Source organism: Streptomyces sp., assembly GCF_036524955.1.
GTDB lineage: Bacteria > Actinomycetota > Actinomycetes > Streptomycetales > Streptomycetaceae > Actinacidiphila.
In genome coordinates this window covers 1-52564 of the sequence record NZ_DATDBG010000191.1, presented here as the reverse complement: position 1 = coordinate 52564, position 52564 = coordinate 1, and the positions used below count along the sequence as shown (strand labels likewise).

Annotated in this window: 47 protein-coding genes and 2 pseudogenes; 26 read left to right on the top strand and 23 right to left on the bottom strand. The window is 73.4% G+C overall.

The window, feature by feature from the left end; all coding sequences use genetic code 11:
• From VIW71_RS15905 to VIW71_RS15895, 3 genes are all read left to right on the top strand, one after another.
• Positions 1–953 (top strand): branched-chain amino acid ABC transporter permease (locus VIW71_RS15905; RefSeq protein WP_331622937.1); only part of this gene is annotated, 953 nt, incomplete at its 5' end.
• Positions 950–1984: a branched-chain amino acid ABC transporter permease gene (locus VIW71_RS15900; protein ID WP_331622936.1), complete on the top strand. Its 1035-nt coding sequence runs from the start codon at positions 950–952 to the stop codon at positions 1982–1984. The genes VIW71_RS15905 and VIW71_RS15900, both read left to right, overlap by 4 nt.
• Positions 1985–2154: 170 nt before the next feature.
• A complete protein-coding gene (locus tag VIW71_RS15895) occupies positions 2155–4068 on the top strand; it encodes a helix-turn-helix domain-containing protein (protein WP_331622935.1) in 1914 nt (637 codons plus the stop codon).
• A 65-nt stretch (positions 4069–4133) separates the two neighbouring features.
• Here the strand turns inward: VIW71_RS15895 and VIW71_RS15890 are convergent, their stop codons facing one another.
• The 5 genes from VIW71_RS15890 to VIW71_RS15870 form a co-directional block, all read right to left on the bottom strand.
• The gene (locus VIW71_RS15890; protein WP_331622934.1) at positions 4134–5252 is read right to left on the bottom strand and encodes a branched-chain amino acid ABC transporter permease; all 1119 of its coding nucleotides are present in this window, start codon (positions 5250–5252) and stop codon (positions 4134–4136) included.
• Positions 5249–6136, bottom strand: a complete 888-nt coding sequence (locus VIW71_RS15885; protein ID WP_331622933.1) for a branched-chain amino acid ABC transporter permease — start codon at positions 6134–6136, stop codon at positions 5249–5251. Before VIW71_RS15885 ends, VIW71_RS15890 begins: the two co-directional genes overlap by 4 nt.
• Positions 6136–6888 carry an ABC transporter ATP-binding protein gene (locus VIW71_RS15880; RefSeq protein WP_331622940.1) on the bottom strand — a complete coding sequence of 251 codons (753 nt, stop codon included), beginning with the start codon at positions 6886–6888 and terminating at the stop codon, positions 6136–6138. The genes VIW71_RS15885 and VIW71_RS15880 overlap by 1 nt, the downstream gene beginning before the upstream one ends.
• An 80-nt stretch (positions 6889–6968) precedes the next feature.
• Positions 6969–7763 carry an ABC transporter ATP-binding protein gene (locus tag VIW71_RS15875; RefSeq protein WP_331622932.1) on the bottom strand — a complete coding sequence of 265 codons (795 nt, stop codon included), beginning with the start codon at positions 7761–7763 and terminating at the stop codon, positions 6969–6971.
• A gap of 13 nt (positions 7764–7776) precedes the next feature.
• Positions 7777–9027: a substrate-binding domain-containing protein gene (locus tag VIW71_RS15870; protein WP_331622930.1), complete on the bottom strand. Its 1251-nt coding sequence runs from the start codon at positions 9025–9027 to the stop codon at positions 7777–7779.
• 214 nt (positions 9028–9241) lie between these two features.
• On the opposite strand from VIW71_RS15870, the gene VIW71_RS15865 reads away from it, so the two are divergent.
• The gene (locus VIW71_RS15865; protein WP_331622929.1) at positions 9242–10012 is read left to right on the top strand and encodes a CoA transferase subunit A; all 771 of its coding nucleotides are present in this window, start codon (positions 9242–9244) and stop codon (positions 10010–10012) included.
• Positions 10009–10695, top strand: a complete 687-nt coding sequence (locus VIW71_RS15860) for a 3-oxoacid CoA-transferase subunit B (RefSeq protein ID WP_331622928.1) — start codon at positions 10009–10011, stop codon at positions 10693–10695. Before VIW71_RS15865 ends, VIW71_RS15860 begins: the two co-directional genes overlap by 4 nt.
• Before the next feature lie 87 nt (positions 10696–10782).
• On the opposite strand, the gene VIW71_RS15855 is transcribed toward VIW71_RS15860, so the two are convergent.
• Positions 10783–11763 carry an alpha/beta fold hydrolase gene (locus VIW71_RS15855; RefSeq protein WP_331622927.1) on the bottom strand — a complete coding sequence of 327 codons (981 nt, stop codon included), beginning with the start codon at positions 11761–11763 and terminating at the stop codon, positions 10783–10785.
• A gap of 270 nt (positions 11764–12033) precedes the next feature.
• On the opposite strand from VIW71_RS15855, the gene VIW71_RS15850 reads away from it, so the two are divergent.
• Together VIW71_RS15850 and VIW71_RS15845 are read left to right on the top strand one after the other, a co-directional pair.
• Positions 12034–12408, top strand: a complete 375-nt coding sequence (locus tag VIW71_RS15850) for a DUF427 domain-containing protein (RefSeq protein ID WP_331622926.1) — start codon at positions 12034–12036, stop codon at positions 12406–12408.
• A 64-nt stretch (positions 12409–12472) separates the two neighbouring features.
• The gene (locus VIW71_RS15845) at positions 12473–14047 is read left to right on the top strand and encodes an FAD-dependent oxidoreductase (protein ID WP_331622925.1); all 1575 of its coding nucleotides are present in this window, start codon (positions 12473–12475) and stop codon (positions 14045–14047) included.
• A gap of 201 nt (positions 14048–14248) precedes the next feature.
• Here VIW71_RS15845 and VIW71_RS15840 read toward each other — a convergent pair whose 3' ends face one another.
• The 5 genes from VIW71_RS15840 to VIW71_RS15820 form a co-directional block, all read right to left on the bottom strand.
• Positions 14249–15553: a benzoate/H(+) symporter BenE family transporter gene (locus tag VIW71_RS15840; protein WP_331622924.1), complete on the bottom strand. Its 1305-nt coding sequence runs from the start codon at positions 15551–15553 to the stop codon at positions 14249–14251.
• Positions 15554–15689: 136 nt separating this feature from the next.
• Positions 15690–17279, bottom strand: a complete 1590-nt coding sequence (locus VIW71_RS15835; RefSeq protein WP_331622923.1) for an amino acid adenylation domain-containing protein — start codon at positions 17277–17279, stop codon at positions 15690–15692.
• A gap of 35 nt (positions 17280–17314) precedes the next feature.
• Positions 17315–17449 carry a hypothetical protein gene (locus VIW71_RS15830; protein ID WP_331622922.1) on the bottom strand — a complete coding sequence of 45 codons (135 nt, stop codon included), beginning with the start codon at positions 17447–17449 and terminating at the stop codon, positions 17315–17317.
• A 121-nt stretch (positions 17450–17570) separates the two neighbouring features.
• On the bottom strand, positions 17571–17999 hold the full coding sequence (locus tag VIW71_RS15825) for a hypothetical protein (RefSeq protein WP_414720754.1): 429 nt from the start codon (positions 17997–17999) through the stop codon (positions 17571–17573).
• 143 nt (positions 18000–18142) lie between these two features.
• Positions 18143–20143: a DUF7594 domain-containing protein gene (locus tag VIW71_RS15820; protein ID WP_331622919.1), complete on the bottom strand. Its 2001-nt coding sequence runs from the start codon at positions 20141–20143 to the stop codon at positions 18143–18145.
• A 578-nt stretch (positions 20144–20721) separates the two neighbouring features.
• Here VIW71_RS15820 and VIW71_RS15815 point away from each other — a divergent pair.
• Complete coding sequence (locus VIW71_RS15815; protein WP_331622918.1) at positions 20722–21837, top strand: P1 family peptidase; 1116 nt, start codon at positions 20722–20724, stop codon at positions 21835–21837.
• 502 nt (positions 21838–22339) lie between these two features.
• On the opposite strand, the gene VIW71_RS15810 is transcribed toward VIW71_RS15815, so the two are convergent.
• The 4 genes from VIW71_RS15810 to VIW71_RS15795 all read right to left on the bottom strand — a co-directional run bounded on the left by VIW71_RS15810 (position 22340) and on the right by VIW71_RS15795 (position 28763).
• Complete coding sequence (locus tag VIW71_RS15810; RefSeq protein WP_331622916.1) at positions 22340–23539, bottom strand: glycosyltransferase; 1200 nt, start codon at positions 23537–23539, stop codon at positions 22340–22342.
• Positions 23540–23885: 346 nt separating this feature from the next.
• Positions 23886–26123 (bottom strand): protein kinase domain-containing protein, encoded by a 2238-nt coding sequence (locus VIW71_RS15805; RefSeq protein WP_331622915.1) that lies wholly within the window; start codon positions 26121–26123, stop codon positions 23886–23888.
• Between the two features lie 235 nt (positions 26124–26358).
• Positions 26359–27570, bottom strand: coding sequence for an AI-2E family transporter (locus tag VIW71_RS15800; RefSeq protein WP_331622914.1), 1212 nt, complete (start codon positions 27568–27570; stop codon positions 26359–26361).
• Between the two features lie 317 nt (positions 27571–27887).
• Positions 27888–28763, bottom strand: a complete 876-nt coding sequence (locus VIW71_RS15795) for a chaplin (protein WP_331622938.1) — start codon at positions 28761–28763, stop codon at positions 27888–27890.
• Positions 28764–28982: 219 nt separating this feature from the next.
• On the opposite strand from VIW71_RS15795, the gene gndA reads away from it, so the two are divergent.
• The 7 genes and pseudogenes from gndA (at position 28983) to VIW71_RS15760 (ending at position 35661) form a co-directional block, all read left to right on the top strand.
• Positions 28983–30425 carry an NADP-dependent phosphogluconate dehydrogenase gene (gndA, locus tag VIW71_RS15790; protein WP_331622913.1) on the top strand — a complete coding sequence of 481 codons (1443 nt, stop codon included), beginning with the start codon at positions 28983–28985 and terminating at the stop codon, positions 30423–30425.
• 83 nt (positions 30426–30508) lie between these two features.
• Positions 30509–30869 (top strand): annotated as a pseudogene (locus tag VIW71_RS15785) (PRC-barrel domain containing protein).
• 61 nt (positions 30870–30930) lie between these two features.
• The gene (locus VIW71_RS15780) at positions 30931–31098 is read left to right on the top strand and encodes a hypothetical protein (RefSeq protein ID WP_331622912.1); all 168 of its coding nucleotides are present in this window, start codon (positions 30931–30933) and stop codon (positions 31096–31098) included.
• 103 nt (positions 31099–31201) lie between these two features.
• Positions 31202–32749 (top strand): FAD-dependent oxidoreductase, encoded by a 1548-nt coding sequence (locus VIW71_RS15775; RefSeq protein ID WP_331622910.1) that lies wholly within the window; start codon positions 31202–31204, stop codon positions 32747–32749.
• Between the two features lie 240 nt (positions 32750–32989).
• Positions 32990–33604: a DUF4232 domain-containing protein gene (locus VIW71_RS15770; protein ID WP_331622909.1), complete on the top strand. Its 615-nt coding sequence runs from the start codon at positions 32990–32992 to the stop codon at positions 33602–33604.
• A gap of 85 nt (positions 33605–33689) precedes the next feature.
• The gene (locus VIW71_RS15765) at positions 33690–34523 is read left to right on the top strand and encodes a GH25 family lysozyme (RefSeq protein ID WP_331622908.1); all 834 of its coding nucleotides are present in this window, start codon (positions 33690–33692) and stop codon (positions 34521–34523) included.
• 91 nt (positions 34524–34614) lie between these two features.
• Positions 34615–35661, top strand: a complete 1047-nt coding sequence (locus VIW71_RS15760) for a PHP domain-containing protein (protein ID WP_331622907.1) — start codon at positions 34615–34617, stop codon at positions 35659–35661.
• A 66-nt stretch (positions 35662–35727) separates the two neighbouring features.
• On the opposite strand, the gene VIW71_RS15755 is transcribed toward VIW71_RS15760, so the two are convergent.
• The gene (locus tag VIW71_RS15755) at positions 35728–36486 is read right to left on the bottom strand and encodes a 3-keto-5-aminohexanoate cleavage protein (RefSeq protein WP_331622906.1); all 759 of its coding nucleotides are present in this window, start codon (positions 36484–36486) and stop codon (positions 35728–35730) included.
• Between the two features lie 325 nt (positions 36487–36811).
• On the opposite strand from VIW71_RS15755, the gene VIW71_RS15750 reads away from it, so the two are divergent.
• Both VIW71_RS15750 and VIW71_RS15745 read left to right on the top strand, forming a co-directional pair.
• The gene (locus VIW71_RS15750) at positions 36812–36982 is read left to right on the top strand and encodes a hydrophobic protein (protein ID WP_331622905.1); all 171 of its coding nucleotides are present in this window, start codon (positions 36812–36814) and stop codon (positions 36980–36982) included.
• A 63-nt stretch (positions 36983–37045) separates the two neighbouring features.
• A pseudogene (locus tag VIW71_RS15745) lies at positions 37046–37252 on the top strand (molybdopterin cofactor-binding domain-containing protein); the annotation flags it as partial.
• Positions 37253–37485: 233 nt separating this feature from the next.
• On the opposite strand, the gene VIW71_RS15740 reads toward VIW71_RS15745, so the two are convergent.
• The 4 genes from VIW71_RS15740 to VIW71_RS15725 all read right to left on the bottom strand — a co-directional run bounded on the left by VIW71_RS15740 (position 37486) and on the right by VIW71_RS15725 (position 42024).
• Complete coding sequence (locus VIW71_RS15740) at positions 37486–39843, bottom strand: glycoside hydrolase family 65 protein (RefSeq protein WP_331622904.1); 2358 nt, start codon at positions 39841–39843, stop codon at positions 37486–37488.
• Positions 39840–40583 (bottom strand): HAD family hydrolase, encoded by a 744-nt coding sequence (locus VIW71_RS15735; RefSeq protein ID WP_331622903.1) that lies wholly within the window; start codon positions 40581–40583, stop codon positions 39840–39842. Before VIW71_RS15735 ends, VIW71_RS15740 begins: the two co-directional genes overlap by 4 nt.
• A gap of 126 nt (positions 40584–40709) precedes the next feature.
• Positions 40710–41375 (bottom strand): NAD(P)-dependent oxidoreductase, encoded by a 666-nt coding sequence (locus VIW71_RS15730; protein WP_331622902.1) that lies wholly within the window; start codon positions 41373–41375, stop codon positions 40710–40712.
• A gap of 184 nt (positions 41376–41559) precedes the next feature.
• The gene (locus VIW71_RS15725; RefSeq protein ID WP_331622901.1) at positions 41560–42024 is read right to left on the bottom strand and encodes a MarR family winged helix-turn-helix transcriptional regulator; all 465 of its coding nucleotides are present in this window, start codon (positions 42022–42024) and stop codon (positions 41560–41562) included.
• A 145-nt stretch (positions 42025–42169) separates the two neighbouring features.
• Between VIW71_RS15725 and VIW71_RS15720 the strand changes: the two genes are divergently transcribed.
• From VIW71_RS15720 to VIW71_RS15710, 3 genes are all read left to right on the top strand, one after another.
• Positions 42170–43390, top strand: a complete 1221-nt coding sequence (locus VIW71_RS15720; protein ID WP_331622900.1) for an MFS transporter — start codon at positions 42170–42172, stop codon at positions 43388–43390.
• A 156-nt stretch (positions 43391–43546) separates the two neighbouring features.
• Positions 43547–44371, top strand: a complete 825-nt coding sequence (locus VIW71_RS15715; protein WP_331622899.1) for an aldo/keto reductase — start codon at positions 43547–43549, stop codon at positions 44369–44371.
• A gap of 41 nt (positions 44372–44412) precedes the next feature.
• On the top strand, positions 44413–44766 hold the full coding sequence (locus VIW71_RS15710; protein ID WP_331622898.1) for a VOC family protein: 354 nt from the start codon (positions 44413–44415) through the stop codon (positions 44764–44766).
• A gap of 225 nt (positions 44767–44991) precedes the next feature.
• Here VIW71_RS15710 and VIW71_RS15705 read toward each other — a convergent pair whose 3' ends face one another.
• On the bottom strand, positions 44992–45402 hold the full coding sequence (locus VIW71_RS15705) for a DUF2795 domain-containing protein (protein ID WP_331622897.1): 411 nt from the start codon (positions 45400–45402) through the stop codon (positions 44992–44994).
• Positions 45403–45871: 469 nt separating this feature from the next.
• Between VIW71_RS15705 and VIW71_RS15700 the strand changes: the two genes are divergently transcribed.
• From VIW71_RS15700 to VIW71_RS15690, 3 genes are all read left to right on the top strand, one after another.
• On the top strand, positions 45872–46189 hold the full coding sequence (locus VIW71_RS15700; protein ID WP_331622896.1) for a DUF6204 family protein: 318 nt from the start codon (positions 45872–45874) through the stop codon (positions 46187–46189).
• A 59-nt stretch (positions 46190–46248) separates the two neighbouring features.
• On the top strand, positions 46249–46740 hold the full coding sequence (locus tag VIW71_RS15695) for a peptidylprolyl isomerase (RefSeq protein ID WP_331622895.1): 492 nt from the start codon (positions 46249–46251) through the stop codon (positions 46738–46740).
• Positions 46741–47008: 268 nt separating this feature from the next.
• Complete coding sequence (locus tag VIW71_RS15690) at positions 47009–47830, top strand: VOC family protein (protein ID WP_331622894.1); 822 nt, start codon at positions 47009–47011, stop codon at positions 47828–47830.
• A 72-nt stretch (positions 47831–47902) separates the two neighbouring features.
• On the opposite strand, the gene VIW71_RS15685 is transcribed toward VIW71_RS15690, so the two are convergent.
• Both VIW71_RS15685 and rfbB read right to left on the bottom strand, forming a co-directional pair.
• Entirely contained in the window at positions 47903–48406 is a 504-nt protein-coding gene (locus tag VIW71_RS15685) for a hypothetical protein (RefSeq protein WP_331622893.1), read from the bottom strand.
• Between the two features lie 217 nt (positions 48407–48623).
• On the bottom strand, positions 48624–49613 hold the full coding sequence (gene rfbB, locus VIW71_RS15680; protein WP_331622892.1) for a dTDP-glucose 4,6-dehydratase: 990 nt from the start codon (positions 49611–49613) through the stop codon (positions 48624–48626).
• A 309-nt stretch (positions 49614–49922) separates the two neighbouring features.
• On the opposite strand from rfbB, the gene VIW71_RS15675 reads away from it, so the two are divergent.
• From VIW71_RS15675 to VIW71_RS15665, 3 genes are all read left to right on the top strand, one after another.
• A complete protein-coding gene (locus VIW71_RS15675; protein ID WP_331622890.1) occupies positions 49923–51185 on the top strand; it encodes a VWA domain-containing protein in 1263 nt (420 codons plus the stop codon).
• Positions 51185–51988 (top strand): hypothetical protein, encoded by an 804-nt coding sequence (locus tag VIW71_RS15670; RefSeq protein WP_331622889.1) that lies wholly within the window; start codon positions 51185–51187, stop codon positions 51986–51988. Before VIW71_RS15675 ends, VIW71_RS15670 begins: the two co-directional genes overlap by 1 nt.
• A 254-nt stretch (positions 51989–52242) precedes the next feature.
• On the top strand, positions 52243–52564 hold a 322-nt coding region (locus tag VIW71_RS15665; RefSeq protein ID WP_331622888.1), incomplete at its 3' end, for a helix-turn-helix domain-containing protein.

Genomic DNA, 52564 nt, shown 5'->3' with positions numbered 1-52564 from the left:
CCCCCCCCCGCCGACGGGCACCCGGCGGGCCGCCCCCGACCGGAACCCCGGGCGCGCCGCCGCCCCCGACCGAGGAGGAGACCACCATTACCTCGTTCCTGCAACAACTCTTCAACGGCCTGGTCAGCGGCGGCTTCTACGCCCTGCTCGCGCTCGGACTCGCCGTCATCTTCGGCATGCTGCGCGTGGTGAACTTCGCGCACGGCGCCCTCTACATGCTCGGCGCCTTCGGCGCGGTCGTCCTCGGCGACAGCGCCGGGCTCGGTTTCTGGTGGGCCCTCCTGCTGGTGCCCGTGGCGCTCGGCGCAGCGGGCATGCTGATGGAGCGCCTGCTCATCCACCGTCTGACGGCCCTGGACCCGCTCTACAACTTCCTGCTCACCTTCGGCGTCGCCCTGGTCTGCCAGGACCTGCTGCGCATGAAATACGGATCGCACTCCCAGCCGTACGACCGCGCGCCGTTCAGCGGCACCGTGGACCTCGGCCTGTTCGACTACCCCCGCTACCAGGTCTTCGTCCTCGGCCTCTCCGTCGCCGTGTGCCTGGCGGTGTGGCTGCTGCTCACCCGGACCCGCATCGGCACCATCGTCCGCGCGGCCACCGAGCGGCCCGAACTCACCCGGGCCTTCGGTATCGACACCCGGCGCTGGGTCACCCCGGTCTTCGGTTTCGGCGTCGGTCTCGCGGCGCTCGCCGGGGTGCTCGCCGCCCCGATGCGCGCGGTCAACTCCGGCATGGGCGCGGACCTCATCATCACCGTGTTCGCGGTGGTGGTCATCGGCGGCCTCGGCTCCGTCTTCGGCTCCGTGGCGGCCGGGTTCACCATCGGCATGCTCCAGGCGCTCGGCAACCTCTACGTCCCCGTCCTGTCCCAGACCTCGGTCTATCTGCTCATGGCCGTGGTCCTGCTGGTCCGTCCCGCCGGCCTGTTCGGCAAGGAGGAACACGCATGATCCTCGGCCTCCTCGAAAAGCTCCACGGCCGGCCCGCCTGGGTCCGGTGGGGTCTGCTCGCCACCGGGCTGTTCCTCGCCTTCGGCCTGCCGTGGTTCCTGTATCCGCCGGTCGCCACCGACATCCTGTGCTGGGGACTGTTCGCCGTCGCCTTCGACCTGCTGCTCGGCCACGCCGGACTGCTGTCCTTCGGCCACGCCGCGTTCTGGGGGAGTTCGGCGTACGTGACCGGGCTGATCGCCATCCACAGCGGGCTGCCGTTCTACCTCGCCGTGCTGGGCGGCGCGGTGGCCGCCGCGGTCCTCGCCCTGCCCATCGGGTACCTCGCGGTCCGCCGCAGCGGCATCTACTTCGCCATGATCACCCTGGCCTTCGCCCAGATGGTGTACTTCATCGCCAACCAGTGGCGGGACGCGACCGGCGGCGAGAACGGCCTCCAGGGCATACCGCGCGACCTGCCGGGCATCGACCTGTCCGACTCGTTCACCTTCTACTACGCGGCCCTGCCGGTGGTGCTGGCCGGACTCGCGGCGGCCTGGCGGATCGCCCACTCCCCGTTCGGCCACGTGATCGCGGCCGTCCGCGACAACCCCGACCGGGTACGGGCGCTGGGCTACCCGGCCGACCGGTACAAACTCGTCGTCTTCACCGTCTCCGCGTTCCTCGCCGGCCTCGCGGGCGGGCTGTACGCCGTCAACCACGGGTTCGCCTCGCTCCAGGAGGTCTACTGGACCACCTCCGGCAAGGTCGTCGTCATGACGGTGCTCGGCGGCATCGGCACGCTGTGGGGCAGCCTGGTCGGCGCCGCGGCCATCGTCCGCCTGGAGGACTGGCTGTCCACCTCCGGTTTCCAGGAGACGAACCTGGTCAGCGGCGGAGTCTTCATCGTCGTCGTGCTCCTGTTCCGCCGCGGCCTGTGGGGCAGCGTCGTCCACCTGCTGCGCTCCCGCACCGATTCCCCGGCCCCGGACCCCGAACCGCACGTGGAACACGACCACGACGACGATTCGGCGCAACCGGTGGCATCGTAGATCTGTACAGGCAGCGGCGCGACGGCGAACATCGCTGCCGGGACGACGTACCGCAGCGCCGCGCGGCTCCCGCACGCACCCGTTTCCGAACTCCCGCACGGTGGCCAATGATGTCCGCACCCTCGGTACCACCCGTACCTTCAGCACCGTCCGCCTCGATCGCCCCCTACATGCGCAGGCTGCTCGAACTCATCGCCGAGGACGCGCCCGCCGAGGAGTACGGTGCGCTCGCCGCGCAGGCCCGTATCGAGGGGGCGGGCGCGGCGGACCTCTCGGAGCTGGAACAGGCCACCGGGACCGCACTGCGGGTGCGCCGGGTGCTGCGCCAGCACCGCCGCCGGGAGACCGAACTCGCCGCGCTCTTCGACACCGCGGGCGACCTGGCGGCGCTGCGCGACCTCGACGCGGTGCTGCGGTCCATCGTGCGCAGGGCCCGGATGCTGCTCGGCACCGACACCGCCTACCTCACCCTGCGCGACGAGGACGCCGGCGACACGTACATGCGGGTCACCGACGGCTCGGTGTCCCCGCTCTTCCAGAACCTCCGGCTCAGCTACGGCGACGGGCTCGGCGGCCTGGTGGCGCAGACCGTCCGCCCGTACGCGACCCCCGACTACCGCACCGACACGCGGTTCCGGCACACCGGGTCGATCGACGAGGGGGTGCTGGACGAGGGGCTGGTCGGCATCCTCGGAGTGCCGCTGCTGCTCGGCGGGCGGCGTGGCGGAGGCGCCTCCCCGGCCGGATCGGGCGGCGACGTCATCGGGGTCCTGTTCGCCGCCGACCGCACCCCGCGGCCCTTCTCACCCGACGAGGTCGCGCTGCTGTGCTCGCTGGCCGCGCACGCCGCGATCGCCATCGACACCACGAAGGCCATCACCGAACTCGCCGAGGCCGGCGCGGTCATCCGGGAGCACGCCGCCGCGATGCAGCGCGCCGAGGAGGCGCACGACCGGCTCACCGACCTGGTACTGCGCGGCGGCGACCTGTCCGAGGTGGCCGCCGCGGTGGCCGGGCTGCTGGACGGGGCCATCACCATCCACGACCCCGAGGGCCGCACCCTGGCCGCGGTCGGCCGCCGCGGCGACTTCGAGGGCCCGGTGCCCCCGCCCGCCGCACTGGTCAAACACGCCGCCGACTCGCACGCCGCGGCCCGCGCCGTCTTCCGCGACGGCCGCTGGACCTGCGCGGTGCTGGCCGGGCAGGAACTGCTCGGCAGCCTCGTGCTGTACGGGCGCGGGCGGCTGGACGACTCCGACCGCCGGCTGTTCGAACGGGCGGGCGTGGTGACCGCGCTGCTGCTGCTGCTCAGCCGCTCGGTCGCCGAGACCGAGAACCGGGTGCGCGGCGAACTGATCTCCGACCTGCTGACCGCCCCGGGCCGCGACCCGGCGGGACTGGTCGTACGCGGCCGGCGCTTAGGGGTGGACCTCGGCCGACCGTGCCTGCTGCTGGTCGCCGAGACCGCCGCCGACTGCCGCGACAAGCTGCCCAGCGCCGCCGGGCAGTACCTCTTCGGAAGCGACGGCATCAGCGCCGAGCAGTCCGGCACCGTCGTCATCCTCCTCCCGCACGGCGGCATCCTGCCCGGCGAGGCGGCCAGATCCGCCGCCGGCCAGCTCACCCATCTCGTCGGCGCACCGGTCACGGTGGCCGCCGGAGGACCGGCGGCAGGGCCGCGGGCCATCGCCGACGCGCACGCCGAAGCGCTGCGCTGCCTGCGCGCCCTGCGCTCGCTCGGCCGGATCGGCGACGGTGCCAGCGCGGTCGAGCTCGGCTTCCTCGGCGTCCTACTGGGCAACGACCGGAACGTCGACTCCTTCGTCACCGCGACCCTCGGCCCGCTGCTCGACTACGACGCACGGCGCGGCACCGAACTCGTCCGCACCCTCAGCGCGTACTTCGCCTGCGGCGGCATCCTGACCCGCACCAAGGACGAGCTCCACCTGCACGTCAACACGGTGGTGCAGCGCCTGGACCGCATCCAGGCGCTGCTCGGCCCCGACTGGAACGACCCGGAGCGCGCGCTGGAGCTCCAGCTCGCGCTCCGGCTGCACCTGCTGTCGGGCACCAAAGGCAACTGAGGCCTGTCCGGCGGATCCCGCCGGACAGGCCTCACGGCACCGCGCCTCGGCGCGGTGCCGGACCATCAGCCCTGGTTCGGCCGCTGTCGCGGCCACCCGCCGGACGACCGGCCCGCGCGCAGCCGTTCCGGCAGCCGGACGACTCCGCCCGGCAGCACGTACACCACCACCACGAACAGCGTGCCCAGCAGGAACAGCGGCTGCGACAGCGGCACCCGCAGTACCGAGGGGAGGTCGGCGACCGTGCCCGATCCGGCCAGGTCGCCCAGCCGGTGGTCGGCCCAGGTGTAGAGGACGCCGCCGATCATCGGGCCCCAGCGCGAGCCGGAGCCGCCCAGCACCACCATCACCAGGAGCGACAGCGTGAAGTCGGAGGTGGTGGTCTGCGGGGTCGCGCCACCGGTCAGCAGCAGGTGGACGACGCCGCCGACCGCCGCCAGCGCGCCGGCCAGCACGAACGCGGTGAGCTTGAAGCCGTACGGTTTCAGGCCCAGCACCTCCACCCGGCGTTCGTTCTCCTTGATGCCCTCCCAGACCCGGCCGGTGGGGGAGCGGACCGCCCACTGCACGACCGCGAGGGTCAGGACGAGGTAGGCGAGCGCGATCCAGTACAGGTTCACGGTGTTGCCGATTCCGGCCAGCGATCCGGGCAGCTTGTCCGCGGGGATCGCCCGGCCCTCCTCGCCGCCCGTGACGCCGCCCGGGTCGCGCTCCACCAAGATCGACCCGGCCTGCGCGAACGCCAGTGTGACCATCGAGAAGGCGATACCGCTCACCCGCAGCGCCACCGCACCCAGCAGCGCGGCCAGCGCGATCCCGAAGAGCACTCCGACCACCGCCGAGACCGCGAACCCGTATCCCGCCTCGACCATCAGGATGTTGGTGGCGTAACTGCCCGCGGCGAAGTACAGCGCATGCCCGAAGGAGAGCAGACCGGTCCGGCCGAGCAGCAGGTCGTACCCGGTGGCGAGCGCCCCGAACACCAGGCAGGTCGCGATGAGCTGGAGATTGCCCGCGCTGCCGATCGGGCCGTCCAGCAGCCCCGGCAGCGGCAGCGCGCTGTACGGCGCCGCGAGCAGCGCCGCCAGCACGGCGACCGGCCACCAGCGGGCGGCACGGCGGGCCTTGGCCGATGCGGGGGCCCCCGCGGCGGAGGTCTCGCGGAGCGGGGTGGCGGTGGTCATGCGAGCCTCCCGGTCAGGCCGCGGGGCCGGAGCAGCAGCAGCGCGGCCAGCAGGACGACGACGGCGAGGTCGCCGAGTCCCGCGGTGGTGTAGTAGTTGGCGAACTGCTGGACCAGGCCCACCCCGACGGCCGCGAGCGCCGCGCCCGCGACCGAGCCCATGCCCCCCATGACGACCACGACGAACGCGTAGATCAGCAGTGACGTGCCCTGGCCGGGGTCGACCGAGCCGTAGTACAGCCCGCCGAGCGCCCCGCCGAGCGCCGCCGCGGCCCCGCCGATCGCGAAGACCAGCGTGAACGCCTGCCGGACGTCGGTGCCGAGCGCGGTGACCATCGCCCGGTCCTCGACTCCGGCCCGCACCACCAGGCCGTGCCGGGTGCGGCCGAGGAAGAGCCGCAGCGCCAGCAGCACCACGGCGGCGGCGCCGACCAGCACCAGCCGGTTCACCGGGATACGGGCGCCCAGCAGCCCGAAGGTGCCGGACAGCGCGGCGGGCCCCGGGAACGGCCGGGCGTCCGGCCCCCAGATCGCCGACAGCAGCGCCGGTACGGCCAGGCCCACCCCGACGGTGGCGAGCACCTGCTCGCGCGGACGGTCGTACAGCGGCCTGATCAGGGCGAGTTCGAGGACGATCGCGGCCAGTGTGCCGACCGCCGTGCCGAAGGCGACCGCGAGCACGAACCCGAGACCGCCGGAGCCCGCCCCCGGCAGGTGCCCGTCGGCGGCCCACCATGTGCCGTACGCGCCCACCGACAGCAGGGCGCCGTGCGCGAAGTTGAGCACGTCCATCAGGCCGAAGATCAGCGAAAGGCCGGAAGCCACCAGGAAGTACAGGGCCCCCAGGCCCAGGCCGGTGACGGCGAGCAGGACGATCGTGGACATCAGGGGGCCGCCTTTCCGTGGCCGTGGCCATGGCTGGTGGAAGGAGTGGGGCCGGAGGCGGGCACGGACGCACGCCCCACGCCCAGCAGCCTGCGGGTCGCCTCGGCGTCGGCCAGCAGTTCGGCCGCCGGCCCCTGGTGCGCGGTCCGGCCGTCGGCCAGCACCACGCAGTGCTCCGCGAGCCGCCGCACCATCGCGAGGTTCTGCTCCACCAGCAGCACCGGCACCGCCTGTGCCGCGCGCTCCAGCACCTGGGCGACCTCGGTGACGACCTTCGGCGCCAGGCCCTTCGTGGGCTCGTCGGCGATGATCAGCCGGTTGCCGTTGAGCAGGGTGCGGCCGATCGCGACCATCTGCTGCTGGCCGCCGGACAGGGTGCCCGCGGGCTGCCGGGCACGCGTCCTCAGTTCCGGGAACAGCTCGTGCACCAGGTCGTACGCCGGCTCGCCCGCGCCCGGCCGCTCGGCCAGCCGCAGGTTCTCCGCCACCGTCAGCGCGGCGAACACCCCGCGGTCCTCCGGCGCGTAGCCGATACCGCGCCGCACCAGCGCGTGCGTCGCCAGCCGTACCGTCTCCTCACCGAGGAAACGCACGCTGCCGGTGCGCGGCACCAGACCCAGCACGCCGCGCACGGTCGTCGTCTTGCCCGCGCCGTTGCGGCCGAGCAGCGCCGTGACCCCGGACGGCGCCACATCGAGGCGCACGCCGTGGAGGATGTGCCGGCCGCCGATCACCACGGCCAGGTCCCGCACCGCCAGCAGGGGTTCGGCGACCGGGGCCGCCGGGGCTGACGGGGGCGTCGGTTCCGCCGGGTACGCCGGGTCCTGCGCGCTCACAACGCCTCCCCGAGGTAGGCCTGCTGCACGGCGGCGTCGGCGGTCACGGCCTGCGGGGTGTCCAGGGCGAGCAGCGTGCCGTGGTGCATCACGGCCAGCCGGTCGGCCAGGCCCAGCAGGACGTCCATGTGGTGTTCGACCATCAGCACGGTGCGGCCCTCGTCGCGGTGCAGGGAGCGGATGAGCTCGGTGAGCGCGGGCACCTCTTCGGCGCTGACCCCGGCCATCGGCTCGTCCAGGAGCATCAGCCGGGGTTCGCCGACCAGCAGCACCGCGAGTTCGAGCTTGCGTTTCTCGCCGTGCGACAGCGCACCCGCAGCCGTGCCCGCGCGGTGCGCGAGTCCGGTACGGTGCAGTACCCGTTCGACCTGGTCGGTGTACGCGGCGGCCCGCCGCCAGATCCGGTACGAGCCCCCGTTCGCGGCCTGCGCCGCCAGCCGCACATGACCGGCCACCGTCACGGCGGGCCACAGGCTGGACGTCTGGAACGTACGGCCGAGCCCGCGCCGGGCCCGGCCGGCCACGCCCAGCGCGGTGATGTCCGCGCCGTCCAGGGCGATGGACCCCCGGCTGGTCGGCACCAGGCCGCTGATCAGGTTGAACAGGGAGGTCTTGCCGGCGCCGTTGGGACCGATGAAGGCCAGGAACTCTCCCTCGCGCACCTCGAAGGACACCTCCTCCACGATGGTGGCGCCGCCCACCGACCACCCCACGTCCCGCAGCCGCAGGACGGGGGACGCGGTCGACCCGGACGTGGGCGGTGTGGGCGGTGCGACCGGCCCGGGGGTCACGGGGGTCACGGTCTCAGCCCGCCATCTGCTTCTGCGGCGGCTTGACGGCGTCCTTCGACAGCCGGTTCACCAGCTCGGGCGCGGCCGCCGTCCCGGTACCTTTCAGCTTGGCCGTGAACATCGGCTGGAGCAGAGCGTGGTCGACGGCCCGGATCTGCTCGTCGCCCTTGGGGCCCTCGAACGACCAGCCCTCCAGCGACTTCGCCATCGCCGTCGCGTCGGTCGCGCTCGCCTCCACGGCGTGCACGATCATCTGCGCCGCGGTGAACCCGTCCGGGCTGAACAGGTCGGGCGTGCCGCCCGCCTTGGTGATGGCGTCCACCATCGCGGTCTCCACCGCGTTGTGCGCCGCGCCCGGGAAGTAGTGCGCCAGGAACGACACCTGCGCCCCCGCCGCGCCGAACAGCGGGTAGGAGGCCGTACCGGCCAGGCCCGTCACGACCTTCGTGGAGGTCACCACGCCCTGCTGGTCGAGCGCGGTCCACAGCGCGGGCGCGCTCGCCCCCGCCCACGCCACGAAGACCAGATCCGGCTTCTTCGCCTTCACCTGCCGCGCGAACGGCGTCAGGTCGCCCGCGCTCGGCGGCGCCAGCACCGAGTCCACCGTGGCACCCTGCCCGCCCAGCACCGCCTTCACCGCGGCTGCGTTGGCCTGCCCGAACGCCGAGTTCTGGGTCAGCACGGTGACCTTCTTGCCCTTGGAGTCGCCCAGCAGCGACCCCGCGGTGAGGATGTCCTGGTACGACTGCCGGCCCGATCGGAAGGTGTACCGGTTCAGGCCGGTCAGCGCGTCGGTCGCGGCGGGCCCCGAGATGTACAGGACGTGGTTCTGGGCGGCCAGCGGCCCGAGTTGCAGCGCCACCCCGGAGTCCGTGGTGCCCGCGATGATCTTCGTGCCCTTGCCGATCAGGGTCTTGGCCACCGCGACCGCCTTGGCCGGGTCACCGGCGTCGTCCTGCTCGGTCACCTTGATCGTGTGCCCCTTGACCTTGCCGGTGCCGTGCGTCGCGTACGCCAGCCCGGCCCGGAAGCCCTCCGCGTACTGCTTGCCGTACGCGGCCAGCGGCCCGCTGCGGGAGTACACCAGGCCCACGTCGACCGCCGCCGACTTTCCGTCGCCCGACGACGAACTCCCCGCCGTTCCGGCCTCGCTGCAACCGGCCAGCACCAATAAGGACGCGGCCACCAGTGCCGACGTGGTGACGGCTCTGCTTCGTGACGTACCCGACGTGCGCGACGTACTCGATGAACTGCTGCGACGCATGGCGACCGGCTCCCGGAAAAGTGGATGGTTGGGCACACCGTAGAAGTGGCCTCACGAACCGGACATGTGGGCGGCACACGCACTCGGCCGCCGCGCCGTGTGAGCGGGGACCATGGCGGGGGCGGGGGGCGCCCGGAAAAAGTGACAGGACCGGGTTCCCCGCGATCGCGCGGCGTGCCCGGCATTCGACGGACCCTGCCGGGAAGGCGGACACATGGACAAGGTGGTGGCCTCGGCCGACCACGCGGTGGCGGACATCGCCGGCGGATCGACCCTCGCGGTCGGCGGCTTCGGACTGTGCGGCATCCCCTCGACACTGATCGCGGCGCTGGTACGGTCCGGCGCCACGGACCTGCGCGTGGTGTCCAACAACTGCGGAGTGGACGACTGGGGGCTCGGCCTGCTGCTCGGACTCGGCCGGATCAGCCGGATGACCTCCTCCTACGTCGGTGAGAACAAGGAGTTCGCCCGCCGGTACCTGGCCGGTGAACTGGAAGTCGAACTGACCCCGCAGGGCACCCTCGCCGAGCGGCTGCGCGCGGGCGGCGCGGGCATCCCCGCGTTCTACACCCCCGCGGGAGCCGGCACCCAGGTCGAGGAGGGCGGGCTGCCCTGGCGGTACGCGCCGGGCGGCGGCGTCGCGGTCGCCTCGCCGCCCAAGGAGGTACGGGAGTTCGGCGGCACCCGCTACCTCATGGAGGAGGCCATCACCACGGACTTCGCCCTGGTGCGGGCGACGGTCGCCGACCGCCACGGCAACTGCGCCTTCCACGCCGCGGCCCGCAACTTCAACCCGCTGTGCGCGACGGCCGGCCGCATCACCCTGGTCGAGGCCGAACGCATCGTGGAACCGGGCGAGTTGCCGCCCGACGCCGTCCATCTGCCGGGCGTGTACGTGGACCGCGTCGTCGCGGCGGACCCGGAGGACAGGCGCATCGAGCGGCGAACCGTCCGCAACCCCGCAGAATCCCTGGAGGAGAAATGAGCACGCCCGCCCGTGACGGCGCCGACAGCGACGGGCTCAGCGCCCGCGACCGGCTCGCCGCCCGCGCCGCCCGCGAGTTGCGCGACGGCCAGTACGTGAACCTCGGCATCGGGCTGCCCACCCTGATCCCCGGCCACCTGCCGCCCGGCGTCCACGTCGTCCTGCACTCCGAGAACGGCATCCTCGGTGTCGGCCCCTACCCGCACGCGGGCGAGGAGCACCCCGACCTGATCAACGCCGGCAAGGAGACCGTGACCGTCAACCCCGGTGCGGCCTACTTCGACTCGGCCTTCTCCTTCGGCATGGTCCGCTCCGGCCGCATCGACGTCTCCGTCCTCGGCGCCATGCAGGTCTCCGCCGCGGGCGACCTCGCCAACTGGATGATCCCCGGCAAGATGGTCAAGGGCATGGGCGGCGCGATGGACCTGGTGCACGGGGCCCGCGAACTCATCGTCGTCATGGAGCACGTCGCCCGCGACGGCTCCCCGAAGATCGTGCCGGAGCTGACGCTGCCCGCCACCGGCCGGCGCGTGGTGGACCGTATCGTCACCGACCTCGCGGTCATCGACGTCACCCCGGCCGGTCTGCGCCTGGTCGAACTCGCCCCGGGCGTGAGCCTGGCGGAGGTCCGGGCGGCGACCGGCGCGGAGCTCCTGGTGGAGGAGGAAGCGGGAGTGTCCTGAGCACGACGGGCGCGCCGCCGGGCTCCGGCCGGGCCCCGCGGACGCCCACGGCCGCTACGGCTGGCCGGCGGTGAACCCGCCCGCCGGTCAGCTCCGGGTCGGCGCCCGGCGTACCGCGTCCGTCAGGTGCGCGGCGACGGTCCGGGCGCCGGGCTCGCCGAGCACCAGCGAGTAGTGGTTGACGTCGGGCACGAAATGCACGGCCACGCCTTCTTCCGGCAGGCCGCTCGCCGCGATCGCCTCCGGTGCGTACAGACCGGTCGGGTCGTTGCGCAGCCCCCGCTCGGCCCACAAGAGCCGTGCTGGAACGGTCAGTTCGTGGATCGCTGCGAAGACCGACGGGTCGCGCAGCTGGTCCTCGGCGTCCTCCCGGATCGTCACCGCCCGGCACGCGGAGCGCAGGTGCGGTTCCTCGCCCACCAGGTCGCGGTCCAGGTGTGCCGCGAGCAGCGGCCCGCCGCCGGCCAGTTCGACGAACGCCGGATGCTCCGCCCAGAACGCGTGGTACGCCGCCCGGTCGGCGAACTCCATGTCCAGCTTGGCCATGGCGGGCCCGACCACCGCGTGCAGCACCGCGTCGATGTCGAGGTCCGGTGGTACCGGAAAGCCCAGGCCGCCGTCGACCAGGACGAGTTCGCTGTAACGCCCGGGGTCCCGCCGGGCCGCGACGCACGCGATGAACGCGCCCATCGAATGCCCGGCCAGGACGGCCCGGTCCACCCCGAAGCGGTCGAGCACCGCGATCAGGTCGTCGGCGTGCCGCGCCGCCCCGCCCGGCCCCGCCACGTCCCGGCTGCGCCCCCGGCCGCGCAGGTCCGGCGCGATCAACGTGACCTCAGGGGCGGCCCGGCCGAGTTCCTCGGCCACCAGGCCCCACGCCAGCCCGTTCCCCGCGAGTCCGTGCGCGGCCAGCACCACCGGCCCACCGGGTGCCCCCGGCCACCGCCGCACGGCCAGCAACCCTCCGGCCACCGCCACACCGACGTCCTCGAACTCCCGCACCACGCCCGCCTCTCCGTCGTCCCGTACGGCCCGAGCAGCATAGGTACCGCGCACCGCGCCGGTCATGGGCGCGAACCACACACCGCGGTCGCGCGGTGTGTGGGCGGTCCGGCCCCGGGGCGACCGCTACGAGCCGGTGACCGGCGGTCCCCGAGCGGCGGCGCACCGACCGCAACCCGCTCAACCGTGAGGAGTACCCGCCGGCCGTGCGTCGGCGGCCCGGGCCTTGACCGGGCATGCCGGATCTGCCTACCGTCGGGCCAGGAACTGGACAGACCTGTCTGCTCAACGCGCCCCCACCCGTCACATCCCTCCTCGGACCACACGGAGACCTCCATGGAACGCCCCGTCAGGACGCCGGGCCCCGACCACCCGATCACCATCGAGCCGACCGCCTCCCGCGTCGTGGTCCGTGCCGGAGGAGAGGTGATCGCCGACACCACCCGTGCCCTGACCCTGCGCGAGGCGGACTACCCGCCTGTGCAGTACATCCCGCTGGAGGACGTCGTCGGCACCGCGCTGCGGCCCACGGCCACGCAGACGTACTGCCCGTACAAGGGCGACGCCTCGTACTACGCGCTCACCACCGCCGACGGGGACGTACCCGACGCCGTGTGGACATACGAGAAGCCGTACGAGGCGGTCGGCGAGATCGCCGGGCACGTCGCGTTCTACCCGCAGCACGTCCAACTCGCCGTCGCGGACGCGTGAGCAAGGCACTCTCGGCGGTCACCGGGCGTGCCGCGCACGCCCGGCACCAGGATCCCGGCCGCTGATGCTTCCGTACGAGCCGGAGAAGAAGCGGGGGCTGGACATGGGCAACGGCGGGACCGTCTTACCGGGCGACGCGCGGTACGGGGACCTGAGCAGGGGCGAGAACCTGCGCTTCGCGGGGAGACCCGAGCGCATCCACGTGGTCTCGTCCACCGCGGAGGTGGTCGCAGCCGTCCGCGCGGCGGTCCGCGAAGGCAAGCGGATGGCGATACGCAGCGGCGGACACTGCTACGAGGACTTCGTCACCGATCCCGCCGTCGAGGTGGTCGTCGACATGACGGGCATGTCGGCCGTGGACTTCGACCGCGGGCGCGAGGCGTTCGTGGTCGAGGCCGGTGCCACCCTCGGCCAGGTCTACAAGCAGTTGTTCCGCCGGTGGGGCGTGACCATACCCGGCGGTGCGTGCCCGGAGGTGGGCGCCGGCGGGCACATCCAGGGGGGCGGATACGGACCGCTGTCCCGGCGGCTCGGCTCGGTGGTCGACTACCTGTACGGCGTGGAGGTCGTCGTGGCCGACGCCTCGGGCGACGTGCGCAGCGTGGTGGCGACCCGGGAGCCGTCCGACCCGCACCGGGACCTGTGGTGGGCGCACACCGGGGGCGGCGGCGGGAACTTCGGCGTCGTGGTCCGGTACTGGCTGCGCTCACCGGAGGGCGACGGGCTGGTCGCGGCCGGCCGTGCGCGCCCGGAACTGCTGCTGCCCCGGCCGCCCTCCGAGGTGCTGATCAGGGCCACCGGCTTTCCGTGGCCGCACCTGGACCAGGCGGCGTTCACCCGGCTGGTGAAGAACTACGGAACCTGGCTCGAACAGCACAGCGGCCCCGACTCGCCCTACACCGGCCTGTTCAGCTTCCTCGCCCTGTCCCGTGCCGAGGCGGGCGCCGTCATGCTGGTCGCCAGGATGGACGCCGGCGTCCCCGACGCCCAGCGGCTGCTGGACGACTGCGTGGCCGCCATGACCGAGGGCGTGAAGGCACCCAGCTTCGGCCGGACCAGCACCCTGCCCTGGCTGCACTCCACCCGCTGGCCCGTCGTCGCCGGCGACGACATGATCGGCCGTAACAAGATCAAGGCCGCCTACATGCGCAGGGGCTTCTCCGACGCGCAGATCGAAGCCCTGCACCACCACCTGACCAGGTCCGACTACCACAACCCGGGCGGCGTCGTCGCGCTGATCGCCTACGGCGGCCGGGTGAACGCCGTGGCGCCCGGAGCCACGGCCGTCCCGCAGCGGGACTCCGTCCTCAAGGCCGCCTTCACCACCACCTGGCAGAACCCCGACGAGGACGACACCCACGTCAGATGGATCCGCGAACTCTACCGGGACGTCTACGCCAGTACCGGCGGCGTCCCCGTACCGGGCGGGGCGAGCGACGGCAGCTACATCAACTACCCGGACGTGGATCTGGCCGACGAGGAGTGGAACACCTCCGGCGTTCCCTGGCACGAGCTGTACTACAAGGACGCCTATCCGCGGCTCCAGGCGGTCAAGGCCCGGTGGGACCCGCGGGACGTGTTCCACCATGCCCTGTCGATCCGGCCCGCCGCCGCTGACGGTGAGCACCGCCAGGGGTGACAGGTTCGGCGATGAGAGCCTTGAGCCATGGGCGAGAACAAGAAACGGATGCCGGCCGGCGACCGGTACCTCCCGGGCGACGAGGAACCGGACGCCGGCAGCCTCCGGCGCGCCGAACCGTGCGACGCGTAACCCGCGCCTCCGCCGCCCCTGCCGTTCCGGCCCGCGGGCCACACCTCGCCGTCCCGGGGCCGCCGGCCGTCACGTCCTCGGAGAGCCGGACGACAGCCGGAGCCCGGCGGCCCCGCCCTCCGGCTCGTCCTCGCACTGTGTCCCGTCCGGTGCGGCGGCGGCCCTCGCGGCCTCCCGCCGCGACTGCCGGTGCCGTACGGCGTAGAGCGCGCCGCCCGCGGCCAGACCCCAGAACGCGCCGCTGACCCCGAAGAACGTCACGCCGGAGACCGTCACCACCAACGTCACCACCGCGGACTCGCGCTGCCCCGCGTCCGCCAGCGCCGCCGTCAGCGCGCCGCCGAGCGCGCCCAGCAGGGCCAGGCCCGCCACCGCCTCGATCACGTTGGGGGGCGAGGCGTCGACGAAGGCCACCGCCGCGGCTGCCCCGAGGCCCAGCAGGACGTAGACGGCGCCCGCGACGACCGCCGCCCGGTACCGGCGTGCCCGGTCGGGTCCTGCCTCGTCGCCCGCGCACAGCGCCGCCGTGATCGCCGCCAGGTTGACGGCGTGCCCGCCCAGTGGCGCCGACAGCAGCGAGAAGCCTCCGGTCCAGCCGAACAAGGGCCCGGGCTCCGGCGCGTAGCCGTTGGCGTTGAGTACGGCGACGCCCGGGATGTTCTGCGACGCCATCGTCACCACGTAGAGCGGCAGCGCGATGCCGATCAGCGCGGACGCCGTGACGTGCGGCGCGACCAGTACCGGGTGGGGCCACAACGGGCCCAGGGAGTCCGCCGGGATGTGCGTGGTGGTGGCGATCAGCGCCATCGCGACCACCACGGCGGCCGGCACCGCGTAGAGCCGGCGTACGCTGCCGACCACCGCCCAGGTGAGGACCACCGCGAGGCCGATGCCCGGGTCCGACGCGACCGCGTGCGCCGGCGCCAGGCACAGCGGCAGCAGGATGCCCGCGAGCATCGCGTTGGCCAGCGGTTTCGGGATCGCCGACACCCACCGGCCGAGCGGCTTCCACCAGCCGGAGACGACGAGGAGCACGCCCGTGACCAGGAACGCCCCGACGGCCGCCGGGAAACCGCCGTCCGGGGTGGCCGAACCGGCGAGCAGCGCCGCGCCGGGCGTCGACCAGGCGACGCTGATCGGCAGCCGGGAGCGCAGGCTGAGGAAGATCCCGCAGGCGCCCATCGCCACGGACAGTGCCATCAGCCCGGACGCCGCCTGCGTCCGGTCCGCCCCGACCGCGACGAGCCCTTGCAGCACGACCGCGAACGAGCTGGCGAAGCCGACGAAGGCCGCGACGAACCCGGCGGTCGAGGCACGCAGCAGACCGGACCGGGCGCCGGCCTGTCCCGGGGTCACCGGCCGAGCGGTTGTCACCGCGTCGCCTCGTCCGGGAAGAAGTGCCCGGCCGCCGATGAGCGCATGGTGAAGCCCCTGTTCTGTGCTGGTCCGTGGTGCGGTGCCGCCCGCCGACCATATCGTCGTACTGGATCGGCGGTGACGACCGTGACCGTTACCGGTCCGGGTGCGGCTCCGGGCGGCGGCGGGGACCGGTGTACGCGGCGAGCAGCGCGTGCCGGTCCACCTTGCCCGTCTCCGTCAGCGGCAGCGCCTCGCACAGATGGATACGGGCCGGCACCATGTACGCGGGCAGCCGCGCCCGCAGATGGTCGCGCAGGGACTTCGACGTGAGCGACGCGTCGTCGGTGACCGCGAACGCCCACACGGCCCGGTCGCCCGGCGCCCGCACAGTGACATAACTGCTCCTGACCGCCGGGTGCAGCTCCAGGTGGTGGGCTATCTCGCCCAGCTCGATCCGGAAGCCGTTGACCTTCACCTGGTCGTCCTTGCGGCCCTGGAAGACCAGTTCGCCGTCCGGCCGCAGAAAGCCGAAGTCGCCCGTCCGGTAGAGCCGTTCCGGTTCGCCGCCGATCAGCCGGTCCACGAAGCGGTCCGCGGTCAGCTCCGGGCGGCCCAGATAACCCGGCGCCAGCCCGTCGCCGGCCAGCCAGATCTCCCCGATCCGCCCCGCCTCGCACAGGCGGTCGCCGTCCACCACGTACAGCCGGGTGTTCTGGATCGGCAGCCCGATCGGCAGCGTGGCGGCGCCGGCCGGGATCGCGTCCACGGGGTGGAACGTGGCGAAGGTCGTCGACTCCGTCGGTCCGTAGACGTGCACCAGCCGCCCGGGCCCGTAGCGCCGCACCCCCTCGGCCATGTGCCGCATCGAGGCGACCTCGCCGCCGGTCAGTACCGTCCCCACGCCGTCCAGCGCGTCCGGATTCTCCCCGACCACCGAGTTGAACAGGGCGGTGGTGAGGAACAGTACGCCGACGTCCTGCTCGCGCAGCACCCGCCCCAGCTTCGAGAGCCGCAGATGCGGGTCGGGGTAGAGCACGCAGGTGCCGCCGTTCAGCAGGGCGCCCCAGAGCTCGAAGGTCGCCGCGTCGAAGGTGACCGGCGCCAGATGCAGCAGCCTGCTGTCCGGGCCGAGCCGTACGTACCGGGCACCGCACACCAGCCGGGTGATCCCGCGGTGCCGGATCGGCACGCCCTTGGGACGACCTGTCGAACCGGAGGTGAAGTTGATGTACGCGATGGCGTCCGCGGACACCTCGACGTCCGGGCCGGTGGTGCTCTGCGGCGCCCCGGCCACCGGTATCAGCCGCCGGTCGCCGAGCCGTCCGGCCAGCGGCAGATCGCTCACCACCCAGCGGCAGTCGCCGTCGGCGAACAGGCCGTACAGCCGCTCGTCCGGCCAGGCCGCGTCGAACGGCAGGTACGCCGCACCGCACTTCAGCACCGCCAGCAGCGCCACCACCAGCTCCGGGGAGCGCGCCACGCACACCCCGACCGTCGCTCCCGGCGTGACCCCGTTCGCGGCCAGTTCCAGCGCGAGGCCGTTGGACAGGCGGTCCATCTCCCGGTAGGTCAGGGCCCGTTCCCCCTGCACCACGGCCTGCGCGCCGGGACGCTCCCGGGCGCGCTCGGCGAACAGCGCGGGCACACCGCTGTCTCGCGGATACTCCACCGAGGTCCGGTTGATGCGGCGGTGCAACTCCAGTGCCGCCTCGGAACCCGTCACCCGACGCAGTGCCGACACCCCCGACCCCTCGTCCACGGTCCGGCGGAACCGGCTCAGAGGGTGGCCCGGGCCGCGGTGCCGCCGGCCGTCCCGGACGCCCCGCCCCGCCACCTCACCGCCGCCTCGGCCTGCGACTCCTCCCGGACCCCCGCGGGGGCATCGGTGCTGCTGCCTGCCAGGGCGCCCATGCATCACCTTCTGTGTCGTGACCGCGGTGCCGCGGCCTCCGCGCCGTGACCCCGGGCAAGCCGGTGGAACGGACGTACGTCGCCGCGAGGAACGGCGTGGGCATCGTAACTCTCCCCACCGTCAGCCGAGGAGGGTCTTGAACTTCGGGCACAGGTAGGTGATCGCGTCCCGGGCGTCCGCTATCTCGCCGTCCTCGATGGCCTGCCGGGCGAGCCGCGGACTGGCGTCGGCCGTGTTGGCGATCCGGTCGCAGGACTCCAGGCCGACCTGCAGGATCGCCGAAGGATCCATGCCCGTGGGCACCTTGCCCACCAGGTACTCCTGCTGGGCCTCGGTGAACGTGCCGGTCGCGGGGGTGAGCCGGGCCCTCGGTACGGTCGCCTGCGTGGTCGCGGGCGTGCCGGGCTTCGGCGGATCGGTCGGCGCCGTGCCGTCGGGGCCGATCCCGGGTGACGACGCGGCGGGCGGCTCCACCGTGGCCGAAGCGGCGGGCGTGGGGCGCGCGGCGTCCGTCGAGCCACCGCCGCCGCAGCCGGCGAGGAGTGCCACCGCCACCATCGCGGCCGCCGCCGTCCGGGCCGCCGGAGCGGCCGTCCCGGCTCGGTCGGTCTTCCCGCTCGTTCCTTGCGCGGGTGGCCTCGTCCCTCGGCCGCCCACCCCGGGAGCTCGGGTGTCAGCCCTCCACGCCCCGGTCACGGCTGACCGAACAGGAGGGTGAGGTGCGGGCGCCCCGAGGTGCCTGGCGCGCTCCGCGACCAGAACCAGGCGGAGTCGGTGCCGGCCGAGGTCACCGCGAGGTCGTACGCACCGCCCAGCCGCGCGCTCACCGCCGAGGTGGTGAGGGTCGCAGAGTAGTCGGTCTGCACCGCGGACGGCGAGGGGATCGAGCCGAGCACGGTCGTATCGAGAGCCGGTCTGTTCGCCCAGGTCACCGCGGTCTCCGTCCAACCGCCGGTCACCGCCCGCACCGGGAGGGTGTCCGCGGAGCCTGCGTTCGGGTCCGAACTGGTACGCACTGTCAGCTGCGCTCTCTTCAGCACCATTCCACTGGGTGCGGCCGGCAGCGAGAACCGCAGAAAGGTGTGGTACGCCGAGCTGCCGCGCACCGCGAGCTGCTGGTCCGCGCCGTAGTTCGCCGACGTGGCCGCGGCGTTGACGTAGGCGTCCGCGGTGGCGTCCAGCGTCACCGTGGCGGACGTCGGCGTGCCCGGAGTCGCGACGCTCGCCGACGCGGACTTGGCGCTGGTGTTGCCGGGTCCGTCCGCCGCCGTCACCTGGTACGCGTACGTGGTGCCGGGCTGCGTCGTGGTGTCGGTGAAGGAGAGCGTCGGCCGCTGCCAGAACGTGGAGTTGCCCTTGACCGTGCCGACCAGCGTGCCGCTGCGGTGGATCCGGTAGGTCAGCGCCGAGTCGTCCAGGTCCAGACTGGACTGCCAGCCGATCTTCACGCCGCCGCCGACCGTTGTCGCGGTGACCTGCTGCGGTACCGAGGGCGCGCGGGTGTCCGGCGTGTTGGCGAAGCGCGTCAGGCCCTGCTGCGGGCGGTTTCCGTTGCTGGCCATCCGGGTGAACTCGCCGCCCACCCACAGGTAGTCGACGCCGCCGCTGCCGGCCGTGATGAGCGTCCGCGGACCGATCCGCTCGGTACCGGACGGGCCGTCGTCGGTGTCCGGGAACCATCCCAGCAGCGGCTTGGGGCTGGTCACCGACTCCGCGAGCAGATGCTGACGGTCGTTCATCTGCGGGAACTGGCCCATGCTGGAGCAGTCGTGCGCGTGCGAAGCGCTGTAGAGCACGGTCTTGTACACCTCGACCGACTGGGTGGCGCCCAGGCAGGTGTCCCGCCAACGCTGGTTCAGATCACCGAAGTCGAGCGCGATCCGGCCGTCGAACACGCCGCCGCCGGTCCCCTCGTTCGCGGTGTAGAAGCCGGTGGTGTCCGCTGCGAGGTCCTGCACGGTGGAGGTCGCCTGGATGAAGCCGGGGTACGTCTTCACGTTCGCACCCGTCGCCGCGCTCACCACGGCCAACGCGTGCGAACCCGCCCCGTTCACCGTGTCGAAGTCGCCGCCGAGGACCACCTTGGTGCCGTCCGGGCTGATCAGCAGAGCCTTGCCCGCCTTGTCGGCGTTGGCCGTGAACGGCTTGAGCGCGCCGGTCGTGCTCACCGCGGCGAAGCGCTGGCGGGTCTTTCCGGCGACCGTGGTGAAGTTGCCCCCGAAGTAGACGGTGTCGGCGGTCACCGCGATACCGCGCACCTGGGCCGAGACCGAGACCTTGAAGGTGGTCCTGACCGTGCAGGAGGCGATGTCGATCGCCACGAGGTTGCTCGCGGCCACGCCGTTGACCGCGCCGAACGTGCCGCCCGCGTACAGCGTCGACTTGTCCGGCGACACCGCGAGCGCCCGTACCGTCGCCGTCCCGCTGCCCACCGTGAAGGACAGCCTGCAGGAGGTTGGCGTGCCCGTCGCCGCGTTGAACGCCTGGAAGTTGAGGGCCTTCTGCTCGCTGGTCCCGGCCGCCGCGCCGGGCGGCCGCACCGCCGAGAACGTGCCGCCCGCGAACACCACGCCGTTCGCCTGCGCCAGCGCCCACACCACGCCGTTCGTCTGCCAGGTGGGCAGGTCGTCCGCCGTCATGGCCACCGGGGCGGTCAGCGCGCTCGCCGAGGGCACCGCCGTTAAACCGGTCATCGAAGCCGCCGCGAGTGACACCGCGACGACGACCGCACCTGACCTTCGCATGGGCCCCCCACCGACCTCCGGCGACCTGACGGTCGCGACCTGCCGCAAGGTTAGCCTTTCCGGACAACGGGGTGACCCGGCGGTTGTGGAAAACCCCAAAACGCCTGGTCGGACCACGTGGTCCGCAACCCCGTGGACGACCAGCGCCTGCCCGTCGCGCGGCGTGAGGTGCGGTGTCCCGGCCGCCCGGCAGGCGGCCGGTACCTCACCGGCGGCGGTGGTCGCCGGGGCCGGGGGCGTCGATACGCGGCCCGACGGCCCGACGGCCCGACGGCCCGACGGCCCGGTCGAGCAGGCCGAGCCCGTCCCGGTCCGGCCGCCGCCGAAGGCACGGGGACAGCGCGGTCGTCGCTGCGGCCGAGGCCGCGCCCTACGGGCGAGCATGCTCCCGCCGGCGGAGGCCGAGACATCGCTGCCGATCAGCACGGGCCCGGACGGAAGCGGCGGCGTCCGGGCCGCATCGTGGTCCGGACGGGGCGATGATCGTCCCGGTCAGGTGGGTGAACGCGGCGGGACGGAGGCAGGACGTGCGGGAGACGGTGATTCCGGGGCCGGGTGCGCGGAACGGGCTCACGGACGTGCGGGGGCTGCGGGTCGGGCACGCACAGCGCGTCGGGGGCGGGTGGCTGACCGGGGTGACCGTGGTGCTCGCCCCCGAGGGTGGGGTGGTGACCGCGGTGGACGTGCGGGGCGGGGGACCCGGTACCCGGGAGACCGACGCGCTGGACCCGCGCAATCTCGTACCGCGGATCGAGGCGGTGGTGCTGACCGGCGGCAGCGCCTTCGGGCTGGACGCGGTGTCCGGGGTGGTCGGGTGGCTGGAGGAGCGGGGGCGCGGCTTCCCGGTGGGCGGCCCCGGGCAGGTCGTGCCGGTGGTGCCCGCGGCGGCGCTGTTCGACCTGGGGCGCGGGGGCATGTGGTCGGCACGCCCGGACCGGGCGATGGGCCGCGCGGCGGTCGAGGCCGCCGCCGCCACGCAGGAGGGCGCGCCGGTCCCGCAGGGCTGTGTCGGCGCCGGTACGGGGGCCGTCGCGGGCGGGATCAAGGGCGGCGTGGGTACCGCCAGCTGGGTGCTGGCCTCCGGGACCACCGTGGCCGCGCTGGCCGTGGTGAACGCGGCCGGTTCGGTGGCCGACCCGGACACCGGCGCGCTGTGGGGTGCTTGGCCCGGCTGGAGCGCCGAGTTCGGGCCGGTCGGCGGCCCGCTCCCCGCCGATACGGTGGAACGCGCGCGGCAACGGCTGGCCGCCGCGCGGGCGCGCCCCTTCAACACCACCCTCGCCGTGGTCGCCACCGACGCCGGGCTGACCCGCGCCCAGGCGCAGAAGCTGGCCGGCACCGCGCACGACGGGCTGGCCCGCGCGGTACGGCCCGTGCATCTGCTCTCCGACGGCGACACCGTCTTCGCGATGGCGACCGGCCGCCGCCCGCTCGTGCCACGGGACCGGCCGGCCCCGGCCGACCCGGCGTTCGGCGTCCATGCCGAGGCGGGCGCGGCCAACGACGTCCTCGCCGCGGGCGCCGACACCGTCACCCGGGCGGTCCTGCACGCCGTCCTCGCGGCGGAGAGCGTGGACGGGCCGGGCGGCGCCTTCCCGTCCTATCGCGATGCGTACGGCCTCAGCTCTCCAGAAACGCGCTGACCATCATCATGCTCACCACCACCTGGCGCGGTGAGCGGCGTCAGCGCGTCCGGTGGCGTGTGCTGTCGCCCGGCCGGACAAGCGGGACGGCGGTGACTCATCGGTTCCGGTGGTACTCGTTCCCGGGCCCGGCCGGCCAGTTCCCCCGCCGGCCAGTTCCCCGGAGAGAAAGGACACCTGGGACGAACGGCTGCGGCTGCTCGAACAGAAGGCGGAGGCGGAACCGCCGCCGGGGACCCCCGAACCCACCGGGGACCCGGACCCGCGGGGGACCCGGACCCGCGGGCCGACCCCGGCCCGCGGGCCGACGAGACCCCGCTTCCTGGTGCCGCGTCGGTCAGGGTGTGCCCGTCAGGGAGCGGCGTCCGGTGGGTGCGTCGCAAGGCGCCGGACCGGCCTCGCAGCGGGCCTGATCGGTCGGTGCGGCAACGCCGCGAGGCGCTGTGCCGGGCGACGCGACGGGGTGAACCCTGGCAACGCGACCGACGCGACCGACGCGGCACTAGACCCGCGGCTCCGGCAGCGGGGCCAGCGCCGCCCCGCTGTGCACCCGCTCGATCAGCGCGCCGTACTCCGCGACCATGCGGGTGCGGCTGAAGCGCTCACGACTGCGCGCCAGCGCCGGGGCGAACTCCGCGGTGCGGGCCGCGGCCTCGGCCCACGCGGCGGCGATCATCTCGGGCTCGGGTGCGGTCACGAAACCGTGCCCGGCCACGAGCGCCGCGCTGTCACCGATGTCGGTGGCCACCGGCACCGCCCCGCACATCATGCCCTCGATCAGGCACAGCGGAGCCGCCTCGCCCGAGGACGACGTCAGCGACACCACGTCCGCGGCGGCGTACACCGCCTCCATGTCCAGGCGTACCCCCAGCAGCGACATCCGCTGGGCGAGCCACGGTTCCTCGCCCAGGGCCGCCGCGATGTCCGCGCGCAGCTCCGGGTTGGCGGCGGTCATGCCGGCGCCGCACATCAGGACGTGCCCGCCGGGCTCGCGCCGCAGGTACTGCCGGGCCGCGCGCAGGAAGAGCGGTACGTTCTTCATCTCGGCGTACCGGGCCGCGAAGACGATCACGGGTGCGCCGACCGGAATCCCGAGCGACGTGCGCAGCAGGACGCTCCGGACCGGGTCCGGCCGGAAGCGCAGCAGGTCGACGCCGTTGGGGATGACGTGCAGCAGCTCGGCCGGGACGCCAGCCGCCGCGTACGCCTCCCGCGTGGAGTGCGCGCAGCACACGCAGGCCCGCACCCGGCCCGCCGCGATGCCCGCGAGCAGCGCGTCCAGGGCCGGACCCTGGTTCTCCGGGTCGGACCGGTGCAGGCAGGCCACGACCGGCCGGTACGGCAACCCCGCGTGGTTGAGCAGCGCCAGCGGCTGCTCCTTCAGCGACAGGACGACGTCCGCCGCCGCCGCGGCGCGGGCGGTCGCCGCCAACTCGGGCGCGCTGAAGACCTCCGGCAGCCCGCCCGGTTCTGGGCCGTGGCGCAGCGCGGAGACCGTCACACCCGCGTTCCGCAGCGCCCGGTAGCAGGCGTCGTCCTCCATCCGCTGCCGGGTCGCCTCCCGGTGCATCTCGCCCTGGATACTGAGCACCGCGTGTCGCTGCGGACCGCCGTGCAGGCCCAGCACGACGTCACTGTGGAGAATGCGGGCTCCGCCGGAAAAGAACCCTTCGTAGATCGACAGCACACGCAGTTCGCTCATAAGGCGCACCCATCGGACGTCCCGCGGCTGCGGGAGATTTACGGAACCCCCTTGAGCAGCGGGTTAGCCGCGATGGGAACAGACGAAACTTGACGCCGTGTGAATTCCGCATTTCACGCAGGCACGCATACGGTTACGTCGCCGGTCGGATAGCGAGAAGGGCTCCTTCCGGTTACCCGATCGCGCGGAGGGAATTGCGGCTCGCGTTTTCGGCCCGACGCTCGGGCCGTCCGCCGGATCGGCGCCGGATCGTGCGCCCGGTCGCATGGGAGCACGCCCACCGAGCCACCCGCCCCACCGCGCACCGGGCGGCACCACGACCTGGGTGCGGGGACGGCCCGGTCGCTCACCGCCAGGACGGATGGCCCTCCGGACGGTCGCCGGTGGTCAGTTTGCGCGCCCCCGTGCCGTCGGCGCGGATCGCCCAGACCGCCGGCGTCGTGACCGGGCCGCGCACATAGGCCACCCACTTCCCGTCGGACGACCAGACCGGGTCCATCTCCTGGTCGCCGCTGGCCGCCAGCGCGTGGTCGCCCGTGCCGTCCGGACGGACCAGCCGGATGTCGCCCTGCGTACCCACCTCCGGCTTCCCGTAGGTGTACGCCAGGTACCTGCCGTCCGGTGACCACACGGGGTCGAGGGCCCGCCGGGAGCCGTTCGTGACCCGCAGCGGGGTGCCGCCCGGGTTCGTGAGATCCAACAGGTGGATCTGCCACAGGCCCGGCGCCGTCTGCAGGCACAGCGCGATCCGCTTCCCGTCCGGCGACCACGCGGGATCCTGGACGGGCGCGGTGCCGGTGGTGATCTGCGTCGCGGAGCCGTCCGCGACGTTCACCGAGTAGACCTGTGTCACGCCGTTCGTCGTGCGCATCACCGCCAGCCGCGTGCCGTCCGGCGACCAGGACACCCGCCCGCCGGAGATCCGCGCGACCTGCCGCGCCGACCCGCCGTCCGCCGCGGCGACCCACACCGCCGAGTCGTCGCCCGCCGCGCGCGTGAAGGCGAAGCGCGTGCCGTCCGGCGACCACACCGGCAGGATGTCGCAGATCCCGCCGGGAATCACCTGCCGCGGCTCGTCGGTGGCGGCCTCGCGCAGCGCGATCACGCCGTGGCACTCCTGCGGCCACCCCGGCGCCACGTCCTGCCGGACCAGCAGCGGCGCGGTCGGGAAGGCGGCCGGGCCGGACGCGGCGGAGGCGGAGGCCGAGGGCGACGCGCCGGCCGACCCGGACGCCTTCGCCGAGGACCCCGCGCCGGTGTCGCCCGGAGAACCGTCCGCCCACGGCTGCCACACCACGACGCCCGCGACGGCGGCCGCCACGAGGAGCGCGGCCACCGCGACGGGAGTACGGCGCCGCCGCCCGGGCTCCGGTCGCGCGATGCCGGGCGGTGGTACGACCGCGGGCCCGCCGGTCGCCGGTCCGTACGCTCCGGTGGGCGGCCCGAAGGAGCCCTGCGCGGACCCCGGGCCGGCGGTGGGCGGGTAGGGGGTGTCGAGGCGCTCGGTCGGCCGCGTCGGGGCCGCGGCTTCGGCGGCAGGCGGTGGCGTACCGCCAGGGACGGTGACGGCCGGGGCGGCGACCGCCCGGGGACGGGCCGCCTCCGGCGCGGTGGACGGCGCCTGGAACGACCAGGGGTGCGTCGGACCCGGCCGGCTCTGCGGGGCCGGTTCCACGGTCGGTGTGGCGGGCCCGGGGGCGGCGTTGTCCTCGGTGAGTTTCGGCAGCAGGGCCGTCGCCGCCGCCGGCAACCACTCGCCGTCCGGCAGAAGGCGTACCGTCAGACCGGACAGCAGCGCGGCGGGGGTCGGGCGGGAGCGCGCGTCCTTCGCCAGACACGACTCGATCGTGGCGCGCAGCTCCTCCGGGACGCCGGTGAGATCGGGCTCCTCGTGGACCACGCGGTAGTGGCGGGCCGCCGACGGTCCGTCGCCGAAGGGCGCGACGCCCGCGGCCTGGCTGAGCACGACGCCCAGCGCGAACATGTCCACCGCGGGTGTCACCATGCCGCCGGTGAGCTGCTCGGGTGCGAGGAAGCCGGGCGTGCCGATCTGCAACCCCGTCTGCGTCAGCGCCGTGCCGTCCAGGGCGCGGGCGATGCCGAAGTCGATGACCCGGGGGCCGTCCTCCGCGACGATGATGTTGGCCGGTTTCAGGTCGCGGTGGATCACCCCGGCCCGGTGGATGGCCTCCAGCGCCTCGGCGAGCCCGGCCGCCAGCACGGTGAGCGTGTCGGCGGGCAGCGCGCCGACCCGGGCGAGCACGGACTGCAGCGTCGGACCGGGTACGAACGCGGTCACCAGCCAGGCCGGTTCGCCGTGCGGGTCCGCGTCCACCACGGGCGCGGTGTGGAAGCCGCCGACCCTGCGGGCCGCCTCGACCTCGTCCGCGAACCGGCGCCGGAACCCCGGCTCGGTGCTCAGTTCGGGCCGCACGACCTTGACCGCGACCGCCCGCCCGGACCGCGAGCGCCCGAAGTAGACCACGCCCATGCCGCCCTGGCCGAGCCGGCCGACCAGCCGATAGCGGCCCTGCCCGACCGAAGTGGGATCGCCCGGTTCGAGCGGCTTCATGATGCCCCCCATCTGTCACGCTCCCACGTGACCGCACCTGCCTATCGCCGGTCGGCGGCCCCGTCAAATTCGGGGGGAACAGGCATGTTTCGTACCGCCCCGGCCGTCCCTGCGGCACCATCCGCCCCGGTGGCGGCGGCCGCCGGCTCGGCGGCACCGGTTCCGCAGCGGAGGGACGCCGCGTGAACCGGTTCCGGTTCCGGACGCGCGGCACAAGCAGCCGCCCGCACGGGTTCCGTCCCCCCGGTCAGGCCGCGTCCGTGCGCGGGAACAGGTACTCGTCGAGCACGATGCCGAGCGCGACCGCGGCCGGGATGGCGACCAGGCCGCCGATGACGCCGAGCAGCGAGCCGCCGACGAGGACCGCGATCACGGTCACCACCGGGTGCACGTCCACGGCGTACTTCATCGCCCGCGGCATGATCAGGTAGTCCTCCGCCAGCCGGAAGCCGACGTAGAAGACGGCGGTGGTGACGGCGACCGGCAGCGACACCGACAGCGCGACCAGGCTCACCACCACGCCCCCGACCGTGGAGCCGACCACCGGGATCATGTCCATCACGGCCACGAAGAAGCCCAGCGCGGCGGGGTACGGGACGCCGACCGCGGCGCACCACACGAAGGTGGCCAGGCCCGCGATGGCCGAGGTCACGAGGTTGCCGAGCATGAACCGGCCGACGCGGGCCAGGATCGTCTCGGTGACCGCCGCCACGCGCTCTCTTCGGGTGCCGGGCACGAAGCGGTAGCAGAACCGCTTGATCGCGGGCAGCGCCGCCATGACGTACAGCGTCACCGTGATGACGACGACGGTCGAGGTGACGGCGCTGATCACGAGCTGGCCGGCGCCCAGCACGCCGCCGGCCAGCCTGGCGGCGCCGCCCGGGCCGAGCTGCTCCTGCGCCTTCTCGATCAGGTGGTGGCGGTCCTCCAGCCGGCCCAGGGTGGAGTGGTGGTCGTGCAACTGTCCACGCCAGCGCGGCACCGCGTCGGCCAGCGCGGTGGCGGCCGCGGTGACCGGCGGGATCACCAGCGCCACGAACCCGGCCAGCAGGCCGGCGAACCCGGCCACCACGGCCGTCACGGACCAGCCCCTGCGCAGTCCGTGCCGGCACAGCCAGGCCACGACGGGCTCCAGGCTGACCGCTATGAACACGGAGAGCAGCAGCAGTGTCAGCAGTTCACCGATCCGCAGCACGGTCTGCACGAGCACCCAGGCCAGTACGGCGCCAAGGCCGGTCCCGAAGCCGATTCCGAACCACGACCGCCGGCCGGGCGACGCCGGGACCCCGCGTCCGGCCCGCCGCGCGGTCGGCACGGCCGCACCGGCTTCGGCACCGGCGCCGGTGCCGAAGCCGGCAGTGGGCGGGACACCGGCCGGCGCCGCCTCGGCCGGCGCCGGAGCGGCTGATGCCGCCTCCTCACCCACTTCCGGTGCCGCGGCGGCCGGGCTTTCGGACATGGCGGTGTCTCCTCGCGACGGACGCCTCGTGTCTACCCCGGCAACGGTGATGATCCGGGCGCCGGTCCCGGCCCTTCACACGGCCCGGACGTCCGGAAATCCGTACCGACCGGATGTGGTGGATTGCGGCATGGGTCCGCTGGGAGGGGGCAGGCGGAGGGTGTCTCCTCGTAGGGACATGCGGAGGCAGGTCCGGCTGGTGGTTGTACAAGGTCGGCCGGACCCGGCCCAGCGGCGTTTCCCCCCGCGCCGTCGGGTCGCGCCCGGTCGCGCTACGCCCCCCAGCACCGCGACCGGGCGCCCGTCATCTCCAGTCCTCAGTCCTCGCAGTCGTCGCCCGAGGAGTTGCCGTTGGCGGTCGACTGGTCCGCCGCGTTGCTCTGGCCCTGGGCGGTGGCCTGGCTGGACCCGCTGTCCGTCCCCTGCGCGGTGGACTGGATCGATCCCGAGTGGTTGGAGTGCCCGGCCGGGCGGCCGGAGTCGGTGGCCGTGCCGCCCGAGGACTGGGCCGCGGGACGGACCAGGCTGGGCCCTGTCCGGTCGCTCGTGGCGGTGTGCCGCACGCCGGTCCTGCCGCCGCTCGCCTGGGCTCCCTGGCCGCCTCGGCCGTTCTGGCCCGCCTGGGCTCCCTGACCGCCCTGGCCACCCTGGCCGCCGGCCTGGCTGCTCTGGCCGCCGGCCTGGCCCGCCTGCGCTCCCTGGCCACCCTGACCGCCTTGGCCGCCCTGACCGCCCTGGGCTCCCTGCGCGCCCTGACCGCCCTGGCCGCCCTGGGCTCCCTGCGCGCCCTGGCCGCCTTGGGCGCCCTGGCCGCCCTGGGCCCCGACGGTGGCGCCAGTGCCACCGTCGGTGGCTGCGCCGGTGGTCGCGCCGGTGGTTGTGCCAGTGGTGGCCGCGTCAGTCGTCGTACCGGTGGCCGCGTCGGTGGCTGCGCCCAGCCCGGTGGCGCCCGTCCCGGGGACGGACGCAGTCAGGCAGGTGTTGCCGAACGTCGGGGTCAGCAGGCCGAGCAGGCCCAGGTCGTTGCCGCAGGCGTTGATCGGGAGGTTGAACGGGATCTGGACGGCATTGCCCGAGAGCAGGCCGGATGAACCGGAGGTGACTCCGAAGGCCCCGGAGTCGGCGGCGGCGACGCCGCCTCCGGCGAGGACGAACCCGCCGGCCATGGCTGCCACCACGGCGCCCTTGCGCATGCGCTTCACAGTTGCTCCTTCGATACGAGTGAACATTCGCCGACGGTCCTTGTGTGGTTGTCGGACTGCCGGTCCGGTCACTCAGCGTTCGACGGTCGGGCTCGCGTCGGGCAGTGGCGCGCTTGTAAGTCACCCGTACGAGGGCAGGCGAATGGCGGACACTGTGCCGTTCGGACAATCTGGACAAAGCGGCACCATGGACATTCCAAGGAGCAGCGCATGAGCGGATCGGCCGACATCGGAGTCACCGGGCTGGCGGTGATGGGCAGTAACCTCGCCCGGAACTTCGCACGCAACGGCTTCACCGTGGCCCTGCACAACCGCACCGCCGCCCGGACGACCGCGCTGGTCGACAGCCACGGCGGCGAAGGCGCGTTCGTCCCGGCCGAGTCGGCCGAGGACTTCGTCACCGCCCTGAAACGGCCCAGGCGCCTGATGATCATGGTGAAGGCAGGGGAGCCGACCGACGCGGTGATCCGCGAGTTCGCCCCGCTGCTGGAACCCGGCGACATCGTCATCGACGGCGGCAACGCCCACTTCGAGGACACCCGGCGCCGCGAGCGGGAACTGCGCGAGCGGGGCATCCACTTCGTCGGCACCGGCATCTCCGGCGGCGAGGAGGGGGCGCTGGCCGGACCGTCCGTCATGCCCGGCGGCTCCGCCGAATCGTACGCGTCGCTCGGCCCGATGCTGGAGCGGATCGCCGCCGAGGCGAAGGACGGCACGCCCTGCACCACCCACGTCGGCCCGGACGGCGCCGGGCACTTCGTGAAGATGGTGCACAACGGCATCGAGTACGCCGACATGCAGTTGATCGCCGAGGCGTACCATCTGCTGCGCGCGGTCGCCGGGTACTCCCCGGAGCGGATCGCGGACACCTTCCGCACCTGGCACACCGGCCGCCTGGACTCGTACCTCATCGAGATCACCGCCGAAGTGCTGGCGCACACCGACGCGGCGACCGGCAAGCCCTTCGTGGACGTCGTCGCCGACCGGGCCGAGCAGAAGGGCACCGGCCGCTGGGCCGTACAGGTCGCCCTCGACCTCGGCGTCCCGGTCTCCGGCATCGCCGAGGCGGTCTTCGCCCGCTCGCTGTCCGGTCACGCGGAACTGCGCGCCGCCGCCCGCGACCTGCCGGGCCCGCGCGGCACCGCGCTGGTCGGAGAGCGGGCCGCCGGCTTCGCCGACCAGGTCGAACAGGCGTTGTACGCCTCGAAGATCGTCTCGTACACGCAGGGCTTCCACCAGATCCAGGCCGGCAGTGACACCTACGGCTGGGACATCGACCTCGGCGCGGTCGCGTCCATCTGGCGCGGCGGCTGCATCATCAGGGCCGCCTTCCTCGACCGCATCACCGCCGCCTACGACGGCCGGCCCGACCTGCCGAGCCTGCTGTCAGACCCGAAGTTCGCCGAGGAGATCGGCGGCGCCCAGGACGACTGGCGGGCGGTGGTGAGCGCCGCCGTCGCGCACGGCGTCCCGGTGCCCGGCTTCTCCGCCGCCCTCGCGTACTACGACGCGCTGCGCGCAGTGCGGCTGCCCGCTGCGCTCACGCAGGGCCAGCGCGACTTCTTCGGCGCGCACACCTACCGCCGCACCGACCGCGACGGCACCTTCCACACCCTCTGGGGAGGCGACCGCTCCGAGGTGAGCACCGGATGACGGGCGTACGGCCGCACGAGCGGGGCAGACGGACAGTACGGGACACCGGCCCTGCCACCCCGGGCGTTCCAAGAGGTCAGGCGATGATCCACCCGGCTGATCTCCGCGAGTGGCGCGACCACGACGTGGTCGGCGAGGACGGCCACAGGACCGGTGTCCTGCTGCCGGTCCATGTGGACACCGACCGGTACGGACCGGCCCGCGACGGCCACCGTCCGCACCGGACCGCCCACCCGTCACCGGCCGGTGTTCGTGCCGGTCGGCGAGGTGACCGCGGGACCGGGCCACGTACGGGTGCCGTACACCGAGTCGCTGGTGAAGTCGGCCCCCTCGATCGGAACGGACGATGTCCTCCCGGCCGAGGACGAGGAGGCGATCTTCCAGCACTACGGCATGGCGTACGCGCCCGGGGCGGACGGGGTACGCCGACTCGCCCGCCGCTGACGGCGCAGCCGCACCGCACCGCACCGGTTCGACGGAGCAGCCCGAAAGAAAGCCGGAAACGATGACCCTGTTTCTCTTCGTGATCATCGTGGCGATGGTGCTCGGCCTGATCGGTGCGGTCGCCGACGGTCTCGGCTGGCTGCTGGCCATCGCTGTGGTGATCTTCGTCGCGGACCTCCTCCTCGGGTTCCTCCGGCTGCGGCACCTGCGCCGCCGCCCCGTCAGGTGAGGCGCGCGGACACCGCGGGCCGAGCGACTCCGCCACCGGTCCATTCGGGGCCAATTCGGCGCGGAGCGGCGTGCCCGCGGCGCCGAGGGGAAACCGGTCAGGCATGCCGAACCACGCGGAACTGCCCGGCGCCGACGAGTCGTACTGGATGCACAGCACCGACGCCACCCGCTTCGCCCCGCTCACCGACGACCTGACCGGCGACCGCACCGTGGACCTGGCCGTCATCGGCGGCGGTGTCGCGGGACTGAGCACCGCCTGGGAGGCGGCCCGCACCGGCCGCTCCGTGGTCGTGCTCGAAGCCGACCGGATCGCCGCGGGCGTCAGCGGGTACACCACCGCGAAGGTCACCGCGCAGCACACCCTGATCTACGACCGGCTGCGCCGCAAGCAGGGCGCCGAGGCCGCCAGGCTCTACGCCGCCTCGCACACCGACGCGATGGAACGCATCGCCGCGGTCGCCGCCGAACTCGACCTGCCCTGCGACCTGGAGATCCGGCCCGCGATCACGTACTCCCGCGACCCCGCCGCCCGGTCCGAACTGCGCGCCGAGGCGCGAGCGGCCCGCGACGCCGGTCTGAACGCGGAGTACGTCGAGGAGACCGAGCTGCCCTTCACCGTGGCGGGCGCGGTCCGCGTCGCCGACCAGGCCCAGTTCCACCCGCGGGCCTACCTGCTGGGACTCGCCACCGACCTGGCAGCCCGCGGCGCGACGGTGTACGAACGGACCCGGGTGACGGCGCTCAGCGAGGGCGAGCCCTGCCGGCTCCGCACCGAATCGGGCGCCACGGTGGCCGCGCGGGACGTCGTGGTGGCCACCCACTACCCGGTCTTCGACCGGGCGATGCTCTTCACCCGCCTCTCGCCGCGCCGGGAACTGGTGGTCGCCGCACCCATCGACGCCGGCGCAGACCCGCACGGCATGTACATCACCGAAGGGGACGGCAAGCGCTCGGTGCGCACCGCCCCGCTCCCCGACGGCCGGCGGCTGCTCATCGTCACCGGGGAGGAATTCACTCCGGGCACGGGCGGCGTGGCCGAGCGGTTCCGCGTCCTGGACGCATGGATGCGCGAGTACTTCCCGGTCGCCGAGACCGCCTACCACTGGGCCGCGCAGGACAACGACCCCAGCGACAAGGTCGCGATGGTCGGGCCCCTGCACCCCGCCGCCCGCCACGCCTATGTCGCCGCCGGGTTCGGCGGCTGGGGCATGACCGGCGGCGCCATGGCGGGCCGCCTGCTCAGCGAACTCATCGCCGGCCGTGCCCCCGAGTGGGCGGGGCTCTACGACCCGCGCCGCCTGTGGTCCGTGCTCAAGGAGGCGCCCACCCTGCTCAAACAGCAGGCCGAGGTGGCGCAGCACTTCATCGGCGACCGGCTGCGTACCACCCACGTCGACGACCTGTCCGGCATCGGCCCCGGCACCGGCGCGATCGTCCGGATCGGCGGGCGGCGGTGCGCCGTCTACCGCGACGAGGACGGCACCGCGCACGCGGTCTCCGCGCGCTGCACGCACCTGGGGTGCCTGGTCGCGTTCAACGACGCCGAGCGGACCTGGGACTGCCCCTGCCACGGCTCCCGGTTCGGGGTGGACGGCGCGGTGGTGCACGGTCCGGCCGTACGGCCGCTGGAGCCGCGCACGGTGGAGTGAGCCGACCGGCCCCGAGCAGGACGACGGGCCTTCGAGCAGGCGGAGAAACGGGTACGGCGGTTCGGCCGTCGGGCGCGGGTTCGACATCCGAGGCGCCGAATGTGCGGATACGGCAACAATCACCGCCCGTGAGGTTCGAAACGGCTGCGCGATGAGCAGCGGAAGAACATGGGTACTTCGTCTGTGCGCACCGGGTCCCGGTCACCGCGCCGCCGCCGGACAGGGCTCGCCGTCGTGTCCGTGGCGCTACTGACCGTCGCCGGCTGCGGCGCGTCCTCCTCCGGGTCCGCCTCCGGTACGCCGCCCGCCCCGGCGACGACCACGTCCGGCACGGCCGCCCCGTCGCCCACCACCGGCAGCCCGGCGCCCCCGGCCGCCTCCCCCCGGGCTACGACCCCGGCACCGCCGGCGACGCCGTCCGCGACGCCCCAGCCGCCGGCGTCCACCGCCCGTACCGGCTCCCCGCGCTGTACGGTGACCGATCTGCGGATGCGGCTCGGCCGCGGCGACCCGGGCGCGGGCAACATCTACTACCCGCTGCGGTTCACCAACGCCAGCGGTCATCCGTGCGTCCTCAACGGTTTCCCCGGAGTCTCGCTGCTGCGCGGCGACGGCAGCGTCATAGGGCGCCCAGCCGACCGCGAGGGCCCCAGGGGCACGCCCGTACGGGTCGACCCCGGCGAGACCGTGCAGGCCGATCTTCACAGCCTCAACCGCGGTGTGAAGGGCAACAGTTGCTGGCGCGAGCCCACGCTTCTGAAGGTGTACCCGCCCGGGTCCACCGACGCCATGACCCTCGCCACCTCCAGCCCGCTCGTCTGCGGCGACACCTTCGATGTCGGCGCCGTGCACTGACCGGTTCGCACGCGCCCGGGCCGGGATCCCTCCGGCCCCGGAACACCGTCTCGCCGTACGCCGGCGCAGCCCGCGGAAGGACCCCATGACCGTCAAGGGAATCGACGTCTCCTCGCACCAGAACACCGAATACAGCACCGCGGGCCTCGGCTTCGTGATCGTGAAGGCCACGGAGGGCACCTCGTACGTCAATCCCCGGCACGCCGGCCAGGTCGCCCACGGCAGGGCGCACTCGCTCGTCGTCGGCCACTACCATTTCGCCCGGCCCGGCTCGATGACCGCACAGGCCGCGTACTTCCTCAAGCACGCCGCGCCCAAGGCCGGGGACATCCTGGCGTTCGACTGGGAGGATCCCGGTGTTTCGGGCGCCGAGAAGGACGCCTGGATCAAGCACGTACGGTCGGTGGCCGCCGGCCACCGGGTGCTGCTCTACTGCAACCGGGACTTCTGGCTGAACCGCGACCACACCTCGTACGCCGGCGACGGCCTGTGGATCGCCGACCCGAACGCCGCGGCGGGCCACCCCCGGATCGAGCACTCCTGGCGGTTCCACCAGTACAGCGAGGCCGGAGGCGTCGACCGCAACGTCGGCGCCTTCACCGACAGGGCCGCTCTGGCGTCATGGGCGGGCCAGGGCGTCCAGCCGCCACGCTACGAGCCGTTCCCGGGCACCGGCTGGTTCGTCATGGGCCGGCGCTCGCCCATTGTGGCGGCCATGCACGACCGACTGGTCGCGGTGGGCTGCAACCGCTACCGCAGCAGCGCCAACAAGGACGTCATCGGCTCCGGGGACGTGGCCTCGTACGAGGCCTGGCAGCGCACGTACAACGCCGAGCACCACAAGGGCTGGAGCGGGGACGCGCTGAAATGGCCGCCGGGGAAGGAGACGTGGGACGCGCTGCGGGTGCCGAACGTGTGAGGGCGGCGCCGGCCGGTCCGGATTACGGCCGGCGGGTGACGTACGGCCGTCCCACCGTTAGGGAGGGCCGCGACCGGGAACAGCGCTGACCATGGATCCGATCGAGGCGCTGGAGCGGATCGCGTTCCTCCTGGAACGCGCCCAGGCCCCCGCCTACCGCGTCAGGGCCTTCCGGCGTGCCGCCGAGGCACTGGCGTCGCTGCCGGAAGAGGAACGGGAAGAGCGGGCGCGTACCGGCCGGTTCACCGACCTCAAGGGCATCGGCGGGACCACCGGCAGGGTCATCGCCGAAGCGAGCGCCGGCCGTGTCCCCGGCTATCTGGCCGCCCAGGAGGAGCAGGCGCGCACCCCGCTCGCCGACGGCGGCCAGGCGCTTCGAGCCCTGCTGCGCGGCGACTGCCACCTGCACTCCGACTGGTCCGACGGCGCCGGCTCCGTCGACACGATGGCGCTGACCGCCCAGAGCCTCGGCCACGAATGGGCCGTCCTCAGTGACCACTCGCCGCGGCTGACCATCGCCCGCGGCCTGTCCGCGGACCGGCTGCGCGCCCAACTCGACGTGGTCGCCGGGCTGAACAGCCGCCTCGCGCCCTTCCGGCTGCTCACCGGCATCGAGTGCGACATCCTGCCGGACGGTTCGCTCGACCAGGAGGACGAGCTGCTCGACCGCCTCGACGTGGTGGTGGCCTCGGCCCACTCCGAGCTGCGGATGCCCGCCCCCGACTTCACCGCCCGGCTGCTGGCCGCGGTGCGCAACCCACTGGTCGACGTGCTCGGGCACTGTACGAACCGGAAGATCGGCGGCGGGCGGGAGCGCCCCGAGTCCGCCTTCGACGCCGAACAGGTCTTCGCCGCCTGCGTGGAATCCGGCACCGCCGTGGAGATCAACAGCAGGCCCGACCGGCTCGACCCCCCGCGCCGCCTGCTCCGTCTCGCCCGGGACACCGGCACCCTCTTCTCCGTCGACAGCGACGCCCACGCCCCCGGCGAACTCGACTGGCAGATCCACGGCTGCGCCCGCGCCGAGGAGGCCGGCATCCCGGCCGGACGGATCGTCACGACCTGGACGGCCGAGCAGGTCCTGACCTGGACCCGGACCCGCGACATCCCGCCCGGCGACCCGGACGCGGGCCGCTGAGCTCCCCCGCCGCCCGGCGCACCCGGCCGTCCGAAACGTCCGACCGGCACCTTCGTCCCCCGGCGTTCAGCCGGCGGCCCGCTCCCGCGCGACCTCCCGCATCACCTCGCGCGCGGCCGACACCAGCGCCGCGTTGTCCGGGGCCGGTGTGCCGTCCGGCAGCAGCAGCACGTCCTCAAGGCCGATCCGGGCGTCGAGTCCGCGGGCGACCGCCATCCGCAGCACCGCCCAGGCGGCGCCGTCCACGCCGTGCAGCAGCACCGGCCGCCGGGCGCCGCGCCCCTGGCCGTCCGCCGCGTCCAGCTCCGCCAGGAGGTGGTCGGCGGTGACCGGCGCGGTCCGCGGGTCGGTGTCGGCGACCTCGGCGAGGACCCGCAGCACGCGGTGCGCGTGCGGCCAGGCCCGTAGCCGCGCGATCGCGTCCGTGCCGGAGAAGACGCCCGCCTCGATGCCGACACCGGTCTCCAGCAGGGCGGTGGCGACGTCCTCGGTGCCCTCCTCGTGCCAGTTCACCGAGGCGTGGTCGGGCAGGACGGACCAGGAGCGTACGAGTGCGGCACGCCGCCGGGCGTCAGGTTCGGTCCAGGCGCCGGTCGTCACCCCGATGGGGATGCCGGGTGCCGAGGCGCGTACCGACGCGACCGCCGCGTCGACGAAGACGGGCTCCATGGTGTCCGCGCCGCCGTCGTCCTTGGGGTGGATGTGGATGGCCCGCGCGCCGGCCGCGACCGCTTCGGAGGCGGCGTCGCCGAGTTCCTGCGGTGTCACCGGCAGCCGTTCGCACACGGACCGGTCTCTCGCGCCGTTGAGGCATACCTGCAGCATGACCGTGATCATCGCAGTCCGCGGGCGGGCGTACCCCTCAGCGGCGGTCGTCGCGTCTCGTGGCGTCCGCCGGACGGCGCGCACCCGCCGGCGGTTTACGCCGTTCGGCCGCGCGCCGTTCGCGCCGTGGTCCGCCCGCGCCGGGAAGGTCGGGGGTCTCGACCACCGGCGGCAGGTCCCGTATCACATGTCGGATTCTGTCGTCGTTCATGGGCTTCGCCTACCCGCTGAGCGGAGTTCACCCGGACTTGCGAAGTTCTGTCCCGGTTTTCCCTTGCATGAGTTATTCACAAAGGGGCAAGTGCTGGTCAGGAGGTCGGTCGTCATGGTTCCACTTCTGGTTGTGCTGCTGCTCGCCCTGATCCTGTTCGGACTCGGATTCGCCGTGAAGGTGCTGTGGTGGATCGCCATCGCCGCGCTCGTCATCTGGCTGCTCGGCTTCCTCGTCCGCGGCACGGGCACCGGAAGCGGCCACGGTCGCTGGCACCGCCGGTAGCTCCGCGCCTCACGACGCCCGTTCAGCTGATCCAGGGCGCTTCGCCGGCGGGCCGCGTCGGCGGTGTCGAAGCCGCGCTCCGGCCCCCGCGCGCGTCGCCCCCCGGCGTCGCCCCGCGGCTCGGACAGGACCTTGATCACCCCGCCCTCCTTCCTCGGGAAGACCGGCGCGCACTTCGCCGAGGCCGGCGTGGACACGGTGACCGGGGAGGTGCGGGTGCGGCGGCTGCTCGGCGTGTACGCGGCCGGCCGCATCCTCAACCCCCGCACGTACGCCGGGCCTGACGGCCCGCCACCGGCCGCGACGAGGGCGGCGCGCCCCGGGCAGGAGAAAGGATCACCCAGGCCCGCCGAGCGCGGAAGGAAGCAGCGTGTGATCGTGGGATGCGCCCTCCACCGGGACGGCCGTCGCAAGGACACGCCTGGGTCGTCTTCCTGTACGCGCTGTTCGAGCGCCGCGGCCGGCACTGATCTGGCACCCGCACCCGCCCGGCGGCGCCGGGCTCAGCTCAGGTGCTGCCGGCGCAGCGGTGCCCGGCCCGGTGGCTGGGTGGGCTGCGGGCGGTGCTCGATCCTCGGCAGGGGCCGGACCACGGGCTTCGCGGTGGTCAGCGTGAACGGCTTCTCGTAGTGCAGGATCTCCAGCGGCTCGCCGTCCGCCAGCGTGTACGTCGCCGAGTTCCGGAGCACCTCGACATGCAGCCGGCGCCCCCGGAACGTCAGCCGGAAGGCGATCCTGCTGAGCGTCTCGGGCAGCCGCGGCGCGAAGTGGAGCGTTTCGCGTTCGAACATCCGCATCCCGCCCAGACCAGCGACGATCGCCGTCCACGTGCCGGCCAGCGCCGCGATGTGCAGGCCGTCGCGCGCGTTGTTCTGCCGGTCCTCCAGATCGATCAGCGCGGACTCGCCGAGGTAGTCGTAGGCGAGCTGCAGATGGCCGACCTCGGCGGCGATCACCGACTGGCAGTAGGCGGACAGCGACGAGTCGCGGACGGTCAGCGGCTCGTAGTACGCGAAGTCGCGCGCCTTCTGCTCCGCGGTGAACGCGTCGCCGCGCAGGTACATCGCCAGCACCAGGTCCGCCTGCTTGATCACCTGTTTGCGGTACAGGTCGAAGTACGGGTAGTGCAGCAGCAGCGGATAGTGCGCGGGGTCGGTTCTGGAGAAGTCCCACCTCTGGTGGCGGGTGAAGCCCTCGGACTGCTCGTGCACCCCGAGGTCGTCGTTGTACGGCAGGGCCGTCGCCGCCGCCGCGTCCCGCCAGGCCGCGGTCTCCTCGTCGGTGACGCCGAGCGCCTCCGCGTGCCGGGGATGGCGCTCGGCGGCGTCCGCGGCGGCCACCAGGTTGGCCTGCGCCATCAGGTTGGTGTACGCGTTGTCGTCGCTGAGCGCGTTGTACTCGTCGGGTCCCGTGACGCCGTCGATGTGGAACGCCCCGGCGTGGTCGTGGTGGCCCAGCGAGCGCCACAGCCGGGCGGTCTCGACCAGGATGTCCAGGCCGGTGTCCCGCTCGAAGGCGTCGTCGCCGGTGATCGCGACGTACCGCACGACCGCGTCCGCGATGTCGGCGTTGATGTGGACGGCCGCGGTACCGGCCGGCCAGTATCCCGACGCCTCGTCGCCGTTGATGGTCCGCCAGGGGAACGCGGCCCCGTCGAAGCCCAGCTGGCGCGCGCGGTCGCGAGCGGCCGGCAGTGTGTTGTACCGCCAGCGCAGCACCTCGGCGGCGGCCCGCGGCGCGGTGAACGACAACAGCGGCAGCACCACCGTGTCGGCGTCCCAGAAGGTGTGGCCGTCGTAGCCGGAGCCGGTCAGCCCCTTGGCCGGGATGGCCCGCTCCTCGGCCCGGGCACCGGCCTGCAGGACGTGGAAGAGAGCGAACCGCACCGCCTGCTGGATCTCGGTGTCACCGTCCACCTCGACGTCCGCCCGCTCCCAGAAGTCGTCGAGGTAGGCGCGCTGCTGGTCCAGCAGGCCGGTCCAGCCGGTGTCGCGGGCGCCGACCAGGGCGGCGTCGGCCTGGTCGCGCAGCGCCGGCAGCGAACGGGCGGCCGACCAGCCGTAGGCGACGAACTTCTCCAGCCGCAGCCGCTGCCCGGACTCCACCACGGAGGTGACGGTCAGCCGGCTGACGTCGTCGTTGGACTCCGCGGAGATCTGGGTCCCGCCGGGCCCGCTGACCCGGTGGTCGGCGGCGGCCGCCACCCGCAGCCGGCTGCGGGTGGTGGAGTGGATCAGCCGCAGCCGGGTGCCGTCGGCGAAGTGCTCCTCGGCGCGCAGCGGCGACAGCAGCGCGGCGGCCACCCGGGGGTCGCCGGGAGTGACCGGCAGTTCCTCGTTGGCGGCCAGCTCCGACTGCACCACCAGTCGCACCTGCCCGTCCAGCGGTTCCACCTCGTACGCGATCGCGGCGACGGCGCGCTGCCGGAAGGAGACCATCCGGGTCGACCGGACCCGCACCGCCCGCCCGGCCGGCGACACCCACTCGCAGGTGCGCCGCAGCACCCCGGCCCGCAGGTCCAGCTCCCGTTCGTGGAAGCGGATCGTGCCGTAGCGCAGGTCGAACGGCTCGTCGTCGACCAGCAGCCGGATCAGCTTGCCGTTGGTGACGTTGATGACCGTCTGCCCGGACTCCGGATAGCCGTAGCCGGCCTCCGCGTACGGCAGCGGGTGCAGCTCGTACAGGCCGTTGAGGTACGAGCCGGGCAACCCGTACGGCTCGCCCTCGTCGAGGTTGCCGCGCCAGCCGATGTGCCCGTTGGACAGGGCGAACACCGATTCGCTCTGCGGCAGCAGGTCCAGGTTCAGCTCGCACTCGAACAGCGCCCAGGGCGAGACGGTGAACGCCGGGTCGGTGATCACGCCGTCACCCCCACCAGTTCGGACAGGTCGGTGACGACCGTGTCCGCGCCGTGCCGGCGCAGCTCCTCGGCCTGCCCCACCCGGTCCACCCCGACCACGTACCCGAAGCGCCCGGCGCGGCCCGCGTCCACCCCGACCAGCGCATCCTCGAACACCGCCGCCTGTTCCGGCGCGACGCCCAGGTCGTGCGCGGCGGCAAGGAACGTGTCGGGCTGCGGCTTCCCGCGCAGCCCCCGCTCCCGGCCGACCAGGCCGTCGATCCGCACGTCGACCAGCGGCTCGATCCCGGCCGACACCAGAACGGCCCGGGCGTTGGCGCTGGAGGAGACACACGCGGTGCGCAGCCCCGCGTCCCGGACCGCCTCGAGGTACCGCACCGACCCCGGATACGGCCGTACGCCCTGCGTGCGGATCTTCTCCACCACCAGCAGGTTCTTGCGGTTGCCCAGCCCGTGCACGGTCTCGGCGTCCGGCGGGTCGTCCTCCTCGCCCTCGGGCAGTTCGATGTCACGCGAGGCCAGGAAGGCCCGCACCCCCTCCGCCCGCGGCCGGCCGTCCACGTGGGCGTCGTAGTCGGTGACCGGGTCGAACGGCCGGCAGTCGGGGCCCTCGCGGCGGCGCAGGAACTCGTCGAACACCTCTTTCCAGGCCGCGGCGTGCACCCGCGCCGTCGGGGTAAGAACGCCGTCGAGGTCGAACAGGCAGGCACGCACACCGCTGGGCAGGCCGATCTCCGTCATGCCGCACCTTGTGCCCGTCCGGCCCGAGCCGCATGCTCCCCGGTGCCGAAGTCCGCCCGACTCGCCGAACGCCGGGCCGGTGTGCCTCGCTGTCCGCCGTGAGGTCCGCATCCTTCTCACGCGGGTTCAGCCCGCGACGACCACGGTCTTGCGCACGTACTCCCGCTCCGCGGTCTCCCGCAGCATGAAGTCGGCGACGTCCGCGCGGGAGACCTTCGCCAGGCCTGTCGGCTGCAGGTTCTCGCCGTGCCGGTAGCCGCGGGTGCGGGGGCCGTTGGTGAGCATCACCGGGTAGACCAGCGTCCACTCCAGCCGGCTGGCGCGCAGAACCCGCTCGCCGGCGGACTTGTCCGCGAAGACCCGCCCGAGAAACACCCCGTACATCAGCCTGAGCGGGGCGGGCGCCCGCCGGGCGGTGTCGCCGACGCCGAACGCGGACAGGAACACCAGCCGGCCCACCCCGGCCTGCTCCATCGCGCGGACGACGAGCGCAGTGGCCTCGCGGATCACGGTGGGCGCGAGCAGACCCTTCAGGCTGCGCTCGCTGCCGAGCGCGCTGATCACGGCGTCCTGCCCGGTCACCGCGGCGGTGACTGTGTTGTGACCGGACTGACCGGACTGACCGGACTGACCGGACGTCACCTCGCCGATCACGACCCGCAGCCCCGGGCGCGGGGCCGGGGCCTTCGCCGCGGCGCGCACGAACGCGGTCACCTCGTGGCCCGCGTCGAGCGCCTGCGCGACGATCAGCCGGCCGGTGGCGCCGTTCGCCCCGAGAACCAGGATCCTCACACTGTCCTCCTCGCCGCACCACCCGGGCCCCCTTCCACCCTCGCGGCCCCGGCGCCCGGGCGCCACCTCTGCGCGGCAGGGCGGCGCGCCGGGCCGCGGCGGAGGCCGGTGGGTGCCAGGTCCGCCCACGACCCGCACCACGACGCCGACGCGCCCGCGGTCCGGGCCCGGATCGCGGGCGCCGTCAGACGCCGACCGGGCCGCGCGTCTCCTCGACCGCCCTGACCAGCGGGGCCAGTTGCGGGTCGAGGGCCGCGAGGTCGAGCGCCTCGCGCAGGGCGCGGTTGTTCGTCGGCCGGGCCGCCTCGAGCAGGGCCAGGCCGGCCGCGGTGACGTCGGTGTAGATGCCGCGCCGGTCGGTGGGGCACAGGTAGCGCGACAGCAGGTCGCGCTCCTCGAGCCGGGTCACCAGCCGGGTGGTCGCGGACTGGCTGAGCACGACGGCGTCGGCGACCTGCTTCATCTGCAGGTGGCCCCCCTCGCCGTCGTGCTGCCTGCTGAGCACGTCCAGCAGCGAGTACTCGCGCACGCTCAGGTCGTGTCCGGTCTGCAGCGCCCGCTCGACGTGGGCCTCGATTCGCCCGTGCAGTACGGACAGGGCGCACCAACTGTCGGCCAGGGCGGTCAGTGCCGGGTCCGTAGCGGTCATCGGTCCCTCCTAGGGGCGGTCCCGCGCCCGGGCCGTCGGTGCCCCGGTACGCGGGACCAGTATAGCGCGTTTGCAATTAAACGGCGTTTGCAATTATTGTGAACGCCCGTAAGGCGCTACCGCATCCATCTGGAAGGGTATTCCCATGCCTCTCGCGCTCCTGGCCCTCGCCATCGGGGCCTTCGGGATCGGCACCACCGAATTCGTCATCCTGGGCCTGCTGCCGCAGGTCGCCGACGGCTTCGGGGTCTCCGTCCCCACGGCGGGCTACCTGGTCACCGGCTACGCGCTCGGTGTCGTGGCGGGCGCCCCGCTCATGACGGTGCTCGGCACCAAGGTGTCCCGCAGGCGCATGCTGATGCTGCTGATGGGCCTGTTCATCGTCGGCAACCTCGTCTCCGCCCTCGCCCCGGTCTTCGCGGTCATGCTGGTCGGCCGGGTGATCGCCTCGCTCGCGCACGGCGCGTTCTTCGGTATCGGCTCGGTGGTCGCGGCCGGTCTGGTCGCCCCCGAGAAGAAGGCCGGCGCCATCGCGATGATGTTCACCGGGCTGACCGTCGCGAACGTGGTCGGTGTGCCGCTCGGGACCTTCGTCGGGCAGGGCGCGGGCTGGCGGACCACCTTCGTGGCCGTCGCCGCCCTCGGCGTGCTCGGTCTGCTCGGCGTCGCCCGGCTGGTCCCGGAGATGCCCAGGCCGGAAGGCGTCCGCCTGCGGCACGAAGTGGCCGCCTTCCGCAATGTCCAGGTGATCCTCGCCATGGCGATGACCGTGCTCGGCTTCGGCGGGGTGTTCGCCGCCGTCACCTACATCGCGCCGATGATGACCGATGTCGCCGGGTACGCCGAGGGGTCGGTCACCTGGCTGCTGGTCCTGTTCGGCGTGGGCATGGTGGCCGGCAACCTGGCCGGCGGCAGGTTCGCCGACCGCGGGCTGATGCCGATGCTGTGCACCGCGCTCGGCTCGCTCGCCGCCGTGCTGATGCTGTTCACCCTCACCGCGCACAACAAGGTCTCCGCGGCGGCCACCATCTTCCTGATCGGCGCGCTGGGCTTCGCGACCGTACCGCCGCTGCAGAAGCGGGTACTCGACCAGGCGTCCGGTGCCCCGACGCTCGCCTCGGCCGTGAACATCGGCGCGTTCAACCTCGGCAACGCGCTGGCCGCCTGGCTCGGCGGCCTGGTCATCTCGGCCGGCCTCGGCTACACCTCGCCGAACTGGGTGGGCGGCGCGCTCGCCGCCTCCGCACTGGTCCTCGCCGTCGTCTCCGGCAGGCTGGAGCGGCGCGACGACGCGCGGCCCGGCCCCGCCCCCGCCGTGTCCGCCCCCGAGGAGGCCCCCGCCCGGGTCGCGGCCGGCCGGGACTGACACCGAGCGCCGAGGCGCCCCGCGAGCCCGCACCGTACGCGGAGCAGAGCCGCGGCGACCGACCGCGTACCGTACCTGGAACACCCACCGGACCTGCCCGCAAACCCGCAGGTCCGTGCCGCACCCCGGCACATACTGCACGAAAAGAAGGACCTCATGAGCACCGTTCCCGACCTGACCCTCAACAACGGCCTGACCACCCCGCAGCTCGGCTTCGGCGTCTTCCAGGTGCCCCACGACCAGACCGCCGCTGCCGTGCGGTCCGCCCTGGAGGCCGGTTACCGCAGCATCGACACCGCCGCGGCCTACGGCAACGAGGCCGGCGTCGGCAGCGCGCTCGCCGCCTCCGGACTGCCGCGCGAGGAGGTGTTCATCACCACCAAACTGTGGAACACCCACCAGGGGTACGACTCCACGCTCGCGGCCTTCGACGCGTCGCTGGACAGGCTCGGCCTGGACTACGTGGACCTGTACCTCATCCACTGGCCGACCCCGGCCCGTGACCTCTACGTCGACACCTGGCGCGCGTTCGAGAAGCTGCTCGCCGACGGCCGTACCCGGTCCATCGGCGTGTCCAACTTCCAGCCCGCGCACCTGACGCGGCTGTTCGACGAGACCGACGTGGTTCCGGTGCTCAACCAGGTCGAGCTCCACCCCGGCCTCCAGCAGAAGGAACTGCGCGCCTTCCACGCCGAGCACGGGATCGCCACCCAGGCGTGGAGCCCGCTGGCGCAGGGCGCGGTGCTGAACGACCCGGTGCTGACCGGCATCGCCGCGCGGCTCGGCCGCACCCCCGCCCAGGTGGTGCTGCGCTGGCACCTCCAGATCGGCAACGTGGTCATCCCCAAGTCCGTGACTCCGGCCCGCATCCGGGAGAACTTCGACCTTTTCGGCTTCGAGCTCACCGACGCCGACCTGGACGCGATCGCGACGCTCGACCAGGGTCTGCGCATCGGCCCCGACCCCGACACGTTCAACTGATCGACCGCTGCCGAGACCATGCCCGCGCTACTCTCGCGGGCATGGCCTTGCAATGGGAGCAGACCGTGGTGGATGCGGCCGATCCGGCCGCGCTGGGCCGCTGGTGGGCCGACGCGCTCGGCTGGGTCCCGGTCACCGAGGAGCCCGACGAGTACGAGATCCGCGCGGCCCCCGACCGTCTCCCCGGCCTCGTCTTCGTGCCCGTGTCCGACGGCAAGGTGGTCAAGAACCGCCTGCACCTGGACTTCCGCCCCGACGACCAGTCCGCCGAGGTCGCCCGCCTGCTCGCGCTCGGCGCCCACCACGCGGACGTCGGCCAGGGCGACAGCTCCTGGGTGGTGCTCGCGGACCCCGAGGGCAACGAGTTCTGCGTCCTCAGCTCCCGCCGCCGGTGAGGCGCGGGCTCACGCCGCCTCCGGTCCAGTACACCCGCGTGCGGCCGGGTCCCGGCCGTACGCTCACACGCCCAGGCCGCCGACGCAAGGGCCGCCCGCGCCCAGTGCAGACGGCGAGGGCGCGGCGGATCACCGGCCGGGCTTGGGGATGCCCTCGCGCACCCCGGACATGCCCGGCCCGGACGCGGGACCGCGTCCGGGCCGGGCATGTCGTTTCCCCGCGACTCAGACCCTGCGGTTCTCGACGCCGTAGCCGAGGGCCCGGACCACCGCCTGGACGTTCGGGTAGTGCTCGTCCGGAGGCAGGGCCGCGACGCGCTCCAACAGGGCCTCCGGCGCCTGGTGGCGGTGCAGGGCGCTCAGCAGGGCGGCCCTGCGGGCTGGGTAGATGGTGCGTTCGAGATGCCTGGCCAGGTCGCTGCGGACGGTGACGCCCTCGGGTGTCATGCCGGACGGTGCCGCCGGCTCCGGGACGGACGTGCCGGCCTCGGCGAAGGGCTGGTCCTCGCCGGAAGGCTGCGGCTCGCGGTCCTCCTGGGCCCGCACAGCACGGTTCGCCTTCAGCTCGCCCTGCATCTCCTTCTTCAGCTCGTCGTCGCGGGCGAAGCCCGTCTTGTTGCTTCCCTGGTCGGTCATAGGGCTGTGGCCTCCCTTGTGGTGCTCGACGTGACCCGCGCGTACCCGACCGGTACGGCCCGAAACGGGTGTGTACGCACCAGACCCGGGTACCCGCGGGTCACCAACGCGTGAAGCGCCGGTGACCGGGAAACCGGAGAAGAACGCAGCTGTGCTGTTCGACGTCGACGACACCCGGATGGACACCGTCCATCCGCACCCCCTCGGCTGGTGGAAGGCGCTCCGGCGAAAGGGGCACATCGTACCGGTGAGCGCCACGCACCGGTGCGTCGGCAGGGGCGCCGACTCACACACCTGCGGAAGGTCGCCGCACGCGACCGCAGGCGCCCTGCCCGGCGGACGACGGCCGCCGGGCAGAGCGGCACGCGTCGTAGTACGACCGCCGCCCGGACGCATTCCGGGCGGCGGGTCCCCCCGACGGCCGACACCGGGAGGTTTGCCGGTGTCCCACTGGGCAGGTGTGATTCACATGACCACCTATGTCGTCACCGTGCCGGGCACGTTTCTGGACGCCCCGACCGCCCAGGCCCGTGAGGCGCTGGTCAGGGCGCTGCGCCCGGTCGATCCGCAGGGCACCGACTTCGGCGAGGCCGAGGAGCTGGGCATCCTCACCGTCTACGACGGCACGAGCGCGTTCAGCCTCCGCCTCGAAGTGGCAGCCGACACGACCGCGCACGCGGAGGAGGCCGCCCGCGACCTCGCCGCCGAGGCCCTGCGCGCCGCCGGGTACACCCCGCGGTCCGCGCCGCTGGGCCAGCCGGTGATCACCGGCATCGACGCGGACTGAACCCCCGCGCACCGCCCCCGGGGTCCGCGGGCGGTGCGCGGGGGTGCCAGGATGGACTCATGGACAACGTGTACTTCGACATCGCCATCGACGGTGCGCCCGCCGGGCGGATCGTCTTCCGCCTCTTCGACGACGTGGTCCCGGAGACGGCGCGGAACTTCCGCGAGCTGGCCACCGGTGAGCACGGCTTCGGCTACGAGGGCTCGGCCTTCCACCGGATCATCCCGGAGTTCATGCTCCAGGGCGGGGACTTCACCCGCGGCGACGGCACCGGCGGCAAGAGCATCTTCGGGGCGAAGTTCGCCGACGAGAACTTCGAGCTCAAGCACGACCGGCCGTTCCTGCTGTCGATGGCCAACGCCGGGCCCCACACCAACGGCTCGCAGTTCTTCGTGACCACCGTCAAGACCGCGTGGCTGGACGGCAAGCACGTGGTCTTCGGCGAGGTGGTCGAGGGCGAGGACATCGTCAAGCTGATCGAGAGCAAGGGCGCGCAGAGCGGCCGTCCCAGCGCGAAGGTCGTCATCGCCGCGTCCGGCACCGTCGCGTAGTACCCCCGGCAGCGGCTCCCGTCCCCCTGCCGGCCGGGACGGGGAGCCTCCGTTCCGCTCAGGCGGCTCCCGGCCGGTCCTCCGGCCGGGAGCCGCCGTCACCCGTAGCCCCCGGACCTGCGGAGCAACAGTTCAGCGAGGCCGGTACGCGGTCGCGGACGTGCCCGGCTCACCCCTGTGGCAAGCATGATCGACCGGCGACGGGGAAAGCGAGGGGCGCGACCTGCCGGGTACCGCGGCTGTACGAACCATTGAGACGGTGTACGACATGACCGAGCCACAGCAGCCGACCGAGACGCGGTCCGCCACTACCAGGGACGTCGCCCGAGGGGCGCCGTGCTGGGTCACCCTGGCGTCGCGCGGTCTCGAGGCGTCGGAGAAGTTCTACGGCTCCGTGCTCGGCTGGGAGTTCCGGGCCACCACGCTCGGCGAGCGGTTCGCCGTGGCGCTCAGCGAGGGCCGGCCCGTCGCCGGTGTCGCCGCCGTCGCCTCCGAGCTCCAGGTCGCCGTGGCCTGGACGCCGTACTTCGCGGTCACGCAGGCCGACGAGGCCGCCGCCCGGATCAGAGAGCGCTCCGGGACCGTCGCCCTGGGCCCCATGGCCTTCGCCTCCGGCCGCGCGCTGGTCGCCGCGGATCGCGACGGCGCGGTGTTCGGTGTCTGGGACGGCAGGATGCCGGGCGGCTGGCAGACCTGGCACGACGAGGGCCCGGTCGTGGTACGGCTGCGCACCCGGGACGCCTTCGAGGCGGCCATCTTCTACGGCGGCGTACTGGAGTGGGCCGACGACCGCCCCGACGCCTGCTCGGTGGCGTACGAGAACGACGAGGTCGTGGTACGCAGCCGCGGCAGCGTCGTGGCCCGGCTCGTCTCCGGAGCGGTCGAGGCGGCCCCCGACCCCGCCCTGCGCCCGCACTGGAACGTCCAGTTCCGGGTCGCCGACGTGGACGCGTGCGGGTACACCGCCCGCGCCCTGGGCGGCACCGTGCTGGACCGGGGCAGCACCCCCTCCGGCCCCTACGCGGACCTGCGCGACCCGGACGGCGGCCTGTTCACCGTCCTCGGCCGCACCGAGGCCGCCGGAACCTGACCGGTCCGGCGACCCCGTACGCGACCGGGCCCGGTGTCGTCCGGGCCCCGGTCTCCGATATCCGGTTCCCGGTCAGACGCCCACGTTGACGTACGTCACCGTGACCGCCGCCGCACGCGCCGTCGTGCTCGTCGGAACCGGTATGAACAGCACCCTGCCGGTGCCGAGGCAGGGCAGGTCGATCGTGGTCGGGATCGCCGCCCTCACCCCGTACTCCTTCAGCACGGCGGCGGTCCCGGTCGACGTGCCGCTGCCGAAGTCCACGACCACGCGGTCCGCGGCCTCGCCGGTGTAGCCGACCTCGGGCGAGGTCACCGTCACGGCCGGCGCCACCGACACGTACTGGCCGGCGATCGGGTGCCCGGTCTGGCCCGGCGTCGCCGGGCCGAAGCAGCCGACCTTGATGGTGGCGTTGGCCGACACCCCGCCCACCTGACCGACGAACCACTGGTGGGGTGCGACGGGCGCCGCGCTCGCCCCGGCGGCCGTCACCCCCGACAGTCCGAACGACCCTGCCCCCAGCGCGAGCGCCGCGACCGTCCTGGACACCCGTACCCGCTGCTTCCTGTTGCGCATGTTTCTCCCTCCGGACTGGCGGTACGCGGCCGATCCCGGCCGCGTACGGCGTGGGGTGAACTGAGCGGGAGCAGCGACATGGTAGCGACGCGCCGACGATCCGGATCCGTCGTGAATCGGCCTCGGTGGGTGGCCGAGGGGGATGTGCCACGGATCCCGCGGGCTCCAGCGGGCGGTCATCGCGGCGCGGTCGTCCCCCTGGTGACCAGCCGTCGCGTCAGGTCGGCAGCCCCGCCCTCGCCTTCAGAGGCTCCCACCAGTCGCGGTTGTCCCGGTACCAGGCCACCGTGCCGGCCAGTCCCGCGTCGAAACCGGTCAGCGGCTCGTACCCCAGCTCCTCGCGGATCTTGGCGACGCTCAGCGAGTAACGCAGATCGTGCCCTTTGCGGTCCGCGACGCGCACCACGCTGTCCCAGCCGGCGCCGCACGCCGCGAGCAGCCGCCCGGTCAGCTCGCGGTTGGACAGCTCCGTGCCGCCGCCGACGTGGTAGACCTCACCGGCCCGGCCGCGGCGCAGCACCAGATCGACGCCCCGGCAGTGGTCGGAGACATGCAGCCAGTCGCGGACGTTGCGCCCGTCGCCGTAGAGCGGCACCGTGCGGCCGTCGAGCAGGTTGGTGACGAACAGCGGGATCATCTTCTCCGGGAAGTGGTACGGACCGTAGGTGTTCGAGCAGCGGGTGACGGTGACGTCCATCCCGTGGGTGCGGTGGTACGCCAGCACCATCAGGTCGGAGGCCGCCTTCGACGCCGCGTACGGGGAACTGGGCGCGAGCGGCGAACTCTCCGTCCACGAACCCTCGGCGACCGAGCCGTACACCTCGTCGGTCGACACGTGCGCGAACCGGCCCACCCGGTGCCGCCGTGCCGCGTCCAGCAGCACCTGCGTGCCCAGCACGTTCGTACTCACGAACGGCGAGGCGTCCACGACGGAGCGGTCCACGTGTGACTCGGCCGCGAAGTGCACCACGGCGTCCTGACCGGCCGCCACCGCGTCCACCACCTCGCGGTCGCGGATGTCGCCGCGGACGAACCTGAGGCCCGGATGGCCGGTGACCGGCCCGAGGTTCGCCTCGTTGCCCGCGTACGTCAGGCTGTCCAGGACCGTGACCCGGGTGTCCGTGCCCGAGGGCAGCTCGCCCAGGAGTGTCGCCCTGACGAACTGCGATCCGACGAAGCCGGCGCCACCGGTGACGAGTAGTCGCATGGCACCGACATGCTAGTCCCGCGTCAGCCGGGGTGTGCCCTGTCGCGACGCCCGGCACGGCGCCTCGCGGCGTTGCCGCACCGACCGATCAGGCCCGCTGCGAGGCCGGTGCGGCGCCTTGACACGCACCGCACCGGACGCCGCTCCCTGACGGGCTGACGGGCGCACCTGACGCGGCACCAGGTCCGCACCGGGCGAACGCCCCGTCAACTCCGCACGGCCACAAGGGCATCGAGGCGAGTCGTTCGCCCGTCGCGCCCCTGACCAGCACGATTCCGCATTCGGCTGGATCTTCACTACGATCCGCCGATGATCTTTAGAAAGCTAATGGCCGCAGGACTCGGCGGTGGCCTGCTCGCCGCCGCGGCCTGCGGTCTCGCGCCCGCGACGGCCTGGGCGGACGAACCGGCGGCGCATGCGGCGCCCAAGGTCGAGCTGGTCCTCGACGTGAGCGGTTCGATGCGGGCCCGGGACATCGACGGCCAGTCCCGTATGTCCGCGGCCAAGCAGGCCTTCGACGACGTGCTGGATTCCGTGCCGCAGGGCGTGCAGTTGGGCATACGCACGCTCGGCGCGGACTACCGGGGCAATGACCGCAGGACCGGCTGCAAGGACACCCGTCAGCTCTACCCGGTCGGCCCGCTGGACCGTACCGAGGCGAAGACGGCGGTGGCGACGCTGGTGCCGACGGGGTGGACGCCGATCGGTCCGGCGCTGCTCGCGGCGGCCGACGACCTCGAGGGCGGCGACGGGACCCGGCGCCTGGTTCTGATCACCGACGGCGAGGACACCTGCCAGCCCCTCGACCCGTGCGAGGTGGCGCGGGAGATCGCCGCTCGCGGTGTGCACCTGGTCATCGACACGCTGGGCCTCATCCCGGACGCGTCGACCCGCGACCAGCTCACCTGTATAGCGGAGGCGACGGGTGGCACGTACACCACGATCCAGCATCAGCAGCAGCTCAGTTCCCGGGTGAAGCAGTTGGTGGACCGCAGCACGGACACCGTGGTGACGCCGGTGGCCACCCGCGGTACCGCGGCCTGTACGGGAGCGCCGCTGCTCGGGGCGGGTGTGTACACCGACCGGGAGACGTTCTCGCAGAACCGCTGGTACCGGGTCGCCGTGCGGCCGGGGCAGGAGCTGCGCGCCTCGGTCAGTGTCTTCGCCGACCGCGCCGTCAACGCCGATTACGGCGTGCTGCTGCGGGGCGTCACGCTGCACGGGCGGGAGATCGTGCGCGACGACGAGGGCGGCACCGGCCGCACGGATGCGGTTTCGGCAGGCATCCGTTATCCGAAGCCTTCCGCGGACTCCGGCACTCCGCCGGAGACGGTGTGTATCGAGGTCGGGAACTCCTTCTCCGCGCCGGCGTCGGTCAAGGTCACACCGGGGCTGCCGGTCGAGCTCTCGATCGACCTGGTGCAGAGCCCCGACCAGCCCTCGGACGTGGCTTTCCGCGGACTCGGGCGCGGCTGGTGGCTGCTGGGTCTGCTGCTGGTGACCGGCGTGGTGGCCGGTCTGTTCTCGGGCTGGATCGCCCGCTGGCTCCTGACCACGGAGAGGTCCCGCTGATGCGCGCACTGCGAGTGCTGCCTGCCGCCGCCGTTCTGGCGGTCGCGGCCCTGGCCGCCCTGTCCGGTCCGGCGGTGGCGGATGATCCGAGTACCACGCCCAGTGCCTCGGCGACCGCCGAGGGCGGTGCGGCGCCGACGGAGGCGGGTACCGGTTTCCGTACCGCGGTGGCTGTGCGCCAGGGCCAGCAGGCTACGGCCAGTGGCTCGGCGGGCGACTACCTGTACTGGGTGTTCCCGGCGGACACCGGCCAGCACGTCAACGTCGAGGCGACGGTGACCTTCCCGGAGTCCGTGATGCGGCACGGCCCGTCCACGTGGCAGGTCGATGTCTATGACGGCCTGCGGCGACGGCAGGCCTGCCGGTTCGGTGCGCAGACCCGTACGGTCCCGGCTGACGCCACGTCGGTCTCGCTGTCCTGCAAACTGCGTACGGTTCGTGCGTGGGCGGAGCCGTGGTCGAACGATCCGCTGCGGGGCGCGTATTACATACGTCTGACCGTCCTGGGCCTTCCCCCCGCTGATCTGGGGCAGCCCGTCCAGGCGGCGGTCAAGGTCTCCTCGTCCGGCACGGGTGGCCGTCAGGCGGTGGACGGCTCGGTGGAGCCGGTGGTGCCCGCGGCGTCCGCGGCGGTCGCCCCCTCCGGCGGATGGGCCGGCACCTGGTGGTCTGCCCGCTGGCTGTGGACGGGCGGCGGCGGCCTCCTCGCGGCCCTCGCCGCGATCGGCGCGCACCGGCTGGCCCGTGGCCCGATCGCCCGGGGCGGTCCGGGTTCGGACGGCCGGGCAGGCCACGTGAACTGAGGACGCGGCCGGGGCTTCCCCGTGCGCGCCGCGGGGCTGACGCCCGGCAACGCCGGCCGCTCCGACCTCGGTGGCACGAACCTGCTGGTCACCACTCGTCAGTGGCGACACTGAGGCTTCGATGACACAGGGCAGCCAGTGAGGCCGGACGCCGGTGGGCCATTCGTGGAGTCAGGACATGTGGCGTGTGATGTTGTGTTGAATGTGAAGTCAGGAGTGAGGTTCGGCTAGGGTGCGGGGCGGAGGTCGAGCTGATGCCCACGGAGGACGAGCTGTTCGCGTCGGTGGACGCGCTGCTGGAGCAGGGGCCGCTGCTGCCGCCGCCGGATGAGCGGAAGCGGCTGCGGAAGGCGGCCGGGCTGGTTCAGGAGGATGTGGCGGCGGCGCTGCATGTGGGGCGGGAGACGGTGAACGGCTGGGAGACCGGCCGGACGATGCCGCGCCCGCCGCGTCTGCAGGCGTACAAGCGGCTGCTGGAGGGATGGGCCGCCCGCTACCCGGCGGCCTCCGAGGCCGAGGTGGCCGAGGTGCCGGAGGCGTTCGCGGCGGCCGCGCCGGACCGTACCGCCGAAGCCC

What these genes read in the sequence shown, in the direction of transcription:
- VIW71_RS15810 (WP_331622916.1), bottom strand. Translation starts at nt 23,539, where the DNA reads ATGAGCGAACTGCGTGTGCTGTCGATCTACGAAGGGTTCTTTTCCGGC.
- VIW71_RS15830 (WP_331622922.1), bottom strand. Translation starts at nt 17,449, where the DNA reads ATGGGCGCCCTGGCAGGCAGCAGCACCGATGCCCCCGCGGGGGTCCGG.
- VIW71_RS15705 (WP_331622897.1), bottom strand. Translation starts at nt 45,402, where the DNA reads ATGACCGACCAGGGAAGCAACAAGACGGGCTTCGCCCGCGACGACGAG.
- gndA (WP_331622913.1), top strand. Translation starts at nt 28,983, where the DNA reads ATGAGCGGATCGGCCGACATCGGAGTCACCGGGCTGGCGGTGATGGGC.
- VIW71_RS15710 (WP_331622898.1), top strand. Translation starts at nt 44,413, where the DNA reads ATGGCCTTGCAATGGGAGCAGACCGTGGTGGATGCGGCCGATCCGGCC.
- VIW71_RS15720 (WP_331622900.1), top strand. Translation starts at nt 42,170, where the DNA reads ATGCCTCTCGCGCTCCTGGCCCTCGCCATCGGGGCCTTCGGGATCGGC.
- VIW71_RS15885 (WP_331622933.1), bottom strand. Translation starts at nt 6,136, where the DNA reads ATGTCCACGATCGTCCTGCTCGCCGTCACCGGCCTGGGCCTGGGGGCC.
- VIW71_RS15735 (WP_331622903.1), bottom strand. Translation starts at nt 40,583, where the DNA reads ATGACGGAGATCGGCCTGCCCAGCGGTGTGCGTGCCTGCCTGTTCGAC.
- VIW71_RS15855 (WP_331622927.1), bottom strand. Translation starts at nt 11,763, where the DNA reads ATGACCGGCGCGGTGCGCGGTACCTATGCTGCTCGGGCCGTACGGGAC.
- VIW71_RS15870 (WP_331622930.1), bottom strand. Translation starts at nt 9,027, where the DNA reads ATGCGTCGCAGCAGTTCATCGAGTACGTCGCGCACGTCGGGTACGTCA.
- VIW71_RS15695 (WP_331622895.1), top strand. Translation starts at nt 46,249, where the DNA reads ATGGACAACGTGTACTTCGACATCGCCATCGACGGTGCGCCCGCCGGG.
- VIW71_RS15750 (WP_331622905.1), top strand. Translation starts at nt 36,812, where the DNA reads ATGGTTCCACTTCTGGTTGTGCTGCTGCTCGCCCTGATCCTGTTCGGA.
- VIW71_RS15780 (WP_331622912.1), top strand. Translation starts at nt 30,931, where the DNA reads ATGACCCTGTTTCTCTTCGTGATCATCGTGGCGATGGTGCTCGGCCTG.
- VIW71_RS15685 (WP_331622893.1), bottom strand. Translation starts at nt 48,406, where the DNA reads ATGCGCAACAGGAAGCAGCGGGTACGGGTGTCCAGGACGGTCGCGGCG.
- VIW71_RS15670 (WP_331622889.1), top strand. Translation starts at nt 51,185, where the DNA reads ATGCGCGCACTGCGAGTGCTGCCTGCCGCCGCCGTTCTGGCGGTCGCG.
- VIW71_RS15755 (WP_331622906.1), bottom strand. Translation starts at nt 36,486, where the DNA reads ATGCTGCAGGTATGCCTCAACGGCGCGAGAGACCGGTCCGTGTGCGAA.
- VIW71_RS15865 (WP_331622929.1), top strand. Translation starts at nt 9,242, where the DNA reads ATGGACAAGGTGGTGGCCTCGGCCGACCACGCGGTGGCGGACATCGCC.
- VIW71_RS15765 (WP_331622908.1), top strand. Translation starts at nt 33,690, where the DNA reads ATGACCGTCAAGGGAATCGACGTCTCCTCGCACCAGAACACCGAATAC.
- VIW71_RS15700 (WP_331622896.1), top strand. Translation starts at nt 45,872, where the DNA reads ATGACCACCTATGTCGTCACCGTGCCGGGCACGTTTCTGGACGCCCCG.
- VIW71_RS15690 (WP_331622894.1), top strand. Translation starts at nt 47,009, where the DNA reads ATGACCGAGCCACAGCAGCCGACCGAGACGCGGTCCGCCACTACCAGG.
- VIW71_RS15845 (WP_331622925.1), top strand. Translation starts at nt 12,473, where the DNA reads ATGCTTCCGTACGAGCCGGAGAAGAAGCGGGGGCTGGACATGGGCAAC.
- VIW71_RS15860 (WP_331622928.1), top strand. Translation starts at nt 10,009, where the DNA reads ATGAGCACGCCCGCCCGTGACGGCGCCGACAGCGACGGGCTCAGCGCC.
- VIW71_RS15820 (WP_331622919.1), bottom strand. Translation starts at nt 20,143, where the DNA reads ATGACCGGTTTAACGGCGGTGCCCTCGGCGAGCGCGCTGACCGCCCCG.
- VIW71_RS15725 (WP_331622901.1), bottom strand. Translation starts at nt 42,024, where the DNA reads ATGACCGCTACGGACCCGGCACTGACCGCCCTGGCCGACAGTTGGTGC.
- VIW71_RS15715 (WP_331622899.1), top strand. Translation starts at nt 43,547, where the DNA reads ATGAGCACCGTTCCCGACCTGACCCTCAACAACGGCCTGACCACCCCG.
- VIW71_RS15775 (WP_331622910.1), top strand. Translation starts at nt 31,202, where the DNA reads ATGCCGAACCACGCGGAACTGCCCGGCGCCGACGAGTCGTACTGGATG.
- VIW71_RS15800 (WP_331622914.1), bottom strand. Translation starts at nt 27,570, where the DNA reads ATGTCCGAAAGCCCGGCCGCCGCGGCACCGGAAGTGGGTGAGGAGGCG.
- rfbB (WP_331622892.1), bottom strand. Translation starts at nt 49,613, where the DNA reads ATGCGACTACTCGTCACCGGTGGCGCCGGCTTCGTCGGATCGCAGTTC.
- VIW71_RS15805 (WP_331622915.1), bottom strand. Translation starts at nt 26,123, where the DNA reads ATGGGGGGCATCATGAAGCCGCTCGAACCGGGCGATCCCACTTCGGTC.
- VIW71_RS15850 (WP_331622926.1), top strand. Translation starts at nt 12,034, where the DNA reads ATGGAACGCCCCGTCAGGACGCCGGGCCCCGACCACCCGATCACCATC.
- VIW71_RS15900 (WP_331622936.1), top strand. Translation starts at nt 950, where the DNA reads ATGATCCTCGGCCTCCTCGAAAAGCTCCACGGCCGGCCCGCCTGGGTC.
- VIW71_RS15795 (WP_331622938.1), bottom strand. Translation starts at nt 28,763, where the DNA reads ATGCGCAAGGGCGCCGTGGTGGCAGCCATGGCCGGCGGGTTCGTCCTC.
- VIW71_RS15760 (WP_331622907.1), top strand. Translation starts at nt 34,615, where the DNA reads ATGGATCCGATCGAGGCGCTGGAGCGGATCGCGTTCCTCCTGGAACGC.
- VIW71_RS15895 (WP_331622935.1), top strand. Translation starts at nt 2,155, where the DNA reads ATGCGCAGGCTGCTCGAACTCATCGCCGAGGACGCGCCCGCCGAGGAG.
- VIW71_RS15675 (WP_331622890.1), top strand. Translation starts at nt 49,923, where the DNA reads ATGATCTTTAGAAAGCTAATGGCCGCAGGACTCGGCGGTGGCCTGCTC.
- VIW71_RS15890 (WP_331622934.1), bottom strand. Translation starts at nt 5,252, where the DNA reads ATGACCACCGCCACCCCGCTCCGCGAGACCTCCGCCGCGGGGGCCCCC.